General features: G+C 66.8%; 60 protein-coding genes (2 of these 60 cut by a window edge). 28 read left to right on the top strand and 32 right to left on the bottom strand.

Going from position 1 to position 54,718, the window contains the following annotated elements:
* Positions 1-693 carry the 3' portion of a patatin-like phospholipase family protein gene (locus G6N57_RS13230; RefSeq protein WP_077742903.1) on the top strand. The gene continues 297 nt to the left of window position 1, outside the view, so only the last 693 of its 990 coding nucleotides appear in the window; the start codon falls outside the window, past its left edge; its stop codon occupies positions 691-693.
* On the opposite strand, the gene G6N57_RS13225 is transcribed toward G6N57_RS13230, so the two are convergent.
* Complete coding sequence (locus tag G6N57_RS13225; RefSeq protein ID WP_077742902.1) at positions 690-1,547, bottom strand: patatin-like phospholipase family protein; 858 nt, start codon at positions 1,545-1,547, stop codon at positions 690-692. The two genes, G6N57_RS13230 and G6N57_RS13225, sit on opposite strands and share 4 nt — an antisense overlap.
* A 35-nt stretch (positions 1,548-1,582) precedes the next feature.
* Positions 1,583-2,437 carry a class II glutamine amidotransferase gene (locus tag G6N57_RS13220; RefSeq protein WP_077742901.1) on the bottom strand — a complete coding sequence of 285 codons (855 nt, stop codon included), beginning with the start codon at positions 2,435-2,437 and terminating at the stop codon, positions 1,583-1,585.
* A gap of 83 nt (positions 2,438-2,520) precedes the next feature.
* Here G6N57_RS13220 and G6N57_RS13215 point away from each other — a divergent pair, with 83 nt between their 5' ends.
* Complete coding sequence (locus G6N57_RS13215) at positions 2,521-3,564, top strand: zinc-binding dehydrogenase (protein WP_097926493.1); 1,044 nt, start codon at positions 2,521-2,523, stop codon at positions 3,562-3,564.
* A 67-nt stretch (positions 3,565-3,631) separates the two neighbouring features.
* Here the strand turns inward: G6N57_RS13215 and G6N57_RS13210 are convergent, their stop codons facing one another.
* Together G6N57_RS13210 and G6N57_RS13205 are read right to left on the bottom strand one after the other, a co-directional pair.
* Positions 3,632-4,681: an NAD(P)H-dependent amine dehydrogenase family protein gene (locus G6N57_RS13210; protein ID WP_077742899.1), complete on the bottom strand. Its 1,050-nt coding sequence runs from the start codon at positions 4,679-4,681 to the stop codon at positions 3,632-3,634.
* A 31-nt stretch (positions 4,682-4,712) separates the two neighbouring features.
* A complete protein-coding gene (locus G6N57_RS13205; RefSeq protein ID WP_097926492.1) occupies positions 4,713-4,853 on the bottom strand; it encodes a hypothetical protein in 141 nt (46 codons plus the stop codon).
* A 75-nt stretch (positions 4,854-4,928) separates the two neighbouring features.
* Between G6N57_RS13205 and G6N57_RS13200 the strand changes: the two genes are divergently transcribed.
* Together G6N57_RS13200 and G6N57_RS13195 are read left to right on the top strand one after the other, a co-directional pair.
* Complete coding sequence (locus tag G6N57_RS13200) at positions 4,929-5,312, top strand: hypothetical protein (protein ID WP_234815885.1); 384 nt, start codon at positions 4,929-4,931, stop codon at positions 5,310-5,312.
* 15 nt (positions 5,313-5,327) lie between these two features.
* Positions 5,328-6,518, top strand: a complete 1,191-nt coding sequence (locus G6N57_RS13195) for a lipid-transfer protein (protein ID WP_077742897.1) — start codon at positions 5,328-5,330, stop codon at positions 6,516-6,518.
* Positions 6,519-6,591: 73 nt separating this feature from the next.
* Here the strand turns inward: G6N57_RS13195 and G6N57_RS13190 are convergent, their stop codons facing one another.
* Positions 6,592-7,197 (bottom strand): TetR/AcrR family transcriptional regulator, encoded by a 606-nt coding sequence (locus G6N57_RS13190; protein ID WP_077742896.1) that lies wholly within the window; start codon positions 7,195-7,197, stop codon positions 6,592-6,594.
* Positions 7,198-7,259: 62 nt separating this feature from the next.
* On the opposite strand from G6N57_RS13190, the gene G6N57_RS13185 reads away from it, so the two are divergent.
* Complete coding sequence (locus G6N57_RS13185; protein WP_077742895.1) at positions 7,260-8,093, top strand: alpha/beta fold hydrolase; 834 nt, start codon at positions 7,260-7,262, stop codon at positions 8,091-8,093.
* On the opposite strand, the gene G6N57_RS13180 is transcribed toward G6N57_RS13185, so the two are convergent.
* Positions 8,090-9,712 carry a fatty acid--CoA ligase gene (locus G6N57_RS13180; RefSeq protein WP_077742894.1) on the bottom strand — a complete coding sequence of 541 codons (1,623 nt, stop codon included), beginning with the start codon at positions 9,710-9,712 and terminating at the stop codon, positions 8,090-8,092. The two genes, G6N57_RS13185 and G6N57_RS13180, sit on opposite strands and share 4 nt — an antisense overlap.
* 108 nt (positions 9,713-9,820) lie before the next feature.
* Here G6N57_RS13180 and G6N57_RS13175 point away from each other — a divergent pair, with 108 nt between their 5' ends.
* A complete protein-coding gene (locus tag G6N57_RS13175; RefSeq protein ID WP_077742893.1) occupies positions 9,821-10,132 on the top strand; it encodes a hypothetical protein in 312 nt (103 codons plus the stop codon).
* 3 nt (positions 10,133-10,135) lie between these two features.
* Here the strand turns inward: G6N57_RS13175 and G6N57_RS13170 are convergent, their stop codons facing one another.
* The 3 genes from G6N57_RS13170 to G6N57_RS13160 all read right to left on the bottom strand — a co-directional run bounded on the left by G6N57_RS13170 (position 10,136) and on the right by G6N57_RS13160 (position 12,367).
* Positions 10,136-10,453 (bottom strand): hypothetical protein, encoded by a 318-nt coding sequence (locus tag G6N57_RS13170; protein ID WP_077742892.1) that lies wholly within the window; start codon positions 10,451-10,453, stop codon positions 10,136-10,138.
* A gap of 132 nt (positions 10,454-10,585) precedes the next feature.
* Entirely contained in the window at positions 10,586-11,941 is a 1,356-nt protein-coding gene (locus G6N57_RS13165; RefSeq protein ID WP_077742891.1) for a cation:dicarboxylate symporter family transporter, read from the bottom strand.
* Positions 11,942-12,097: 156 nt separating this feature from the next.
* Positions 12,098-12,367 carry a hypothetical protein gene (locus tag G6N57_RS13160; protein WP_077742890.1) on the bottom strand — a complete coding sequence of 90 codons (270 nt, stop codon included), beginning with the start codon at positions 12,365-12,367 and terminating at the stop codon, positions 12,098-12,100.
* A gap of 184 nt (positions 12,368-12,551) precedes the next feature.
* Here G6N57_RS13160 and G6N57_RS13155 point away from each other — a divergent pair, with 184 nt between their 5' ends.
* Both G6N57_RS13155 and G6N57_RS13150 read left to right on the top strand, forming a co-directional pair.
* Complete coding sequence (locus G6N57_RS13155; RefSeq protein ID WP_077742889.1) at positions 12,552-14,108, top strand: sensor histidine kinase; 1,557 nt, start codon at positions 12,552-12,554, stop codon at positions 14,106-14,108.
* A gap of 127 nt (positions 14,109-14,235) precedes the next feature.
* On the top strand, positions 14,236-14,931 hold the full coding sequence (locus tag G6N57_RS13150; RefSeq protein ID WP_077742888.1) for a response regulator: 696 nt from the start codon (positions 14,236-14,238) through the stop codon (positions 14,929-14,931).
* 1 nt (position 14,932) lies between these two features.
* Here G6N57_RS13150 and G6N57_RS13145 read toward each other — a convergent pair whose 3' ends face one another.
* Positions 14,933-16,024, bottom strand: a complete 1,092-nt coding sequence (locus G6N57_RS13145) for an MmpL3/TtfA transport complex stabilizer (RefSeq protein WP_077743249.1) — start codon at positions 16,022-16,024, stop codon at positions 14,933-14,935.
* 463 nt (positions 16,025-16,487) lie between these two features.
* On the bottom strand, positions 16,488-17,327 hold the full coding sequence (locus G6N57_RS13140) for a peptidoglycan recognition protein family protein (RefSeq protein WP_077742887.1): 840 nt from the start codon (positions 17,325-17,327) through the stop codon (positions 16,488-16,490).
* Between the two features lie 242 nt (positions 17,328-17,569).
* Here G6N57_RS13140 and G6N57_RS13135 point away from each other — a divergent pair, with 242 nt between their 5' ends.
* The gene (locus G6N57_RS13135) at positions 17,570-18,271 is read left to right on the top strand and encodes a DUF3060 domain-containing protein (protein WP_077743248.1); all 702 of its coding nucleotides are present in this window, start codon (positions 17,570-17,572) and stop codon (positions 18,269-18,271) included.
* On the opposite strand, the gene G6N57_RS13130 is transcribed toward G6N57_RS13135, so the two are convergent.
* The gene (locus tag G6N57_RS13130) at positions 18,244-19,143 is read right to left on the bottom strand and encodes an alpha/beta fold hydrolase (RefSeq protein ID WP_162564007.1); all 900 of its coding nucleotides are present in this window, start codon (positions 19,141-19,143) and stop codon (positions 18,244-18,246) included. The genes G6N57_RS13135 and G6N57_RS13130 overlap by 28 nt on opposite strands.
* A 105-nt stretch (positions 19,144-19,248) precedes the next feature.
* On the opposite strand from G6N57_RS13130, the gene G6N57_RS13125 reads away from it, so the two are divergent.
* Complete coding sequence (locus tag G6N57_RS13125; RefSeq protein WP_077742885.1) at positions 19,249-19,851, top strand: TetR/AcrR family transcriptional regulator; 603 nt, start codon at positions 19,249-19,251, stop codon at positions 19,849-19,851.
* Position 19,852: 1 nt separating this feature from the next.
* Here G6N57_RS13125 and G6N57_RS13120 read toward each other — a convergent pair whose 3' ends face one another.
* Both G6N57_RS13120 and G6N57_RS13115 read right to left on the bottom strand, forming a co-directional pair.
* On the bottom strand, positions 19,853-20,626 hold the full coding sequence (locus G6N57_RS13120) for an amino acid ABC transporter ATP-binding protein (RefSeq protein ID WP_077742884.1): 774 nt from the start codon (positions 20,624-20,626) through the stop codon (positions 19,853-19,855).
* Positions 20,623-22,038: an amino acid ABC transporter substrate-binding protein/permease gene (locus tag G6N57_RS13115; RefSeq protein WP_077743247.1), complete on the bottom strand. Its 1,416-nt coding sequence runs from the start codon at positions 22,036-22,038 to the stop codon at positions 20,623-20,625. Before G6N57_RS13115 ends, G6N57_RS13120 begins: the two co-directional genes overlap by 4 nt.
* A 175-nt stretch (positions 22,039-22,213) precedes the next feature.
* On the opposite strand from G6N57_RS13115, the gene G6N57_RS13110 reads away from it, so the two are divergent.
* Positions 22,214-23,113: a DUF3616 domain-containing protein gene (locus G6N57_RS13110; protein WP_077742883.1), complete on the top strand. Its 900-nt coding sequence runs from the start codon at positions 22,214-22,216 to the stop codon at positions 23,111-23,113.
* 20 nt (positions 23,114-23,133) lie between these two features.
* Here G6N57_RS13110 and G6N57_RS13105 read toward each other — a convergent pair whose 3' ends face one another.
* A complete protein-coding gene (locus G6N57_RS13105; protein ID WP_077742882.1) occupies positions 23,134-24,798 on the bottom strand; it encodes a CotH kinase family protein in 1,665 nt (554 codons plus the stop codon).
* Between the two features lie 427 nt (positions 24,799-25,225).
* On the opposite strand from G6N57_RS13105, the gene G6N57_RS13100 reads away from it, so the two are divergent.
* Entirely contained in the window at positions 25,226-25,438 is a 213-nt protein-coding gene (locus tag G6N57_RS13100) for a hypothetical protein (RefSeq protein ID WP_077742881.1), read from the top strand.
* Between the two features lie 8 nt (positions 25,439-25,446).
* Here G6N57_RS13100 and G6N57_RS13095 read toward each other — a convergent pair whose 3' ends face one another.
* Positions 25,447-26,403, bottom strand: coding sequence for a TauD/TfdA dioxygenase family protein (locus G6N57_RS13095; RefSeq protein ID WP_077742880.1), 957 nt, complete (start codon positions 26,401-26,403; stop codon positions 25,447-25,449).
* A 36-nt stretch (positions 26,404-26,439) separates the two neighbouring features.
* Positions 26,440-26,754 (bottom strand): hypothetical protein, encoded by a 315-nt coding sequence (locus G6N57_RS13090; protein ID WP_234815836.1) that lies wholly within the window; start codon positions 26,752-26,754, stop codon positions 26,440-26,442.
* Between the two features lie 156 nt (positions 26,755-26,910).
* Between G6N57_RS13090 and G6N57_RS13085 the strand changes: the two genes are divergently transcribed.
* On the top strand, positions 26,911-27,207 hold the full coding sequence (locus tag G6N57_RS13085; RefSeq protein WP_077742879.1) for a DUF4193 domain-containing protein: 297 nt from the start codon (positions 26,911-26,913) through the stop codon (positions 27,205-27,207).
* 35 nt (positions 27,208-27,242) lie between these two features.
* Here the strand turns inward: G6N57_RS13085 and G6N57_RS13080 are convergent, their stop codons facing one another.
* Positions 27,243-27,602: an Rv2640c family ArsR-like transcriptional regulator gene (locus tag G6N57_RS13080; RefSeq protein ID WP_077742878.1), complete on the bottom strand. Its 360-nt coding sequence runs from the start codon at positions 27,600-27,602 to the stop codon at positions 27,243-27,245.
* Between the two features lie 101 nt (positions 27,603-27,703).
* Here G6N57_RS13080 and G6N57_RS13075 point away from each other — a divergent pair, with 101 nt between their 5' ends.
* From G6N57_RS13075 to G6N57_RS13065, 3 genes are read left to right on the top strand one after another with little or no spacing between them, the layout of a single operon-like run.
* Entirely contained in the window at positions 27,704-28,135 is a 432-nt protein-coding gene (locus tag G6N57_RS13075) for an ArsI/CadI family heavy metal resistance metalloenzyme (protein WP_077742877.1), read from the top strand.
* A complete protein-coding gene (arsB, locus tag G6N57_RS13070) occupies positions 28,132-29,205 on the top strand; it encodes an ACR3 family arsenite efflux transporter (protein WP_272936948.1) in 1,074 nt (357 codons plus the stop codon). Before G6N57_RS13075 ends, arsB begins: the two co-directional genes overlap by 4 nt.
* On the top strand, positions 29,205-29,624 hold the full coding sequence (locus G6N57_RS13065; protein ID WP_077742875.1) for an arsenate reductase ArsC: 420 nt from the start codon (positions 29,205-29,207) through the stop codon (positions 29,622-29,624). The genes arsB and G6N57_RS13065 overlap by 1 nt, the downstream gene beginning before the upstream one ends.
* Before the next feature lie 16 nt (positions 29,625-29,640).
* Here the strand turns inward: G6N57_RS13065 and G6N57_RS13060 are convergent, their stop codons facing one another.
* Entirely contained in the window at positions 29,641-30,747 is a 1,107-nt protein-coding gene (locus G6N57_RS13060) for a hypothetical protein (protein ID WP_077742874.1), read from the bottom strand.
* Between the two features lie 138 nt (positions 30,748-30,885).
* On the opposite strand from G6N57_RS13060, the gene G6N57_RS13055 reads away from it, so the two are divergent.
* The 5 genes from G6N57_RS13055 to G6N57_RS13035 all read left to right on the top strand — a co-directional run bounded on the left by G6N57_RS13055 (position 30,886) and on the right by G6N57_RS13035 (position 33,878).
* Positions 30,886-31,308 carry a YybH family protein gene (locus G6N57_RS13055; RefSeq protein WP_077743245.1) on the top strand — a complete coding sequence of 141 codons (423 nt, stop codon included), beginning with the start codon at positions 30,886-30,888 and terminating at the stop codon, positions 31,306-31,308.
* A gap of 78 nt (positions 31,309-31,386) precedes the next feature.
* Positions 31,387-32,748 carry a cytochrome P450 gene (locus tag G6N57_RS13050; RefSeq protein WP_077742873.1) on the top strand — a complete coding sequence of 454 codons (1,362 nt, stop codon included), beginning with the start codon at positions 31,387-31,389 and terminating at the stop codon, positions 32,746-32,748.
* A 12-nt stretch (positions 32,749-32,760) separates the two neighbouring features.
* A complete protein-coding gene (locus tag G6N57_RS13045; protein WP_077742872.1) occupies positions 32,761-33,078 on the top strand; it encodes a hypothetical protein in 318 nt (105 codons plus the stop codon).
* A 27-nt stretch (positions 33,079-33,105) separates the two neighbouring features.
* Complete coding sequence (locus G6N57_RS13040; RefSeq protein ID WP_077742871.1) at positions 33,106-33,591, top strand: LppP/LprE family lipoprotein; 486 nt, start codon at positions 33,106-33,108, stop codon at positions 33,589-33,591.
* Positions 33,588-33,878 carry a cupin domain-containing protein gene (locus G6N57_RS13035; RefSeq protein ID WP_077742870.1) on the top strand — a complete coding sequence of 97 codons (291 nt, stop codon included), beginning with the start codon at positions 33,588-33,590 and terminating at the stop codon, positions 33,876-33,878. Before G6N57_RS13040 ends, G6N57_RS13035 begins: the two co-directional genes overlap by 4 nt.
* Positions 33,879-33,891: 13 nt before the next feature.
* Here the strand turns inward: G6N57_RS13035 and G6N57_RS13030 are convergent, their stop codons facing one another.
* Positions 33,892-34,236, bottom strand: coding sequence for a hypothetical protein (locus G6N57_RS13030; protein ID WP_133118379.1), 345 nt, complete (start codon positions 34,234-34,236; stop codon positions 33,892-33,894).
* Positions 34,237-34,446: 210 nt separating this feature from the next.
* Between G6N57_RS13030 and G6N57_RS13025 the strand changes: the two genes are divergently transcribed.
* Genes G6N57_RS13025 through G6N57_RS13010 form a run of 4 tightly spaced genes read left to right on the top strand, consistent with a single transcriptional unit; the run spans position 34,447 to position 38,190 of the window.
* Positions 34,447-35,010, top strand: coding sequence for a hypothetical protein (locus G6N57_RS13025; protein WP_077742868.1), 564 nt, complete (start codon positions 34,447-34,449; stop codon positions 35,008-35,010).
* The gene (locus tag G6N57_RS13020; protein ID WP_077742867.1) at positions 35,007-36,344 is read left to right on the top strand and encodes a Dyp-type peroxidase; all 1,338 of its coding nucleotides are present in this window, start codon (positions 35,007-35,009) and stop codon (positions 36,342-36,344) included. The genes G6N57_RS13025 and G6N57_RS13020 overlap by 4 nt, the downstream gene beginning before the upstream one ends.
* Positions 36,341-37,348: a hypothetical protein gene (locus tag G6N57_RS13015; RefSeq protein WP_077742866.1), complete on the top strand. Its 1,008-nt coding sequence runs from the start codon at positions 36,341-36,343 to the stop codon at positions 37,346-37,348. Before G6N57_RS13020 ends, G6N57_RS13015 begins: the two co-directional genes overlap by 4 nt.
* 11 nt (positions 37,349-37,359) lie before the next feature.
* On the top strand, positions 37,360-38,190 hold the full coding sequence (locus G6N57_RS13010; protein ID WP_077742865.1) for a bile acid:sodium symporter family protein: 831 nt from the start codon (positions 37,360-37,362) through the stop codon (positions 38,188-38,190).
* Here G6N57_RS13010 and G6N57_RS13005 read toward each other — a convergent pair.
* From G6N57_RS13005 to G6N57_RS12990, 4 genes are all read right to left on the bottom strand, one after another.
* Positions 38,120-40,384, bottom strand: a complete 2,265-nt coding sequence (locus G6N57_RS13005; RefSeq protein WP_077742864.1) for a winged helix-turn-helix domain-containing protein — start codon at positions 40,382-40,384, stop codon at positions 38,120-38,122. The two genes, G6N57_RS13010 and G6N57_RS13005, sit on opposite strands and share 71 nt — an antisense overlap.
* A 39-nt stretch (positions 40,385-40,423) precedes the next feature.
* Positions 40,424-41,101 carry a YczE/YyaS/YitT family protein gene (locus tag G6N57_RS13000; protein WP_234815838.1) on the bottom strand — a complete coding sequence of 226 codons (678 nt, stop codon included), beginning with the start codon at positions 41,099-41,101 and terminating at the stop codon, positions 40,424-40,426.
* 43 nt (positions 41,102-41,144) lie between these two features.
* Complete coding sequence (locus tag G6N57_RS12995; protein ID WP_133118380.1) at positions 41,145-41,555, bottom strand: hypothetical protein; 411 nt, start codon at positions 41,553-41,555, stop codon at positions 41,145-41,147.
* 158 nt (positions 41,556-41,713) lie between these two features.
* Positions 41,714-41,971: a hypothetical protein gene (locus tag G6N57_RS12990; RefSeq protein ID WP_077742862.1), complete on the bottom strand. Its 258-nt coding sequence runs from the start codon at positions 41,969-41,971 to the stop codon at positions 41,714-41,716.
* A gap of 131 nt (positions 41,972-42,102) precedes the next feature.
* On the opposite strand from G6N57_RS12990, the gene G6N57_RS12985 reads away from it, so the two are divergent.
* Positions 42,103-42,942 carry a glycoside hydrolase family 16 protein gene (locus G6N57_RS12985; protein WP_077742861.1) on the top strand — a complete coding sequence of 280 codons (840 nt, stop codon included), beginning with the start codon at positions 42,103-42,105 and terminating at the stop codon, positions 42,940-42,942.
* A gap of 25 nt (positions 42,943-42,967) precedes the next feature.
* On the opposite strand, the gene G6N57_RS12980 is transcribed toward G6N57_RS12985, so the two are convergent.
* From G6N57_RS12980 to G6N57_RS12950, 7 genes are all read right to left on the bottom strand, one after another.
* A complete protein-coding gene (locus tag G6N57_RS12980; RefSeq protein ID WP_077742860.1) occupies positions 42,968-44,893 on the bottom strand; it encodes a potassium transporter Kup in 1,926 nt (641 codons plus the stop codon).
* A gap of 140 nt (positions 44,894-45,033) precedes the next feature.
* The gene (locus G6N57_RS12975) at positions 45,034-45,648 is read right to left on the bottom strand and encodes an LGFP repeat-containing protein (RefSeq protein ID WP_077742859.1); all 615 of its coding nucleotides are present in this window, start codon (positions 45,646-45,648) and stop codon (positions 45,034-45,036) included.
* 282 nt (positions 45,649-45,930) lie between these two features.
* Complete coding sequence (locus G6N57_RS12970; RefSeq protein ID WP_077742858.1) at positions 45,931-47,076, bottom strand: zinc-binding dehydrogenase; 1,146 nt, start codon at positions 47,074-47,076, stop codon at positions 45,931-45,933.
* A gap of 54 nt (positions 47,077-47,130) precedes the next feature.
* The gene (locus G6N57_RS12965) at positions 47,131-48,921 is read right to left on the bottom strand and encodes a hypothetical protein (protein WP_077742857.1); all 1,791 of its coding nucleotides are present in this window, start codon (positions 48,919-48,921) and stop codon (positions 47,131-47,133) included.
* A gap of 78 nt (positions 48,922-48,999) precedes the next feature.
* Positions 49,000-49,443 (bottom strand): DUF6636 domain-containing protein, encoded by a 444-nt coding sequence (locus G6N57_RS12960; protein WP_133118381.1) that lies wholly within the window; start codon positions 49,441-49,443, stop codon positions 49,000-49,002.
* A 35-nt stretch (positions 49,444-49,478) separates the two neighbouring features.
* The gene (locus G6N57_RS12955; RefSeq protein ID WP_077742855.1) at positions 49,479-50,237 is read right to left on the bottom strand and encodes a glutamate racemase; all 759 of its coding nucleotides are present in this window, start codon (positions 50,235-50,237) and stop codon (positions 49,479-49,481) included.
* Entirely contained in the window at positions 50,234-52,162 is a 1,929-nt protein-coding gene (locus G6N57_RS12950; protein ID WP_077742854.1) for a methyltransferase domain-containing protein, read from the bottom strand. The genes G6N57_RS12955 and G6N57_RS12950 overlap by 4 nt, the downstream gene beginning before the upstream one ends.
* Before the next feature lie 138 nt (positions 52,163-52,300).
* On the opposite strand from G6N57_RS12950, the gene G6N57_RS12945 reads away from it, so the two are divergent.
* Together G6N57_RS12945 and G6N57_RS12940 are read left to right on the top strand one after the other, a co-directional pair.
* Complete coding sequence (locus G6N57_RS12945; RefSeq protein ID WP_077742853.1) at positions 52,301-53,434, top strand: AfsR/SARP family transcriptional regulator; 1,134 nt, start codon at positions 52,301-52,303, stop codon at positions 53,432-53,434.
* Positions 53,431-54,288: a serine hydrolase gene (locus tag G6N57_RS12940; protein WP_097926397.1), complete on the top strand. Its 858-nt coding sequence runs from the start codon at positions 53,431-53,433 to the stop codon at positions 54,286-54,288. Before G6N57_RS12945 ends, G6N57_RS12940 begins: the two co-directional genes overlap by 4 nt.
* Here G6N57_RS12940 and G6N57_RS12935 read toward each other — a convergent pair.
* Positions 54,276-54,718 carry the 3' end of a serine/threonine-protein kinase gene (locus G6N57_RS12935; protein ID WP_097926398.1) on the bottom strand. Its footprint extends 991 nt past the window's final position, so 443 of the gene's 1,434 nt are visible here — the last part of the coding sequence; the start codon falls outside the window, past its right edge; the stop codon is at positions 54,276-54,278. The two genes, G6N57_RS12940 and G6N57_RS12935, sit on opposite strands and share 13 nt — an antisense overlap.

Here is a 54,718-nt window from a genome sequence, read left to right as displayed (position 1 = left end):
GAGGGGTTGCCCATCCCCTACACGGCCGTCGCGACCGACCTGATCGCCGGAAAGTCGGTCTGGCTGCAGCGCGGCCCGCTGGACTCGGCGATCCGGGCGTCGATCGCCATCCCCGGCGTGATCGCGCCGCACGTCCTCAACGGCAGGCTGCTCGGCGATGGCGGCATTCTCGACCCGCTGCCGATGGCGCCGATCGCCGCGGTCAACGCGGACCTCACCATCGCGGTCAGCCTGTCCGGCGGGGACCCTGGCACCGCGCCCACCCCCGAGGATCCGGAGCGACGGCCCACCACCGAATGGCTCAACCGCATGATGCGCAGCACGTCGGCGGTGCTGGACACGGCGTCGGTGCGGGCCATGCTGGATCGACCGACGGCCCGCGCGGTGCTGAGCCGGTTCGGGGCGTCGCTCCCGGCCGAGGACACCCTCGATCCCGAGGACGACCCGGCCGACGATCCGGATGCGCCCGAAATACCGGAGCCGGCCGAGGTGCCGAAGCTGGGCAGCTTCGAGGTGATGAACCGCACGATCGATATCGCGCAGGCCGCGCTGGCCCGGCATACGCTCGCCGCCTACCCGCCCGACCTGCTGATCGAGGTGCCGCGCACCGCGTGCCGGAGCCTGGAATTCCATCGCGCCGCCGAGGTGATCGAGGTGGGGCGGGAACTGACCGCCCGCACGCTCGACGGCTAGCGCTTCAGGAACTCGGCGACCTCGGCTGCGACCCGCCGGCCCTGCGCCCGACCGGCCTGCGCCGAGGGCACCCGGCAGTCCGGGTCGAGCGGGTTCGTGCCGAAGGCGGCCAGAGCGTCGTCGTCGGCGAAGATTCCCAGCGACCGTCCGTCGAAGCCGTCGACCTCCTGCGCCGCGCCGGTACCGAACGGCGACGGCGTCGCCCGGCCCTGCGGCACCAAGGCCACCGCGGTGTCGCAGTCGGCGGCCAGCACCATGTTGACCGCACTGCCGATGCCGCCGTCCATGAACCGGCGGCCGCCGATCGTCACGACCGGCCACACCGCGGGCACCGCGCAGCTGGCAGCGACGGCGTCGACCAGCGACACCCCGGAGTTGCGGTCCAGCGTCACCAGCTCGCCGGTGTCGATGTCGACGGCCGAGATCCGCAGGTCCCGGTCGGGCCAGTCGTGCGAGGGCAGGCGCGCCTCGATCACCTTGCGCCGGACCTCCGGGTCGATGGTGGCGGTGTCGAGCGCCACGGCACCGATTCTCTGCAGCTTCTGCGCCTTGGTGGTGTTGGGTGTCAGCACGGCCTTGACGAACAGGTCGGTGACGGTGTCGATACTCGTCCCGGGATCGAGTTCGGCCGATTCGGGGCCCACCTGTCGCTCGAACAGCTCCTCCAGCCGCAGCCCGCTTCCGAGCTGAGCGGACACCGTCGAACCCGCCGACGTACCCACCAGCACGTCGGAGGCGAGCAGTGCGTCGGCGGTTTCGGGAGATTCGTCGGCGATGCCCTGCAGGATGCCGGTCTCCCAGGCAATGCCCGCGATACCGCCACCGGCGAGGACCAGTGCACGTTTGGAAGTCACGAAGGTCGAGTGTGCCAGGGCGCCTGAAGCGGCAGCTAGGCGTGCTGCGATGCGGCGGCCTGAGCGGACAGGTCATCGCGGTGCAGGAGGTGGCGCGGCGGGTCCGGAAACGCGACCCGGGTGCCGATCCGCAGGTCCGCGTCGACGTGCACCAGCTCGCCGGGGGCGAGGGGCCGCCAGTTCTCGCCGTCCATCGGTTCGCTGGCGAACACCACCGACGGCTGCGACGTCAGGTGCTCGGATTCGGCGCGGATCCGGGCGCTGCGCAGGCGCAGGCGCCGCTGATCGGGGTGTCGGCGGTCGAGCACGTAGAGGTCGTGGGTGTCCGGGTAGCGCAGGGCCCACATGTCGGTGGCCGTGCTGAGCAGCAGGTTGACTGCGTAGAGAGGGACATTGTCGGCCAACCACCCAACGGCGTCGACGATGCCCGCGCCCACATCTGCGTCGTGCGCGCGCACGGCCGCGGTGATGAGAGCGAAGACCCGTTCGGAGTCGGTCTGGCCTTTGACGAGATCCGCCACTCCGAGTTCGCGCAGCCGTTCGTCGAGCGCGTCCAGACCTTCGACGACGCCGTTGTGCGCGAAGATCCGGTCACCCTGGAGAAAGGGATGGGTGTTCGCCACATCGAGCGCCCCGGTCGAGGCGTAGCGGACGTGCGCGATGAAGGTCGTCGCGGTGACATCGTGTGCCTCGGTGGCGAATTCGGAGTCCTGCCACGCTGCCACCGGCTCCTTGTACAGTGCTGCGACGCCGTCGGCACCGAATACGCCCAGGCCGGTGCCGTCCGGGTTGCGCCGGCTCTGTTCGGCGAGGTTGTCGGGGGCATCCAGCAGCCAGAAAGTCGCCGGAAGCAGTCGGCGCCCGGCGTGCAGACCGAACAATCGGCACATGACCTCAGCGCACCCGATGAAGTGCCATGATTTCCGATAGTAGCCGGGCAGCCGCAACGAAGGGGGAAGCCATGACATCCGATCTGGGGCCGACCATGCGGGCGGAGCGCTTCTATGCCGACACCAAAAAGGTTGTGGTGGAAGATGTTCCGATTCCCAAACCGGGCCCGGGTGAGGTGCTGGTCAAGGTCGCGTTCTGCGGGATCTGCCATTCCGACCTGAGCCTGATCAACGGCACCTTCCCGGCCCAGGCCCCGGTGGTCACCCAGGGCCATGAGGCGTCGGGCACCATCGCCAAGCTCGGCCCGGGCGTCACGGGTTGGGCCGAGGGCGACCGCGTGATCGTCGCGGCCGGACGCCCCTGCATGGAATGCCCCAACTGCGGCCGCGGCGATATCGCCAACTGCATGCGAATCCGGTTGATGGCGTTCGCCTATGACGGGGCGTGGGCCGAATACACTCTGGCTCAGGCGGTCGGGCTCACCCGGGTGCCGGACAACGTGCCGCTGGAGCAGGCCGCGATCCTCGCCGATGCGGTGTCGACGCCGTACGGCGCGGTGGTGCGCACAGGCAAGGTCGGCATCGGCGAGTCGGTCGGAGTATGGGGTCTGGGTGGCGTCGGCACCCACATCGCGCAACTGGCCAGGCTGGTGGGCGCGGTACCGGTGGTGGCCGTCGACATCAAACCTGAGGTGCTGGAGCGCGCCTTGGAGCTCGGTGCCGACTACGCGTTCGACGCCGGTGACGAGCGGTTGGGCGAGAAGATCGCCGACGTCACCGGCGGCCGCGGGCTGGACGTCGCGTTCGACGCGGTGGGGCTCAAGTCGACGTTCGAGCAGGCGCTGGGCCAGCTGACCGTCGGCGGCCGGCTGGTCGCGGTCGGGATGAGTGCCCAGGAACCGACCATCGGCCCGACGTCGATGTTCGGCCTGACCCAGAAGCAGGTGCTCGGCCATCTCGGGTACCAGAACGTCGACATCTCCACGCTGGCGACGCTGGTGTCACTGGGCCGTTTGGATCTGTCCCGTTCGATCAGTGAGATCGTGTCGCTGGAAGACATCGCCCTCGGCATCGACAAGTTGGAGCGCCAGGAGGGTAATCCGATCCGGATCCTGGTGCGGCCCTGAGGTCGACGGACGCCGAGTGTCGGCTTGTGTTCTAGATTTTCGCAATATCTCGACCACAAGCCAACACTCACCGCAACTTCGGCGCAGCCTTCCCGCTGATCAACGGCAGATCCGGGTAGGTCACCACACCGGGTGCGGCGGCACACACCGCGGGCACCGAGTTGACGCAGTGCGCCGCGGTGGCGACGACGCCGGACTCCGGGCCCTCCTCGCCGGCCTCGGACTGGAACCCCTTGATGATGACGGTGAAGTCCGGGTTGCCCCTGACCTCCATCTCGTAGCGCTGCCCGGCCGGCCCGAAAGTCCATGCGGGGTCCAGGTTTTCCTCGCCCATCAGCCAGTTCACCGTGACCCGCACGACGGGTTCGCCGTCGACGAGGGCCTCCCAGTGGAACTTGCGGCCGGCGACCTGGCCGGGTTCGATCACGCCGATCGGCGAGTCGATGGGCGCGGTGGCCACCGCGATCTCCTGGGTGGCGCGGATCCGCGGATCGATCTTGAACCCGACGTGATCCACGACCATCTTGACGGCCTGGATGAAGCCGCCGTCGAGCATCTTCTGCATGGGGCCGCTCAGCGCGGTATCCGGGGTGCCGCCGAAGCCCATCACGTGGCGCACCACGTCCGGGGCATCGTAGGTGCGCAGGTCGGAAAACTCCTCGGCGCGAACGAAGTTCACCCCGGTGGCCATCGCGGACAACACCAGTGGGAACTTCTCGCTGATCCCGCCCGGGGCGATGCCGGTGCCGTGCAGCGTGGCATTGCCCTCCAGCGCGGCGGCCCGCATCGGTGCGGCCTGCTTCTCGCTGGGGTACAGCCAGCCGACGGGGGTGATCACGTTCTTGCCCGAGCGCAGCAGCGCCGCGACCTCGTCGGGGTTGGGGATGAGCGGCGAGTAGATCACCGCGTCCGCGTCCAGTGCGAGGATCTCCTCGGTGCTGTTGGTGGCCGCGACCCCGAGCGGCTCGGAGCCGATGATCTCGCCGACGTCCTTGCCGTTCTTGGCGTCGGAGTACACCCGGCAGCCGACGAGTTCGAGGTCGGGATGTTCGAGCACGCCCTTGATCGCGGCCACGCCGACCCCACCCGTTGCCCACTGCACGACTTTGAGCGCCACAGACCCCCCTCGAGGAGAATTAGAACACGTTCTACTTCAGGTCTACACCACCGTCGTCGTCAGCGGAAGCACGATCTCGCCGCGCCACGTACGAGATGACGAGCACCACCAGGACCGCGGGCAGAAACGCGGGCACGGTCAGCAGCAGGGAATGGTCGGCGAGGTAGGTCATGCCCTTTGGACGAGGCACGGACCGCGGATGTGACTGTCACATCCGCACCCCCTATCCCGTCTGACGGGTATGCAGATGAAATTCATTCAGTTCACCGTCGTGGTGGCGTCGTTGAGCATGCTGGTCACCGGGGTGTGGATGCGGATCGACCCGGCGTCGTTCGCGCAGTGGGCCAACTGGCCCAATCACGTGCACTTTCTGCACGACGCGGGCGTGTTCCAGATCGGGATCGCCGTGACGCTGCTGTTCGCGCTCTGGTGGCGCGACGTGATCGCCGTGGTGCTGACGGGATTCCTGGTCGCCAACACCCTGCACGCGGTCAACCACTTCCTGGACCGCGACGGCGGCAATCCGTCGGACTGGTGGCAGCTCGGAGTGTTCTCGCTACTGGCCGCGGCAGCGCTGGCGGTGCGGCTGCGCCAACTCCAGTTGAAGATGGTTGCCCGGATTTCGCGATGAAGTATGTTCCGTCGTATGGCTAACAAAGTGTTCGTCGTCGGTGTGGGGATGACGAAATTCGAGAAACCAGGGCGTCGCGAGGGTTGGGACTACCCGGACATGGCGCGCGAATCCGGCACCAAGGCGCTCGAGGACGCGGGCATCTCGTACGACCAGGTTCAGCAGGGCTACGTCGGGTACTGCTCGGGTGATTCCACCTCGGGCCAGCGCGCGCTCTACGAGCTGGGCATGACCGGCATCCCGATCGTCAACGTCAACAACAACTGTTCCACCGGTTCGACCGCGCTTTACCTTGCCGCACAGGCGATTCGCGGTGGCCTGGCCGACTGCACGATCGCGCTGGGCTTCGAGAAGATGCAGCCCGGCTCGCTTCAGGCGGGTGCGCAGGATCGCGAATCTCCGCTGGGCAAGCATGTCAAGGCGCTGGCCGAGATCGATGAGTTTGCCTTCCCCGTCGCACCGTGGATGTTCGGCGCGGCCGGCCGCGAGCACATGAAGAAGTACGGCACCACCGCCGAACACTTCGCGAAGATCGGTTACAAGAACCACAAGCATTCGGTGAACAACCCGTATGCGCAGTTCCAGGACGAGTACACCCTCGACGACATCCTGGCCGCCAAGATGATCTCCGATCCGCTGACCAAGCTGCAGTGCTCCCCCACCTCGGACGGGTCGGGCGCGGCGATCGTGGCCAGCGAGGCATTCGTCGACAAGCACGGGCTGGCCGGCCAGGCCGTCGAGATCGTCGGGCAGGCCATGACCACCGACTTCGCCTCGACATTCGACGGCAGCGCCGCCAACATCATCGGGTACGACATGAATGTCCAAGCCGCACAGCAGGTTTACGCGCAGTCCGGCCTCGGACCCGAAGACTTCCAGGTCATCGAGCTGCATGACTGCTTCTCCGCCAACGAACTGCTGCTGTACGAAGCCCTTGGCCTGTGCGGCGAGGGTGAGGCGCCGCGGCTGATCGACAACAACGACACCACCTACGGCGGTCGCTGGGTGGTCAACCCGTCCGGCGGGCTGATCTCCAAGGGCCACCCGCTGGGTGCGACGGGCCTGGCCCAGTGCTCCGAGCTGACCTGGCAGTTGCGCGGCACCGCCGACAAGCGTCAGGTCGACGGCGTCAACGCAGCGCTGCAGCACAACATCGGCCTGGGCGGCGCGGCCGTCGTGACGGCCTACCAGCGCGCCGAGCGTTAGTCGCCTACCCCGCGAAACGGCATTCCAGCAGGCTTGTTCTCGAACTTTTCCTGCTGGAATGCCATTTCGGCGCTCAGGGAGTCAACATCGCATCGATCAGGCGGCGTAGCACCTGCCTGATCTCGCGGCGGGCCTTCTTCGGGTCCTCGGCGGTGGCGATCGCCATGGCCGCCTCGTCGAGGGCACCGATCAGTACGTGCGCCAACGCCCGCACCGGCTGCTTCGCGAGCTGGCCCGCCTTGATCGCCTCGGCCAGCAGCTGCTCGGTCATGCCGAGGCTATAGCGCTGGGCGACATCGCGGAATCCGGCCCAACCGAGCACGCTCGGGGCATCGAGCAGGATGAGCTGCCGCACCTCGGGATCACCTGACACCTCCAGCCAGGCATCGACCGCGGCCCGGATCGCGTCGGCCGGAGTCGCCGCGCCCGATGACGCCACCTCTGTCGCCAGCCGGGCCATCACGTCCTGTTCGACGACCTCCACCACAGCCAGGAAAAGCGCTGCCTTGTCGGCGAATTGGTGGTACATCGCGCCCCGGGTCACCCCGGCGGCAGTGGCGATCTCGGGGGTGCCCACCTCGGCATAGCCGCGTTCGCCCCACAGCTGCCGGGCAGCCGAGATCAACGCCTCGCGGGTCGCCGCGGAACGCTCTTCCTGAGTACGTCTCTTGTTTTCCATACACCCTGTTGGTAAGTTACCGGCAGACTGTTCGTAAATGTGTATCGAGCCGGGAGTCATCCATGTCGATCATTGAGATTAACGCCGGAACCATCCATTACGAGGAATTCGGGCCAACCGACGGCAGGCCGGTCGTCTTCGTCCACGGCTACCTGATGGGCGGGCAGCTGTGGCGGCAGGTGAGCGCTCGCCTGGCCACCCACGGCCTCCGCTGCATCGTCCCGACCTGGCCGCTGGGCGCGCACCCCGAACCACTGCGGCCCGGCGCCGACCGGAGCATCCGCGGTGTTGCCGGTATCGTCGCCGACACTCTGGCCGCACTGGACCTGCAGGACGTCGTCCTGGTCGGAAATGACACGGGCGGCGTGGTCACACAGCTGGTGGCGGTGCACCACCCGGAGCGGCTCGGCGCTCTGGTACTGACGAGTTGCGATGCGTTCGAACACTTTCCGCCGCCGATCCTGAAGCCGGTGATCCTTGGCGCGCAGTCCAAGGCGCTGTTCCGGGCGGGAGCGCAGGCAATGCGGATACCCCTCGTGCGCCGCCGGGCTTTCGACGGCCTCGCCCACTCCAACATCGACGCACTCACCCGCGAGTGGGTGCGCACCGCGCTGTCGAATCCCGCCATCGCCGAGGATCTCCGGCAGTTCACGTTGTCGTTGCGCACCGAGGTCACCACCGGGGTGGCCGCGCGGCTACCCGAATTCGACAAGCCCACGCTCATCGCGTGGTCGGCCGATGACGTGTTCTTCGAAGTCGGCGACGGCGAACGGCTGGCACGGATCATCCCCCAGGCCCGCCTTGAGGTGATCGACGGCGCCCGCACGTTCTCCATGGTCGACCGGCCGGACCGGCTGGCCGATCTGCTGTCGACGATCGCGGTGCCGGCGAACTAGAGAGTGATGACCTCGTAGGCACCGTCGGCGTGCCGGGCCCGGATGGTCTTCTTGTCGTACTTGCCCACGCTGGTCCGCGGCACCTGTTCGATGAATGTCCAGCGTTCGGGAAGCCACCAACGAACCACCTTGTCCGCCAGGAACTCCCGTAGTTCAGCTGGTTCCGCTGAGGCGCCTTCTTCGAGCACGACGACGGCCAGCGGGCGTTCCTGCCACCGCTCGTCGGGCACCCCGACCACGGCGGCCTCCAGCACCGCCGGGTGGGCGATCAGGTGGTTCTCCAGCTCGACCGACGAGATCCACTCACCGCCGGACTTGATGACGTCCTTGGCCCGGTCGGTCAGCGTCACATAGCCCTGCCGGTCGATCGTGCCGACGTCCCCGGTGCGCAGCCAGCCGGTGTCGAACTTCTCGGCGTCGCGGTCCAGGTAGTAGGACCCGGTGATCCACGGCCCGCGCACCTCCAGTTCGCCCACCGCGTCACCGTCGGCGGGCAGAGGCGCACCTTCGTCGTCGACGACGCGCACTTCCACGCCGCACATGGGCCGGCCCTGGCTGACCCGCATCTGCCAGGCACGGTCCTCGGTCACCCCGGGCAGCGGTTTGGCGACCGTGGCCAGCGGCGAGGTTTCGGTCATCCCCCAGGCCTGCTGGATGTGCACGCCGTACCGCTCCTGGAACGTCTTCATCAGCGACAGCGGCACCGCCGAACCACCGCACGCGACCAGCCGCAGGGACGAAACGTCGTGTCCCGGCTCTTTTTCCAGCCGGTGCATGACGTCGTTCCAGATGGTCGGCACCGCACCGGCAAGCGTGGGACGCTGCGACTCGATCAGGTCGATCAACGAGGCACCGTCCATGAACCGGTCGGGCATCACCAGGTTGGCGCCGGCCATCAGGGCCGCATACGGCAGCCCCCACGCGTTGGCGTGGAACATCGGCACGATGGGCAGCACCGAGTCACCGCAGCTGACGTCGAGCGCGTTGGCCGTGCAGGTGTTCAACGCGTGCAGGTAGCTCGACCGGTGGCTGTACACCACGCCCTTCGGGTTTCCGGTGGTGCCGCTGGTGTAACACATTGCCGCCGCGTCGTTTTCGTCGATCTCGGGCCAGTCGAACTCGGCGGGTTGGGCGGCCAGCAGCTCGTCCCAGCGCAGCACGGTCTTTCCGGTCAGGGCGCTGATATCGCCGTCGCCGACGACGATCACGGTGTGCACGGTGTCCAGCAACGGCAGCACGGGGGCCAACAGGGGCACCAGGGAGGCGTCGGCGATCACCACGCTGTCGGCGGCCTCGTTGGCGATGTAGGCGATCTGCTCCGGGGACAGCCGGATGTTCAGGGTGTGCAGCACCGCGCCCATCGAAGGCACGGCGAGGTAGGCGGCGAGATGCTCGGTGTTGTTCCACATGAACGTGCCGATCCGCTGATCACCGTCGACCCCGAGCCCACGCAGGGCGTGCGCCAGTCGGGCCGCCTGCCCGCCCAGCTCGCGGTAACTGATCGTGCGGTAGCGGCCCTGGCCGCAGGCGGTGGTCACGGTCCGGTCCCCGTTGACCCCGCAGGCATGTCGCAGGATCGCGGTGATCGTCAACGGCCAGTTCTGCATCGTGCTCTTCACGGGCGCGATGGTATGCGCTCGCCGGTCGGTACCGGCGGGAACGATTCGAATTCCCCGGACGATGTATGTAGGGGAAGATGGACCGGTAACGACGGAAGGACGTGTCCGATGCGCGCGAAATGGCCGCTGGCAGCAGTCGGCGTGGCGGTAATGGGCGTGATCGGCGGGTCGACGGCGATCGCCTCGGCTGAGGAATCCGCCCAGGACACGATCAACCGCCTGCAGTCCGAGGGGTACACCGTCACGATCGACAAGATCGGCACCGCGCCGCTGGAGCAGTGCACGGTCACCAGCGTGCGCAACCCGCAGCAGGTCAGCCAGTTGGTGCCGTATGTCGGGCCGGGCCTCGGCGGCGACCGGATCCTGGTTCCGTCGATCACCAGCCGCACCGTGTCGGTGTCCCTCAACTGCCAGCGCTGAGGCTCACTTCGAACAGTCCAGCGACACCGTGATGGTGCGCCGCACCACGACGGGTACGAGGTCGAATTCCTTCGCGCCGTTCTTGCCGAACCGCTCGACCCGGATCAGCCGGGTCTGGGTCTGTGGGTTCCGAATGCTGGTGACGGTGCACTGCTCGAGTGGGGCGCTGCCCACCCGATCGATGTTGACGTAGAAGCCTTCGGCCTCCAGCAGTCCGATGGTCTCGATCGCCGAGTCGGCAGACGCCGATCCGGCGGGCGCCAATATGGTTCCCAATGCCGCCGCCCCCGACGCGGCCACCATGATGATCGATGCGTACATGGCCGTGTCTTCTTTCGTACTCCCGCATACACCTTTTCGGTGATGTCCTGCCCCTTGTTACGGGCCAGGACGGGAAGAAGTTCAACGCACAAGGCCCGGCCGGGTGCACCGGCCGGGCCTTCGCGCCACCCGTCAGGCGTGAGCGGGTTCCGGGGTACGGTCGGCGTGGTCGTCGACCATGGTGAGTTCGTCGAACGGATCGTCACCGCGCAGCACCGCATCGACCTTCGCCTTGTCCACCGTGTGGGTCCACGAGCCGACGAGCAGGGTGGCCACCGCATTGCCGGAGAAGTTGGTCACCGCGCGGGCTTCGGACATGAACCGGTCGATCCCGACGATCAGGCCGACCCCGTCGAGCAGGTCCGGGCGATGCGCCTGCAGGCCGCCGGCCAGCGTGGCCAATCCGGCGCCGGTCACACCCGCGGCTCCCTTCGACGCGACGATCATGAACACCAGCAGGCCGACCTGTTGCCCGACGGACATCGGGGCGTGCAGCGCGTCGGCGATGAACAAGGCCGCCATGGTCAGGTAGATCGCCGTGCCGTCGAGGTTGAACGAATATCCGGTCGGCACAACGACACCCACGGTGCTGCGGTCGACGCCCAGGTGCTCCATCTTCGCGATCAGCCGCGGCAGCGCCGACTCCGACGACGACGTCGAGAAGATCAGCAGGTATTCGCGGGCCAGGTACCGGACCAGCTTGAAGATGGACACTCCTGACACGGCGCGCAGCAATACGCCGAGCACGCCGAACACGAACACCACACAGGTCACATAGAAGCCCAGCATCAGGGTCAGCAGCTGGGTGACGGCCGTCCAGCCGGTCTGCCCGACGACGTTGGCGATCGCGCCGAAGGCACCGATCGGCGCCAGCCACAGGATCATGATCAGCACCTTGAAGACGAGCTTCTGCAGGTGCTCGATGCCACGCAGGATCGGTTCGCCGGAGCTGCCCATCCCCTGCAGCGCGAACCCCACGAGCAGCGCGACGAACAGGGCCTGGAGCACGCTTCCGGCGGTCAGAGCCGAGAACAGCGTGTCCGGGATGATGCCCTGGACGAAGTCCATGAGCCCACCCGCCTCGTGTGCCTTCTCCGCGAGTTCGGCGCCCTTGCCCGCCGAGGTCTCCGACAGGTGCATGCCGCTACCCGGGTGGATCAGGTTGCCGACCACCAGACCGATCGCCAGCGCGATCGTCGACATGGCCAGGAAGTACCCGAAGGCCAGGCCACCGACCTTGCCGACGGTGGCGGCCTTGCGCACCGAGCCGATCCCCAGAACGATCGTGCAGAAGATGATCGGCGAGATCATCATCTTGATCAGGGCGACGAACATGGTGCCTAGCACGCCGACGCTCTTGCCGACCTCGGGTGCCACGAGTCCGACCACCACGCCGACGACGACGGCCGCGATGACCGCGATGTAGAGCCAGTGCGTCCGGTCGCGACGCGGACGCACCTCCGGTTGTGGCTCAGCGGTGACGCTCATCGGTACAACCTCCAGTTCGGTCCGGCTCGGCGGGAATGCGCTCTACAAGCACTGTCGACCATAGGGTGAGCCACGTCACGTTTTAGTTCATTGTGTTCACGCAGCGAGTCGGCCCCGAGGAGAGCAGTGTCGGGGCCGACGCGGGGACCGCTCTGCTCAGATACCGGTGCAGAGCGAGACGAACGGGATCGGCGCGCAGATGCCCACCGAGAAGTAGGGCGTGATGTCGCCGTTCCAGGCCGGCGGCGGGGGCGGCGGAGGCGGCGGCAGCGGGGCCGCCACGCACGAGTTGGTGGGCGGATCGAACACGGTGCCCGGGCCGCATTCGGCAGCGGCACCGCGCGCCGGGGAAATCGCCGTCACGACTGCCAGTGACGCCACCGCGGTGATGAAAATTGTTGTCAGGCGATGAATCGTGCAGCTCATCGCAGGTCTCCCTTGGATCTACCCTCGACCCTGCTTATGGTCAGATTCTACGACTCCGCGCCCTCCGATAGCAGTCCCGAATTGACGGTCGCGAAGGTTGCAGGACCGCCGGCGCGAACCCGCTACCAGCGGATATCCGGGCCACTATGTTGAGAGGTCATTGCCTTCTCAATCGGGAGGTGTTGTGACGCGTTGGTGGCGACGGTTCTCGGGACGGGCCTGGCCTCGCTCGCTCGCCGGGCAGGCCATCGCACTGCAGGTCCTCGTGGTCGCGGTGGTGGTGCTGGCCGGCACCGCACTGGCCCTGCTCGACGCCCGCCGCGACGGCGAGGATGCCGCCCGCCAGCAGGTGATCGGGATCGCGACGGCCCTGGCGGATTCCCCTTCGACCGCACAGGCCATCGAATCGCGCACTGCGACACAGGTTTTGCAGCCGGTGACCGAGGCCGTGCGCACCAGCACCGACATCGCGTTCATCACGATCATGGCGCCGGACGGAATCCGGTTCACCCACACCGATCCCAGCCAGATCGGCGGTCACTACCTCGGCACGGTTGAGCCCGCGTTGCACGGCGAGACGTTCAGCGAGGTCTACACCGGGACGCTGGGTCCGTCGGTGCGCGCGGTCGCACCGGTACGTGGCCGCGACGGAGACGTCGTGGGCCTGGTGTCGGCCGGGATCACCCAGCAGACGCTGGGGCAGCGCTGGCGTGCGCAGATTCCGGAAATCGTCGCGATAACCGCTGCCGCACTCGCAGTTTCACTGGTCGGGGTGTGGGTCATCCGGCGCCGGCTGTTGCGCCAGACCCGGGGTCTGCGCCCCGACGAGCTGCGGGTGATGTACGACCACCACGACGCGATCCTGCATTCGGTGTCCGAGGGGCTGATCGTGCTCGATCGGGACGGGGTGGCGGTGGCCAACGATGAGGCACGCCGGCTGCTGGGCCTGGCGGCCGGGCCGGTGCGGGTGCGGGATCTGCCGGAGTTCCTGCGCAGCGCCGATCCCGGGGTGCGCGACGAACTGCATGTCACCGCGGACCGGCTGCTGGTGGTCAACCGGGCCCGGGTCGCCGGCTCAGGATCAGAGGTCGTCACGATCCGCGACCGCACCGAATTACAGGGCGCCCTGGGCGAACTCAGCTCGCTGCAGGTGCTGGCCGACTCGTTGCGGGCGCAGGCGCACGAGTCGGCGAACAAGTTGCACACCGTGATCACCATGGTCGAGATGGGCCGGCCCGAGGACGCGGTCCGATTCGCCACCAGTGAGTTGGAGCTGTCGCAACGTCTGGTGGACCGGCTTTCGCTGGCCGTCGGCGAACCCGCCCTGGTGGCCCTGCTGCTCGGCAAGACCGCTCAGGCCGACGAACGCGGGATCACCCTCACGGTCACCGAGGACACCGAGTTGTCGGCCGATGCCGCGCTCACCGGGCAGGAGATGGTGACCGTGCTGGGTAATCTGATCGACAATGCGATGGATGCCTGTGACCGCGAGGATCCGTGGGTCGAGGTCACGGTCACTCAGGACGATGACGAGTTGTTGATCCGGGTGGCCGACAGCGGACCCGGAATGGATCCGTCCACGTTCGAAAAGGCCATGCAGCGTGGATATTCGACGAAGTCCGATGCGTCCGGCCACGGCCTGGGTCTGGCCCTGGTCGCGCAGACGGTCAAACGACACGGCGGGACACTGCACACCGATGTCACGTACGGATCGGTCGTCACAGCAACGGTACCGCGATGAGCGCTTGCGCGAAGACCAGAGGACACCGATGAGCGCTTGCGCGAAGAGCAGAGGACACCGATGAGCGCTTGCGCGAAGACCAGAGGACACCGATGAGCGCTTGCGCGAAGACCAGAGGACACAGCCGATGATTCATGTCCTCATCGTCGAAGACGATCCGTTGATCGCCGAGGCCCATCAGGCCTATCTCGGTCGCCTGGAAGGATTTTCGGTGGCAGCGGTGGCACACACCGCGCGCGATGCGATGCGGGCGGCGGCTGCGGCGTCCTCGTCCGGACAGCCCGTCGATCTGGTGCTGCTGGACATCGGGTTGCCCGATGCCAGCGGAATCTCGTTGGCATCGGGTCTTTCCGGGCTGCGGCCGGCACCCGACATCATCGCGATCACGTCCGAGCGCGACCTGGAGATGGTGCGGGCGGCAGTGGCCCACGGCGCCCTGGCCTACCTGCTCAAGCCGTTCACCTTCGCCGCATTTCGTGATCGGCTGGAGCGCTACCGACGCTACCGGTCGGCGCTGCCGTCGGGAACCGATGCGGCCAGCCAGGCCGAGGTCGACCGGGCGTTGGCCGAATTACGGGTCGCCTCAGGAGAAGCCGCCAAGTCTTCGGCGAAAGGTGCCGCGCCGCAGACCACCGAGGAGATCGCTGTCGCGGTGCGCGATGATCCCGACGGGCTGACCGCCGATGAGGCGGCCAAACAAGTCGGGGTGTCCCGGGTGACGGCGTGGCGCTACCTGGAACGTCTGGCCGACGACGGCGTCGTCACCCGCACCACGGAGTACGGCAAGGCCGGGCGGCCGCGCACCCGCTACCGGTGGCGGTGAATCAGAGACCGGCCGGCTCGAGGGCGGGCAGCCGGTGCATCTCGACCTCGTCGACCGAGACCAGCTGCGAGTACAGGGACTCGGCGACGTCGAACACGTTGACCTGGCCGGCGTAGTCGGCGATGTACAGCCTGGTGCCGTTCTCCCCCACGGCGACTGCAGCGGGCTGTGCGTGCACGTCGACGCTGCCCTGGATCTGGCTGGTCAGCGCGCACCACACGATGACCCGGTCGTAGTCGACCAGGTAGGCACGGGTGGCGTCGGAGCTCAGCACCAGCTGGGTGGGCGCTCCGCCGACCTCGACGGCGTCCACCACGGTGCCGGCGGACAGGTCGACGGTGTGCACCACGCCGCGGTGCTCAAGGTCGGAGGTCAGCACGTAGGCGACGCCGTCGCCGACCGCGATGTCGCGGATCGGGGCACCGATCCACACGGTGGCCTGCGCCTGGGCGGTTTCGGTGTTGACGACGACCAGCCGGCTGCCGCGGAAGTCGGAGGTGGCGACGTACAGACGCTTGCCGGTCGAGTCGATCTCAAGGGCGTCCAGGTTGACCCCGGTGCCGGTGGCGATGTCGATGGTGCCGACGCGCTCGGCGGTGGTGTCGATGACGGCGATGTCGATGCGCTCATTACCGGCGCGGCCGGCGAACACGCGCTTGCCGTCCGGGCTGATGGCCAGCGCGGTGACGCTGAAGGCCAGCGGGTATTCGTTGAGCACCGCGCCGGTGATGGTGTCGACCGTCACGATCGCGTCATGCCCGGGGGTGGAAACGCTCACGTAGGCGCGGTCGTCGGCGACGACGACGGCGAACGGGTCTCCTGCAAGGCGGACCGAACCCACCACACCCATGGTGTGGGGGTTGATCACGGTGACGCTCTGCGCTGCGGTGTTGGTGACCACCACGGTGTCGCGGTCGGGGTCGACGGCGATGTCACCGATCGGCCCGCGGCCGATCTCGGCCAGGCCGGCCACGTCGATGTCATCGAGCGCACCGTCGAGTGCGACGCTGCGGGCAGACGTATCGTCGATGGCGCGGTCATCGCGGCCGGGGCGCAGCGCGTCAGTCAGCGCGCGCAGGAAGTTGTTTGCCATCGTCATCGGCACCTCCGCCGGCAAGGCTTACACCGGCTCTAGATTCCAGGTCGATCTGCGCCGGGAGTGGCGCGGTTGCATTGAGTCTAGCGACGAAACCGACAGGTCCTGAACGAGTTCACAGCGAATTGGTGACCGCCGCCAACACTCTCTCAGAATGCGCTTAGGAAATTCTTCGTTATCGACTCGTTACCTTTTGGTCGCATTTGATTAAATGCCTGTTACCAGGGACTTCTCAGCATCTGTTAGACGTGTCGCATTTCACGGTCAGCGTGGCTGCCAATAGCAATTCTTACCATCTCCGGCAAAAGTGAGCGGTAGATCACACTGCGACACGCCAGCAAACTTTCCGGACCGTCAACGCCCGGAGGCCGGCAGAAACCGCGGATATGTGTTACGGCTGTGAAAGATGAGCCGTTTCGGATCGCGAGTTCGCTGCCCGCAGCAACCCACCCGACACCGGTTAGAGCCGAAGCGCGGCTGCGGTGGCCGGGCCGACGATGCCGTCGACCTTGAGCCCACGGGTGCGGCGCTGGAATTCCTTGACGGCCGCCTCGGTCTGCGGACCGAACACGCCGTCGATCTCAAGGTCCCCCGCATACGCCGCGTAGGCGCCCTTGAGCCTGCGCTGCAACCGGGCGACCTCAGGGCCCTCCATGGGCCGGAACAGCAGGGTGTCGGTGTATTGGCCCACCGGCACCGGCGGCCGGGGCGTGGGCGCCGGATTCGCGACATCGCCGATCTGCGCCTGGATGTCGGCGCGCAGGATATCCATGTCGATGGCGCCCGGATCCCACTTTCCTTGTGCGCGGCCCGCGTACTCCTTGTGGCCGATGGTGCGTTCTGAGGTCTGCGCCAGCCGGCGGTTGATCGCAGCGCAACACCGCACCAGCGCGAAATACTGTGCGTCAGGCCAGTTCTTGCGATGCGGCGCAGTCGGACTGGTGCCGCTGTTGGCGCACTCGATGCCGATCATGTGCCAGTTGCCCATGTTCGTCGGTAGCCACGGATACTGGCCGACCCCGGCATGCCACGCCACCCCGACCGCCACCACGGTCACCGTGCCGTCGCGGGCGATGTGGAGCTGCGACAACGGGCCGGGCAGATCCGGGCGGCCGTTGGCGATCGACGCCGCCGTCGCCGCGTCCGAGCCGGTGTGGTGCGCCATCACGCCGCGGATGTCCTTGAAATCCCCATGGCCCCGGGTACGCCAGCCGGGATACTCGACGAGGTCGATACCTTCCGCCCGAAGCACATCGGCGAGCCAGACCGGGTCGCCGGTCCATCTTCCTGTCTGAGGCACTGAGATTCTTCTCCTTGGGCAGCAACCATCTGTGAGTACCAGGCTACGCGCGGCCACCGACATCGCCCCGACTGCCGTTCAACGGTCAGACTGGTTATGTATCAATGATTTTGCTCGTGGATACCTCACCTGCAGGCGGACGGTGCATACCGTTCGCGCTCGCCGCAGTCAGCAAATGGTCTGGCGTGCCGGCACGCACGCATTCCTCCCGCATCTGCGGTCGGATGTGCGAGCATCTGCGCATGGACCCGAAGGACGACCCCGAGGCGCGCATCCGGGAACTCGAGCGCCCACTCGCCGAGGCCGCCCGTACGTCGGAACTCAGCGCCGGGAGCTCCGCCGATCCGCCCCCGACCCAGCCCTGGACCTATCCCACCTCGTTCCCACCGCCGCCCCCTGGACCGCCTGCGCCGTGGCCGGGCTACGAGCCGTATCCGGCACCGCCACCGCCACCGCCACAACGCCGCAGCGGCAGCCCGCACCTGTTCCTGGTGTTCGGCGGATTCGCGCTGGCCCTGGTGGTCGGCGGACTCGTGACGGCCTACCTGACTTTCAGCAAGACCGATACCGGCGACACCGCCACCGGCACGGTCACCGACAGCCAGTCGACGACCATCCGGCAGACCACGATCAACGGCGTGCCGGTCCCGGGATCCGTTGCACCGACCCAGGTTCCGGCGGGCGAAACCGTGATCGTCTCAGGGATCAACGAGCACCGGACCGTCGAGTGCCGGGACAACACCGTGATCGTCAGCGGCATCCAGAACGAGTTGGAGATCACGGGCCACTGCACCGCAGTGACGGTGTCCGGCATCGAGAACGTCATCACCGTCGAATCCTCCGAGACCATCGGGGTATCCGGATTCGACAACCGGGTCACCTACCGTGCCGGGGAGCCCGAGGTGAGCAAGTCGGGTCAGTCCAACGTGGTCGAGCAGGGCTGACCGGAGTCCGCGGCGGGCTGCGCGAACCCGAGGAATTCGCCCAGCAGCGCGACCAGCGGTGCCGGATTGTCTTCGGGCACCCAGGCGTAGGAGTCGTCGACGTACTCGAGTGTGGCCCGTGGCAGCGTCTCGGCCAGCCGTCGCGCGCCCTGGGCGGGAAAGTACCGTTCCTCGCGCGGCCAGACCACCAGCGCGGGCCGGTCGTACTCGGCCAGCCGGGGCGAGTACTCCGCCAGGTACGCCGGTGACAGTTCGCCGAGAAAGCGCCGGAAATCGTTCCGCACCAACGGATCACTGCGTAGCGGCCGGAGATACTCGGCCATGATGTCGGCAGGAATCGGGCGTTTGGTCGCGCCGCCGTAGGTGATCCGGAGCCGTTGCAGCGGTTTCAGCCCGATGATCTTCGACTGCAACAACCCGGCCCCGGGAAGTGAGGTGAGCCGGGCCAGCACCTTGACCGGCCACGGATCGGAGTCGAAGGCGTTGGTGGCGACGAGCACCAGCGACTCGACCCGCTGCGGATGGCACGCGGCGACCACCTGGGCGATGTCGCCGCCGTAGCCGTTGCCGATCAGTACCGCCTGCTCGATACCGAGCGCGTCGAGCAGATCGACCACGGTCCGGGCCAGGCCGGGCAGGGTGAGATCGGCGCCCGGCACCGCCGGGGTGTGCGACCCAAGGGCCAGATCAGGTGCGATACAACGGATCTGGCCACCGAATTGGCCGGCCAGACCGGCGGCCACGTGACGCCACACCAGTCCGTTGGCGACCAGGCCGTGCAGCAGCACGACGGGCCGGCCGCTGCCGAGTTCACGTACGCCGACCTGACCGCAGGGCAGCTGGACCAAGCTCCGGGAGCTGAGCACGTTCATCTTCGGAGTCCTCTCCGCCGCGAGCATCGGGACAATCAATACAGACTGTATGCAAACACATGAAGCGTCGAACATCAATACATACAGCTTGTTAAAATTCTGCGAATGAGCGACGATCCCCGCGACGGCCGAGAACAGCGCAGCGAAGCCACCCGCTCGGCCCTGGTCGCCGCGGCGCGCTCACTGTTCGTCGAACGCGGCTACGCGGCGGTCTCCACGGGTGACATCGCGCGCGTCGCAGCCGTCACGCGCAACGCGCTGTACTACCACTTCCCCACCAAGGAGGCGGTGTTCCGGGCCGTCTACGAAAACGTGGAAGGTGAGCTGGCCGCGCGCGTGCTGCCGGCCGCGCTGGCCCACGACACCGGCAGGACGCAGCTCGAAGCCGGGATCGAAGAGTTTCTGGACGGTTGCCTGGATCCCACCGTGGCCCGGATCAGCGTGCTGCAGGCGCCCGCCGCACTGGGCTTCGCGCAGATGCGCGAGATCGACAACCGCAACTACCTCGGCACCCTGCGTGACGGCATCCGCCGCGCCGTCGAAACCGGCGAGCTGCCCGATCTTCCGGTCGACAGCCTCGCGTCGATGCTCATCGGCGCGCTGGACGAAGCGGCCCTGCTGATCGCGACCGCCGACGATCCGGCAGCGGCCCGCCGCGACGCCGGCGTGGTGGCGCAGGCCCTCGTCGCCGGATTGTTCGCGCGCTGAGTTACAGCACCTTCGACAGAAACTCTTGCAGCCGTGGGTGTTTGGGGCTGTCGAACACCTCGGCCGGAGTGTCGTCCTCGACGATGTTGCCGTCGGCCATGAAGATCACCCGTGAGGCCACCTCCCGGGCGAAACCCATCTCGTGGGTGACCACCACCATCGTCATGCCGCCCTCGGCCAGGTCCCGCAGCACCTGCAGCACGTCGCCGACCATCTCCGGGTCCAGGGCGCTGGTGGCCTCGTCGAACAACATGATCGAGGGATTCATGGCCAGCGCCCGAGCGATCGCGACGCGCTGCTTCTGACCACCGGACAACGTGGCCGGTTTGACGTTGGCCTTCTCCGCCAGACCCACCTGGCCCAGCAGTTCCATGGCCCGCTTCTCGGCGGCGGCCTTGTCCATCTTCTTGGTCAGCAGCGGCGCCAGCGTCACGTTGTCGATCACCGTCATGTGCGGGAACAGGTTGAAGTGCTGGAACACCATGCCGATGTGCTGACGCACCTTGTCCAGGTCCACTTTTCGGTCGGTGAGGTCGAAGCCGTCGACGGTGACCTTGCCCGCGGTGATGTCCTCAAGCTTGTTGAGGCACCGCAGGAAGGTGGACTTGCCGGACCCCGACGGTCCGATGACACAGACCACCTCACCCTTGCTCACCGTGGTGTCGATGCCGTCGAGCACCACCAGATCGCCGAATGACTTCTTCAGGCCCTCGATGCGGATCTTGACGGTGCCCTCGGGTTCGGCGGCCGCGGCTTCCGGTACCAGCTGGGTCATTTCACCATCCTTTTTTCGAGCCGGTCAGAGAGCTTCGTCAGCGCCATGATGACGATGAAGTAGATGATGCCGATGATCAGCCACATCGTGAACGACTGGTAGTTGCGGGCGATGATCAGCCGGCCGGTCTGGGTCAGCTCGGCGATGCCGATCACCGACAGGATCGACGTGTCCTTGAGGGTGATGACGAACTGGTTGACGTACGACGGGATCATGGTGCGAACTGCCTGCGGCAGAATGACTTTGCGCATCGTCGGGAGGTATCCGATACCGAGGCTGCGGGCCGCCTCCATCTGCCCCTTGTCCACGGCTTGGATGCCGCCGCGCACGATCTCTGTCATGTAGGCCCCGGCATTGAGCGACAGCGTGATGATGCCCGCCGTCAGCGCCGTCATCTGGAACCCCAGCGCGGTCGGGATACCGAAGTAGATGAAGAAGGCCTGCACCAGAAGTGGTGTGCCACGGAAAATATCGACGTACGTGGTGCCGATCGCCCTCAGCACGATCGACCGCGACACCCGGAAGAGACCGAAGATGACGCCGAGCACCAGCGCGATGGCGATCGACACCACCGTCAGGATGATCGTCATCTTGAGGCCGGCCAGCAGGAACGGGAAGGTGCTCTTGATCAAGCCGAAGAACGAGTTGTCGGCCTCCGAGGCGCCCTCGCCGAGGTACTTCTCGACGATCTCGTCGTACCGCCCGGAGTCCTTGAGTTCCTTGAGCCCCGCATTGAACTTGCTCAGCAGTTCGGCGTTGCGGCCCTTGTTGACCGCGAAGCCGTAGCTGGAACCCTTCTCCTTCGGCGTCACGGTCTTGAATCCGTTGCCCTGCTGGATGCCGTAGGCGAGGACCGGGTAATCCTCGAAGACGGCCACGGAGTTACCCGTCTTGACTTCCTCGAACATCGAAGCGGAATCGGCGAACGAGACGATCTGGAAGCCGTATTTGTCCTTGATCGACTCGGCGAACTCGGCGCCCTGGGTGCCGTTCTTGACCGCCACCCGCTTGCCCTTGAGGTCGGCGTACGACTTGATGTCCTCGTTGGTGGCCAGCACCGCCATCTGCACGCCGGATTCGAAATACGGGTCGGAGAAGTCGAAGACCTTCTTGCGCTCGTCGGTGATCGACATGCCGGCGATCACCCCGTCGGCCTGATTGGCCTGAACCGCCTGCAGCGCGGCGTCGAAGCCCAGCGGTTTGATCGTGATGTTGAATTTCTGGTTCGCCGCGATCTCGTTGATGAGATCGATGTCGATGCCGACGAATTTTCCGTCCACATCCTGGAATTCGAACGGCGCGAAGGTGATGTCGGTGGCGACGACATAGGTCTCGCCGTCGGCGGCCGCGCGGGCCGGGGCCAGCATCGCAGCCCCGACCAACCCGACCAGCAGCGCCACGACGGCGGCCATCAGCCGTTGCGGGGACCGGATGACTCCGGCGATGCCCTCGCCCGACGTGGATTCGGCTCTCATCGTCCGGTCTCCTATCCAGGTGTGAAACGACGAGTTCTCACGCTATCGCCGCGACACCGATTAGGGCGGGATTTCCGGGGGTCCGGCGGGCGGCAACGCCTAGCATCGACCCATGGGGGAGCTGTTCGAAAGCAAGACTCGGGTCAAGTCCCATTCGTTCGGTGAACGCAACGACGGGGTGGTGTTCAACGCGTCCGGGGTCGTGCAGGTAGCTCCCGACCGCTTTGTATTCATCGACAATCATGACGCCACAGCAGTTTTCGAGCTCACGCTGGATCCGGGCAACGGCAAGCTGCGCGGCATCCAGCGGCGTGACCTGACGGGCGTGACCGAGCACCAGCTCGGTGATCCCGAAGGGTTGACCCGGGTCGAGGCCCACGGCCAGACATACCTCATCGCGGCATCGTCACTGTCGGTATCGGGTTCACAGGTCAACGACGGGCTGGTCCGGATCAGTTACGCCGACGCCGGCAACCTGCGGGCCGAACCGATGACGGGCTTCCGCTCCTGGCTGCTGGCGCACGAACCCGCCTTGGCGGCAGCGGCCGCTGCCGAACCCGATGACGGCGGGCTCAACATCGAAGGGGTCGCCTGGGATCCGGGCGCAGGCGCGCTGCTGTTCGGGGTGCGCGGGCCTGCGACGCCCGGACAGGTGACGATCATCGAGGTGCCTGCGCGCATCGACACCGCCGCCTGGACCACGGCCTGCCTGGGCGAGCCGGTCGCTCGGATCGTGCGGGTTCCTCATTCGGTGGCGCTGCAGGGCATCCGCGACATCTCCTACGACGAGCGCTCCGCGGAGTTCCTGATCCTGCTCGGCAAGTCGCTGAGCCGGAAGGCCGAACCGTTCGCACTGTGCACCTGGACCCGGGGCTCCGACGCGCTGCGGGTCACCGGAGCACGCTTTCGGGAGTCGATGAAGCCGGAGGGCTGCACGGCTTTCTACCCCGATGGCGAGCGGCGGATCCTCGTCGTCGACGACCGTGGCGGGTACGCGGTGATCGAGGGATGAGATCGGGCCCGGGAAATCCGTCAGTACAAGCAGATCCTCGACCCGAGGGGCTCCTGATGGACCCGCGCCCGACCGCCGGGAGTGAGGTCCATGCCGTAGGTGGCCTGCAGGTTCGTCCGCGCACTCACCAGCCGGAAGTAGCCGCTGTAGGCGAAGTCGGCCGGCACTGACGCCGAGGGCACGATCGCGAATTCCTCGGCGTGGTCGGTGTTGGCCGGCGCGCAGGTGTAGAGGTACTTGTGTCCCTGGGCGGTGGTCAGGCTGTCACTGGCGTGCAGCACACGGCCGGAGCCCTGATTGGTCAGCGATTTCCGTCCGCCTCCGGCGTCATTGACCCTCCACAGGTCAGCCGGATCGTCGTCGTCCTTCAGCGGCCAGTGGTAGACCTCGAAGTTCTGCGGCGGCGCCGCTGCGGGCGGGATCGTCTCGCTGTTGCTGGCGTGCAGGGCAGCGCCGGACTCCTCGTTGAGCAGATAGACGCTGGCGTTGTCGGGGATCCCGGTCAGCGCATAGGCCGCCGATTCAGCCAGCCGCAACTGCTGGCGAACCGTGGCGACCTGCGCGGCCGCGTCGGGCACACCGAGGTCCGTCACGAGGGCCTGCAACCGATCGAGCAGTGGCTTGAGCACCGTCTGCTGGGACTTCCGGCTGAAGATCGTCTCGCGGTACATGCGGATCTGGCTGAACACCTGCTCGCGGCGGGCCGGATCCTCACGCACCAGCTGAGCGAGTTTGGCCGTGCCACCCAATTTGAACCGGTGGTCGGTACGCAAGGTCTGGTCGATCCCCCACGGGATCAGCTTGAACTTGATGTTGGCTACGCCGGGCGTCTCGACGGCGGTGACGTCGTTGTAGACGTAGGTGTTGTTGGTGTTGTTGGAGTAGCCGTCCCAGTGTTTGAGGAAGAACTCCATGGCATACAGCCGGATGAACTGCTCGAGGTCGAACACTTCGGCCGCCCCGGCGATCCCGTGGTCGGCGATGTGGTCGATGGCGAGCTTCAGGTCTGCCTTGTTCTCGAACGCCGACAGCTCCTCGGTGGCGATGAAATGGACGCGGCCCGCGACGAAATCGTCCCTGTGCTCGATTTCGTACAGGTTCCCTTTCATGTTGCCGAAGTTGCGCTCGATGTAGCGCTTCATGATCGGTTCGGCGTTGACGTAGACGCCCGGTGCATTCACCCCGGCAAGGCCCTGTCCGATCGGAATGCCGTTGACGAAGACGCGGGCCAGGTTGCACCGCGAGTGCGGCAGCCCGGCCATCGCCAGCAGCTGGTAGCCGAGCGGCTGCCGAACGAACGACGCGTCCTGGATCGAGTTGTTCAGGGTCAGGTAGCGCGATCCGAACAGATCCTCGGCCCGCTCCTCGCTCGTGTCGCTGAACTTGCCGAAATCGAGGTGGATACATGGCTTCTCACTGTTTATCGACCCGCAGAAGGACTTCTTCTTGACGCCGACATCGCTGAACTCCGTCCGTGCGGGAAACGCGGTTCCCGAGATCTCGACCCTGGCCGCCTTGCGCCAGGTGTAGCGCGAACCGCCGTCCCAGTCGAAGTTGCATATCCCGCCCGCGGGCTGCTCGGTACGCACCGCGTCCCAGTCCGCCTGCGCCATAGTGATTCTGATGGTCAGCACGTTGTCGAGCGAGTAGAGCGCGTCGAGCTTCTGTTGTTGTTGCGCACTCATCGGATCCCCCCTGTCGGCGCCTTTCACCGCATCTTTGATGCTCAGTGTGCGCGTCGTCCCGGCCGGAATCCATCCCAAATGTCCTGCGCGGGAACGTGATAGTTGCACAGGGAAGATCTGAGCCGGGCCCGCCATCGGTCAGTGGCAAACTGCGTGTCCGGCTTTACAAATCGATCGGGGTGTCCATGTACCGGCCTCGGGAAGCCGGGCTGTAAAAGAACGTTCGGTCCGATACGTCCCATAAAGAGGTAGTGCACTACGCGTGAGGAATGACCACCGGCGGCCGTACGTTTTTCGTATCGCACCGTGGCGACGACCCAGTGCTCGGTTCAGAGGAAGTTTCGAAATGAGCGTTTTCCATCCGGTTTCCGCCGTCCGACGCGAAACCTCAACAGACATCACGACGCGCCGACACACACACCCGCCGGTGCTCATCACCGAACAGCAGGTGCTGTTCAGTACTGCCGCGGCAGCCGGCACCCACACGCACCACAACGTCATCACGATGATGTCGCATGCGGTGTCATCAGTCGCCGCACACTGGCACGCGGCCACCGAACGGCGGCACTCGCGCTACTACCCCTCGCGGTGCAGCTATCTCGAAAACAGCCTGATGGCTCGGGAGATGGACCGGCTCTGACCAGCCGGTCAACCCGCCAGCGCGATCGGGGTGACCACCTCGGAGTACCGCGACGCGTCCCCGGCGACCGACCGGCTGCGCCGGCCGTGCACGTCGACGGGGATGTCGCCGGCCAGCGTGATCCGGCTCAGCCGGCGGAACTGGTCGTCGTAGTCGGCCACCGCGTAGTGCTGCGTGGCCCGGTTGTCCCAGATCGCCAGGTCACCGGGTTCCCAGCTCCATCGAATCGTGTTCTCCAGCTTGATGACCCGATTCTGGAGCAACTGGAACAGGGTGGCCGACTCCGCGGAGCTGACGCCCACGAACTGTTTGATGAAGTGCCCCAGCAGCAATACCCGCTTTCCGGTCTCGGGATGGACCCGCACCACCGGATGCTCCGTCTCGTAGTACTCGGACTCGAACTCTTCGCGATACTGCCGGTGACCGTCGGCAAGCTCCTCGTGGCGCCCGTCGTAATCGGCCGCATAGTCGTACTGGTTGGTGTGCACTGCCCACAGGTTCTCGACCAGCGCCCGCAGGGGCTCGGGCAGCCCGTCGTAGGCGGCTTCGGTCGACGCCCACGTGGTGGTGCCGCCGTAGTTCGGCAGCGTCACCGCCCTGAGCAGTGAGGCCTTCGGGATGCGGTCGACGAACGTCACATCGGTGTGCCAACTGTTCGCCTTGTCATATCGCGAGTCGATCGGCAGGATCCGGTCGCCCCGTGAGGTGACGGTCGGATGCGCTCCCGTCGGCGTGCCGAGCAACCGGGCGAACGCCAGCTGGCCGTCGTCGTCGAGGTGGTGTTGCCCGCGGAAGAAGATGACCTTGTGCTCGAGCAGGGCATCGTTGATCGCGGACACCGTGGCCGCGTCGAGGTGGCCGTTGACATCGATTCCGTCGATGCGGGCCCCGATGTGGGCACCGAGCTTCACTACACGCAGAGAGGACACCCCGTCACCATCGGCGATAGGGTGTCGCGGCACCATTGTTGCGCTCACGACGAGCGCAAAGTCCTTCGACAGTCAGTCGATACGGATGACGTAGGTACCGTCGTCGTCGCGCTCGATCTGGCCGTCGAGGGCGTTGATCCACACCGGAGTGTCGCGCCGCGATCCGAGGAATGCGCTCTGCACGGAGCCGCCGGGCTGCAGGTCGACATTCCACTCGTCGTCCTGGGCGACGATGGTGAGGAGCTCCTCGCCGTTGGCGCGACGAATCGAGATCAACTGACCGTTGGAGTCCAAGTCCTCCAGATCCGCATCGTCGTCATCGAGGTACTCATCAAGTTCAGCGTCATCGAAGATCTCGGCGTCCGAACCTCTGACATCGTCATGCACGCCGACGACTGTACTCAGCATCACGTCCACCGATGAAGACCCCACGGGATTGAACCGCTAACGTGCATCCGACGTTTACAGGCTGTTCGCCCGGGGAACAAGGAGTCCCGCTGCGGCGTTGGCCAAGCATTGGTCTGATTATTAGGAGGATCATCTATGGCAACCGATTACGACGCACCCCGGGTCAAGGAGACCGACGAGGCCACTGACGAGTCTCTCGAGGAACTGGCTGCCCAGCGGCGCACCGCGGCGAACACCGCGGTCATCGACGAGGACGAGGTGGTCGACTCGTTCGACCTTCCCGACGCCGACATCTCCGGCGAAGAACTGAGCGTGCGTGTCATTCCCAAGCAGGCTGACGAGTTCACCTGCTCGAGCTGTTTCCTGGTGCAGCACCGCAACCGGATGGCCCTGCAAAAGGGCGACCAGCAGCTCTGCGTCGACTGCGTCTGACGCAATCGACGCCAGTCCGGCTTCGCCGCCGCCTTCTAACGGCAGCAGTTGGGGTCGAGCACAGTGCACAACGCGACGAGTGAGTCCCGGCGCGGGCGGTGATAGACGTTCATGCCGCGCCGTTCGGACTCCACCATCCCGGCACGTCGCAACTGGGACAGATGATGGCTGACCGTTGATTCGGCCAGGCCGACCGCGACCGCCAGGTCACACCCACACACTTCTCCCGCCTCGGCGCTGAACAACAGCGACACCAGCTTGACCCGTACCGGGTCTGCCAGCGCCTTGAGCCGTAGCGCGATTTCCAGCGCCGCATCGTCATCAATCGGGCCGGCCGCCACCGGTGAGCAGCAGACCGGTTCAGTGGTGTCGAGCACCGGCAACGCCTTGGGCATGCACCCCAGTCTGCCAGAGAATGTTGACATATGTCGAAGAGGTGGCATCATCAATGCTGCCCGATAGTTCGATATAAGTCACAAAGGCTGGGGAGACTGTCATGTCCCGCGCACAACTCGCCTTGAACGTCGATGATCTCGACGAGGCCATCGCGTTCTACTCGAAGCTCTTCAACACGGCACCGGCGAAGGTCAAGCCCGGCTACGCCAACTTCGCCATTGCCGCTCCCCCGCTGAAGTTGGTGCTGATCGAAAACCCCGGGCACGGCGGGACACTCAATCACCTCGGGGTCGAAGTCGAGTCCAGTGAACAGGTGCATGCGGAGATCGCCCGCCTGACGGACGCGGGCATGTTCACCGAGGAGGAGATCGGCACCACCTGTTGTTTCGCCACCCAGGACAAGGTGTGGGTGACGGGTCCCGCGGGCGAAAAGTGGGAGGTCTACACGGTTCTCGCGGACTCTGAGTCCTTCGGTACCAACTCGTCCGCACTCGATGGCGCCGACACCGGCGGCGCCTGCTGCGCCTCGTGAACCCGCCTGCCATCACCAGACTTTCCACACTGGATCGGCTGCTGCCCGTCTGGATCGCGGTGGCGATGGGCGGCGGTCTGCTGCTCGGACGGCTGGTCCCCGGCGTCAACAGCGCACTGAATCACATTCAGGTCGATGGCATTTCGCTTCCGATCGCGTTGGGCCTGCTGATCATGATGTACCCGGTCCTGGCCAAGGTCCGCTACGACCGACTCGATCGCGTGACCGGTGATCGCAGGCTGCTGGTCAGCTCGCTGATCCTCAACTGGGTGCTGGGCCCCGCGCTGATGTTCGCGCTGGCCTGGCTGTTCCTGCCCGATCTGCCCGAGTACCGAACGGGTCTCATCATCGTCGGGCTGGCCCGATGCATCGCCATGGTCATCATCTGGAACGACTTGGCCTGCGGAGACCGCGAAGCCGCCGCGGTACTCGTCGCCCTCAATTCGATTTTTCAAGTGCTCATGTTCGCCGTGCTCGGCTGGTTCTATCTGTCGGTACTCCCCGGCTGGCTCGGCCTGGAGCAGACCACCATCGACACGTCGCCATGGCAGATCGCCAAATCGGTGCTGATCTTCCTTGGCATCCCACTGTTGGCCGGCTATTTGTCGCGCCGGATCGGCGAATCCACGAAGGGCAGAGACTGGTACGAATCGACCTTCCTGCCGCGGATCGGTCCGTGGGCGCTGTACGGCCTGCTGTTCACGATCGTGGTGCTGTTCGCCCTTCAGGGCGAACAAATCACCGATCGCCCATGGGACGTCGCTCGTATCGCGCTGCCGCTGCTGGCGTACTTCGCCATCATGTGGGGTGGCGGATACGCACTGGGAGCCGTCCTGGGCCTGGGGTATGAGCGCACCACCACACTTGCGTTCACGGCCGCGGGCAACAACTTCGAACTGGCCATCGCAGTGGCGATCGCGACGTACGGCGCAGCCTCCGGCCAAGCCCTCGCGGGGGTGGTCGGCCCGCTCATCGAAGTGCCCGTCCTGGTGGCCCTGGTCTACGTCTCACTGGCCTTTCGGAAGCGGTTCCGCACACCACGAGACGATCAAGCCGTGAGGATCAGCTGATGGCCGACCGCGACCACCCCAGTGTGTTGTTCTTGTGCACGCACAACGCCGGCCGCTCACAGATGGCGATGGGCTTCTTCGCCCACCTCGCCGGAGACCGGGCAGCGGTGTTCTCGGGAGGCTCGGAGCCGGCCGACACGGTGAATCCCGCCGCGATCGCCGCCATGGCCGAGGTCGGTATCGACATCGGCCGCGCGCAGCCACGGCGATGGACCGACGAGATCGTCCAGGCGGCCGACGTCGTCGTCACGATGGGATGCGGGGACACCTGTCCCTACTTCCCCGGCAAGCGCTACGAGAACTGGGAGTTGGCAGACCCGGCCGGCCTCGGTGTCGAAGCGGTCCGGCCGATTCGCGACGACATCGAACGGCGGGTTCGCGTCCTCCTCGTCGGCCTGGGACTTGGTCCGGCCGACTGATTTTCGGCGTCCTGACTCAGCCTTCGCCGTGCTCCGACTGCCCGCCGGCAGGCTTTGCGTCGGCAGCGGAGCCCGTCGCGTCCTTGGTCTTGGCGCCGCCCTTCACGCCGACGCGCTTCTTGCCGTCGGCGTGCTGGTTCAGATCGGCGGCCACCCGGTCGCTGAGGCTCTTGATATCGGCCCCCGCCTGTTTGAGCGCGTCCTTGACCGCGGCGCGGGGACTGATCTTCTTCTTCGAGACCGGCGAATCCTGCGGTTCGGCAACCAGTTCGGCCCCCGCTTCCGGCCCGGCCACGGTCTTCACGACGGCGCCGGGCACATCGACCGTGACGGCCTTCAACGGCGCGTCGAGACCGATCGGCGCGGTGACCGACGGGGTGCGCAGCTGCGAGGCGCCGAAGGTGGGCGGCGGTGGCGGCGCGGTCGCGAGCGCGGTGGCGATCCCCAGCTGAGCGGCCTCGATGCCGTCGACGATTGACCTCGCCCCGTCGCCGAGGGAGATCAGGAAGTTCCTTGTGCCCTCGACCGTGGCGTCGACGATGTTGCTCAGGTCGAAGGTGAGCACGGCGGCGACCAGATTCTGCGTGCCGACGATGAATGACGTCGCGACACCGTTCCCCGCCTCGAGCAGCCCGTTGGCCACATCGATGACCGCCTGGGGCCACGCGGCCTCCATCGCGGCCTGCACCACCAGGTACTTCTGATTGCGCCAGATCGCCGAATCCAGCAGTGGCTGCCCGACGGCCACCACCGAATCGCGCAGCGCCTGGGTAAAGGTGTCGAAGGCACCGACGAAGTCGAGGTCGAGGATCTGCTGGATGATCTCCACCGTGACGCCGGGGATCGCCAGCACCGACTGGCCGAGACCGATGCCGGCCTTGCCCAGCCCAGCCAGGTAGACCGCCCAGTTCTCGGCCCAGTTACGGATCGACTGCCGCACGATCGGCAAGGTCAGGATGTAGGGCAGCTCGAAATCGGTGAGGTGGAACTCCGAGGCGATAGCGGGTGCCGCCGCCTGCACGTCCGGCGCCTGCCACGAGGGCGTGACCGGCGACATCGCCACCGCTGTCGCGCCGACCATCGCCACCCCGGTGGCCAGCCACGGGCGAACCGCAACGTCCATTCACTGACCTCGATCCTGAGAATTACATGAGTATTGACGGAACTGTAACCGGTCGCACGCGCCGCCGCGCATCAACCACCGAACGAAGTCGCGGCGAACCGCGGCGCTACGCCGGCGGCCTGACCTACCGTGACATTCGTGACTGAAGCCGCCATTCGACAGCGCATCGCCGACGGTGTGGATGCGATCCGTGCGCGCGACCTCGACACGCTCACTGGGCTCTATGCGCCCGACGTGGTGTCGTTCGACCTCGGGGCACCGCTGCGGTACGCCGGTGACGACAACAAGCGAAGGGCCTGGCAGGAGGTCTTCACGGCCTACACCGGCCCGATCGGTTACGACGTACACGAGCTGACCATCACCACCGAGGGTGACATCGCGTTCGTGCACAGCCTCAACCACGTCAGCGGCACCCTGGGCAGTGGCCGCGACATCGACATGTGGCTGCGGTGGACGGCCTGCCTGCGCTGCGTCGACGGCGTCTGGCTGGTGTTCCACGACCATGTCTCGGTGCCGGCCGACCTTGAGTACGGCAAGGCAGTCCTCAATCTCACGCCCTGATCTACCCGAACCGCCCACGGTAGGGCGCATAGTTCATATCCTCAGACCTGCAGACCCACAACCACGTTGGGAGCGCAGATGACCGAGGGTGCGACGGCCGAAGCTCGACATACCGAGCGCAGCTACCACTTCGATCGGCACACTCCGCAGTATCGCGACCAGTTCGAGCCGATCACCTCGGAGATGCTGGATTCCTGCCCACTGGCCTGGACCGACACCTATGGCGGGCACTGGGTGGCGGCAGGCAGCAGCGAGGTCTTCGAACTGGCCCGCTGCCCACACATCTCGAATGACAACGACATCGTCGGGGAGCGAAAAGGCTACCGGGGCATCAACATTCCCCGCGGCGAGGTCAGCACGCAGTTCCGCGGCGGCATGCTGGAGATGGATGATCCCGAGCACCGCGCCTACCGGACACCACTCAACGGATACCTCTCACCGGCCGCGGTCGCGCGGTGGAAGCCGGTGGTCGACGAGCTCGTCAGAGCGTGTCTGGACGAGAAGATCGAAGACGGCAGTATCGATTTCGTCGACGATCTGGCGAACATCGTCCCGGCGGTGCTGACGCTGGGCCTGCTGGGTGTCCCGCTCGCCGAATGGGAGATCTACTGCGAACCCGCGCACGCATCGGTGTACACCAGGGCCGACTCCCCCGACGCCAAACGCGTCTTCGACCTTTCCGTGGCATCCGCGGTGCACATGATGGGCCATGTCGCCGTGATCCGCGACAATCCGCGACCAGGGTTGATCGACGCGATGGTGCAGATGCGCATCGATGGCGAGCCGGCCCCCGATTCGGAGATCCTGGGCATGCTCATGCTCCTGATCGGCGGAGGCTTCGACACCACGACGGCACTGACCGCGCATTCGCTGGAGTGGCTCTCGCAGCACCCCAATCAGCGGGAACGCTTGAGCCGCGACCGCGCGGCCCTGCTCGACTCGGCGACCGAGGATTTCCTGCGGTACTTCACCCCGGCACCCGGGGACGGCCGCACCGTCGCCGAGGACATCGAGGTGGACGGCGTACCGCTCAAGGAAGGTGAGCGGCTGTGGTTGTCCTGGGCGATGGCCAACCGCGATCCACGAGTGTTCGAGAGTCCGAACGAGCTCCTGATGGACCGAACGGGCAACCGGCACTTCAGTTTCGGGCTCGGGGTGCATCGCTGTATCGGTTCGAATGTCGCACGCATGGTGTTCAAGTCGATGCTCACCGGGGTGCTCGACCGGATGCCGGACTACCGTTGCGACCCGGCCGGTGCCGTGCACTACGAGACCATCGGCGTCATCCAGGGCATGCAGCACCTGCCCGCGACATTCGCCCCGGATCGCCGAACCGGCCCGGGTCTGGCCGCAACACTTGAGAAACTGCAACGGATCTGCGACGAGCAGCAGCTGGCCGCGCCGATCACCGTGCACAAGGCGACCGCGGTCATCGACTGAAAGCGAAACGACATGAGACCTGAACATCATTGGGTTCGACAACTGCTGCTCGCCGCCGGGCTCGCCGTGGCGATCGCGGCACCGATCGCCGCCTTACCCGCGCCCTCGACCGCCCTGGCGGCCTGCCCGAACGGCGAGGACAACGACACCTACACCGGCAATTGCGTGCCCTACCTGGTGCCGAACTCACCGAGCAGCAACGGTCTGTGCCCGCCCGGGGTCAGCGGCACCGAGTGCGGTTCGGCCGAAGTCCAGGCGACCCCTACCGCGCCGGTCGCGCCCACCGGCCCCGAGCAGGAACTCGAAGACGTCAGCACGCCTGACTTCTGACTAACTCACGGAGGGGAGGCATCCGATATGAGATTGTCTGCGGTGTGGACAGGTTCGGTTGTGTGCGCGGGTTTGACGCTGGCGCCGCCGGCTTCCGCCGTGCCTCCAGGTGAATGCGGAGTCAACCTTGCCGCGCCCCAGATCGCGGCGGCGGCACAACATCTGGCGCCCTACCCGGGAACGGACTGGCGATGGTCGGCCGACCCCCGCATGGTCGAGGGCAATTTCAATCCGTGCGCCACCCTGTCGACCGCATTGGTGACCGTCGAGGGAGCCACCGGCAGCTCTCCTGTCACCGCCCTGATGTTCCACCACGGCGACTATCTCGGCACGGCGACGTCCAAGGCCTACGGGTTCACGTCGTTGAACACCGCGCGGACCACCGACGACACCGTCGTACTCGACTACAAGACCCCCGGCGCGTGCAACGCCTGCCCACCCGCCGCCGTCACCAGCGTGCGCTACCAATGGCAAGGCGATCACGTCGCGATGCTCGATCCGGAGCCGGCATGACAACCGGATCGCACGGCGAGATCCAGCTCGAAAACGACTGGTTCCGGGTCACCAAGTGGACGATCGAACCGGGTGGCGCTATCCCGATGCACCGGCACGATCACGAGTACGTGGTTGTCCCGCTGGTCACCGACACGATGCACGTCGTCACCGCCGACGGAATCGAGATCGTCGCGGAACTCGTAGCCGGCCAGAGCTATTCGCGCCCCGCCGGCTCTGAGCACACCGTCGAGAACCGAGGCGACGTCGATGCGATCGTCTTCGTCGAAGTGGAGCGGCTCGCCTGAGGCCGAGCTCCGGTCATATGCACCACGGCAGACACGGGAAGCTGATCCCCGGCGGCGGTGGCGGTGGCGGCGGCGGGATCTCGCCGTCCCAGATGTTCTGCGCGACATTGCCCTGGCCGGGCGTGACGTACCAGTAGGTGTGGCAGATGTTCGCATCCCAGATCACGGGGTTCACCCGGAGATTTCCGGTCTGCACGGGAGGATCCCCGGGACACCATCGGCACGGGCCTGACGGGTTGTCCGGTGGACATCCGGGCCAGGAGCCCTGGGCCGAGCCCACACCGGCCAACCCGACGCTGCCCGCCACCAACATCGTCGTCGCCAGCCCCACTGAGAATCGCTGCGAAACCCTGACCATCGTTCATTCCTTTCGCGGGGCAGCGCCGCCGGCGCCGCCGATCCTCACTGCATCGTCTTGCCGCGGGCCCGGAATGTATCGAGTAGCGGGCTACCCCATTTGCGGGGCGGGCTCTTGTGATGCACATATCAGTGCCCCAGCCCTCTGACAGGCGGTTTTCCCCCGAATTGGGGGACGACGCGGGGCCCGCGCGTTCATAATCTCGTTGCCATGGCGCACAACGGAAACAACGATTGGTCCCAGCCCGCAGCTCTTGCCATCCCCAAGGAGGGCTACTTCGAACTGACCCGGGGGCGGTACGGGCCGGTCTTCCCCCGCACCCCCGCGTGCTACGGCTTCAACATCATCGCCAAGGTGAAGGAGGGCCGGGAGGAGGCGATCCGGGCCTACGGCAAGCAGCTCGAGGCGGCGGTCGCCGCGCAGCCCGACGTGCTGGCCCCGCTGAAGTTGCACTACCTGCGGTGGAATCTGTTCGACGTCGGCTCCGGTCTGCATTTCCAGTACCAGGGCATCTTCGACACCGACTTCGACAAGTACACCGAGGACGCCGTCAAGCTGTTCAGCTCGACGGGGATCACCACCGCGTTCGTCAACCTGGAGGACTTCCCGGAGGACTGGAAGACCAACCCCGAAGCGTTCATCATGTTCGTCCGCGACCACCAGGTGCCCAGCTTCCTGGAGTACGGCGAATACCCGTACGTGACGTCCGAGGAGGTCAAGAAGGCGCTGCGGCTCAAGGCCGCATTCTCCGACATGCTGGACCAAATGCAATGAGCGAGCTCGAATTCGACGATATCCAGCACATCATGCTGACCGGGACGCCCCACTTGACCGGTCGGTACGAGTTCCTGTCCTTCGACACCCCCGAAGCGGGGCGAGCCTGGCTGTCCGAGATGGTGCCGCTGGTCCAGTCGGCCACCGACGTCCGTGAGACGGTCAACGTGTTCAAGCGGTGGGTCAACCTGGCATTCACCTGGAATGGGTTGCGGGCACTAGGAGTTGACGAGAAGTCACTGGCGTCGTTCCCCGACGAGTTCCGCGAGGGCATGGCGTCACGGGCCGACATCCTCGGGGACACCGGCGCGGCGGCTCCCGAGCACTGGGTGGGCGGGCTTGCGGGCGACGATCTGCACGCGATCGTCATCCTGTTCGCCAGGGACGAGCAGGAACGAGTGCGGTGCGTCGGCGAACACGATGCGCTGCTGGCCCGCTGCCCCGGGGTACGGTCCCTGTCGCATCTGGATCTGGCCGCGACCGCACCCTTCGAGTACGACCACGACCATTTCGGGTACCGCGATCCGGTGTCCCAGCCGCAGATCGAGGGTTCGGGTGAGGCGTTGATACCCGGCGCCGGCGGGTACCTGGCCCCGGGCGAGTTCATCCTCGGCTATCCGGATGAGGAGGGGCTGGTGTCGAACCAGCCCACCCCCGAGGTGCTTTCACGCAACGGCAGTTACCTGGCCTACCGCCGGTTGGAGGAACACGTCGGGGTCTTCCGCGACTACCTGAGGCAGAACGCCGAGGGCGCCGAGGGCGAGGAGCTGCTCGCCGCAAAGTTCATGGGCCGCTGGCGCAGCGGCGCACCGTTGGTGCTGGCACCCGACCACGACGATCCGGAATTGGGTGCGGATCCGATGCGTAACAACGATTTCGACTACGGAAAGATGGATCCGTTCGGCTATGCCTGCCCGCTCGGTTCCCATGCTCGCCGGCTGAATCCGCGCGACACGGAGCCGAATCCGAATCGGCGCAGGCTGATCCGGCGTAGCGGTACCTACGGGCCCGCGCTGCCCGAAGGCGTCGCCGACGACGGCGTCGAACGCGGGGTCGGGATGTTCCTGATCTGCGCCAGTCTGGTCCGTCAGTTCGAGTTCGCCCAGAACGTCTGGATCAACGACGCGGCGTTCCAGGAACTCGGAAACGAACACGATCCCATCTGCGGCACCCAGGACGGCACGCTGGACTTCACCATCCCGAAACGGCCGATCCGCAAAGTACACAAGGGATTGCCCGCGTTCACCACGCTGCGCGGCGGGGCGTACTTCTTCCTGCCCGGCCTGAACGCGCTGCGTCATCTCAAGACCCTCGGAACAAAGGAGGCAGCATGAGCTCATACGCTCGCACCTACAACCAGGCACACATCGCCCGCCCGCGCAACGGCAAACGCCGCGTCAGCATCTACTGGTCGTGGAGCTACCCGTGGGAGGTCCAGCGCGACCCCGCGGAACTGTACAACCGGTTCTCGACCATGACGGAAGTTCGTCTGGCGACGTGGCCCGCGTATGCGGGACCTGAGTATGACCCGCGCGACTTCCTGCAAGGCATCGACGGAACGCTGGAACTGTTCCACCGGTCGTCCCTGAACTTCCAGGACGTGGCCGGCGAAGCGACCGGGCATCCGGTGGCGGTGTTCCAGCGGGTCGATCAGGCCGGGTACCGGCTGCCGATCGACGAGCGCATCCTGAACGACACCGACACCCTGATGATCTTCGGCCTGGACCACCTGCTCGGCGACGAGGCCGCGACCGAAGAGGAGATCGCCGCGATCCAGCAGTGGCTGAAGCGCGAGGGCACCTGCCTGATGCTGGCACCGCATCACGACGTCGGGTTCATCGACGACAAAGAGCAGCAGCAGATGGAGTACCTGCACCACGGTGATCCGCTGACACCTCGGATCCAGCGCTTCAGCGGCTATGCCCGGTCGTTGTTGTCCGGACTGAACATCCCGGTGCACAACACCTGGGGTCTGCGGCCCGCCACGGTCGAGGGGACCAGACAGATTGTGCCGCTGACCGCTTTCCGCGATCTGGATTCCGCGGGGCTGCTGCGCGATGTCAGCACGCTGGCCCTGCATCCGCATCTGCCGCACTACGAGCTGACCGCGCCCGAGGGGCCGGACCTGCGGGTGCTGGCCCGGCAACCGATCGACATGACCCGGCCGCACCCGTTCACCCTTGCGGGCAACACCGAGTTCAACGCGATGATCCACATGCCACCGTCCGGTGACCGTGCCGGCGACATCGTGCTGGTCGACTCGACCCATTTCACGACGCTGTTCGGCGCCAGTGACAGCCTGAAGTCCTTCTGGCGCAACCTCGTCACGATGGCTTGATAGGAGCCGACATGAACGATCTCCTCCTGCGGGGCTCGAACATCGCCGTCGTCTTCTTCGTGGTGTCCAGCACTCTGGCCGTCGGTCTGGGATTGACCGTCGGCCAGATTCTGGCCCCGCTCAAGAACGTTCGCCTGGTTGCACTGTCGCTCGCGGCCAACTTCGTGCTGGCGCCGTTGGCTGCGTTCGGGCTGTGGAAGGTGTTCGATCTGGATGAGCCGCTCGGGATCGGGCTGCTGCTGTGCGGGCTGGCGGCCGGCGCACCGTTCCTGATCAAGCTCGCCGAGTTCGCGAAGGCCGACATGGCCTTCGCGGTGGGCCTGATGGTGTTGTTGATGGTGGTCACGGTCGGCTATGTGCCGCTGGTGCTGCCCATCTTCGTGGCGGGCACCGCGGTCAACCCCGCCCAGATCGCGGTGTCTCTGGTGGTGCTGATGCTCATCCCGCTGGCCGCGGGCCTGCTGCTGCGGGCTCGCGGTCCCGGTGTGGCCGACCGCATCCGCCCGGTGATCGGCAAGGTGTCCACCGTGAGCATGATCCTGGTGATCGTGTTCACGATCGCTGCCCATTTCAACAGCGTGCTATCGGTTTTCGGCACGTTCGGCATTCTGGCGGCCATCGTGTACACGGTGATCTGCGCCGGGATCGGTTGGCTCATGGGCGGTTCCGGGACGCGACAGGTGCTGGCGCTGGGGACCGCTCAGCGCAATGCCGCAGCGGCATTCGTAGTGGCCGGGCAGAACTTCGATGACGCGAAAGTGATCGTGATGATCACCGTGGTGTTGATCGTCGAGTTTCTGATGCTGTTGCCGTTCTCGCGGCGGCTCGCGCGCTCTCGCTGAGCAACCCGAGCTGGTCGGCCTCGGCCACCGCGGCGGCTCGGGAGGAGACTCCGAGCTTGCGGTAGATCGACTTCGCTTGGCTCTTCACGGTTTCCCGGCCGATGACGAGCTCATCGGCGATGCGCTGCAGTGACAGATGCGTGGCCAGATGAGGTAGCAGCCGGAGCTCGGCCGTCGTCAGCGACGGCCGAGCACCCCGAGCGGCGCGCGCGGTAGACAAGTCCCGGATCCGGTCCAGCCACCGACCGATCCCGACGGCCTCGGGCTCACGCCGATGAGCGCGTTGCGCCTCGCCCAGGTGACGGTCGCACAGTTCGGTGTCGTCGATTTCGACGGCGGCGCCCGCGACCAGCACATGGGCAGTCAGGGCGGTCCGGGCGGACAGATCGCCCAGCCGCTCGAGGAGACGCTCCGTCGCGCGGGCCGCCGAACGCGCCCCGGCCACGTTCCCGCGCCGGGCCCGGACCAACGCGTCGACCGCGTAGACCACCACCATCGGGACCATGTCGGACAAGTCGCGGGAGTCGACGATCGAGCGCGCGGCGTTGGTGTGGGCGACGGCGGCCGACAGGTCACCCTCGCCGAGGTCGAGTGCGGCGAGGTGCGCCAGCGCGGCGGCCTGGAATCCGGGGAGGTCGTCGAGCACCGGTAGCGCCGATTCCAGTGTGGCTCGCGCCTGTTCGGGCTCGCCGAGCATGGACAGCGCCGTCCCCTTCATCGTGGTCGCGGCACCCCACCATGGGTTGACCAGGTGATCGCCTGCACCACAGACAGTTTCGGCATGGCGGATCACCTCACCCACTCCCCCGACACCGATCAGCGACCCGATCAGAGCCGCGGCCACCTCGACCGACGGTGTGCCGTCGGCCAGCGGTTGGCCGCAGTCGGCTGCGCTCGCGGTCAGCAGTGACCGCTGGATCAACTCGGCGTCGCCGGTCATCACGCCCAGCCAGGCGCGCGCGATCGCGGCGTCGGGGTAGTCGGTGAAGGTCTGCTCATCGATCAAGCTGAGCCGCCGGGCCAGGACCCCGGCCCGGCCGTCGAAACCCAACCGCACCGCGTCGATGCCCACCAGCGCGGCGGCCTGGGCCCGGTCTTCTGCGGCCAGCGCCTGGGCCAGGGCACCGTCGATGTCACCGGCGTTCGCCAGCCGATCGGCGGCTCGCCCCGCCAGCTCCCGGAATCGCTCGGGATCCCGATCACGGAGCCGTGCGCGCAACAGGTCACCGAACAGCTGGTGGTACCGGAACCAGATGCCTTGGTCATCAAGGGAAACCAGAAACATGTTGCCCGAGTGGGTGATGGCGTCGAGCATCGCGGCCGAATCGCTCCGCCCCAGCAGCGCGTCGAGCTCGTCGGCGCAAAAGCGGTCCAGGATGGCTGATTCCATCATGAACGTGGCAGTCTCGGGTTCGAGCTGACTGAGCACTTCCTCCACCAGATAGTCGGCCACCAGCCGGTGCCGGCCGGTCACCGCCTCGGCGGGTGCGCCGTCGCGCAGCACCAACGCCGCCATCACCACACCGGCCGCCCAGCCTTCGCATTTGTCGAGAACCCGGGCGATCGTGGCCTTGTCCATCCCGGCGCCGAGCGCCGCGAAGGCGGCCGTTCCCTCTGGCCCGGACAGTTTCAGTTCCGGAATTCCGATCTCGACGACATAGCCCTGCAGTCGGCGCCGGGCCAGATCCAGTGCCGGGATCTGCCGGCCGACCAGCGCCAGTGTCGTCGAATTCGGGGCCAGGTCCACCACCGCGCGCAGAGTGTCGACGGCTGCGTCCGCTGACAGCGCATGAACGTCGTCGAGCACCAGCACCACGGGCCCACAGCTTTCGAGCGCCTGGACGAACGCCGACACCAGTTGGCTTTCGGCGCGACCCGCGCCCTGCAGGTACTGCAGCACCGCCGGGTCAATGGGCCGCGACTGATTCAGCGCCGTGGCCAGATGCAACAGCAAATGGGCGGGGTCGTTGTCGAGGTTGTCGAGCCGGGCCCAGGCAAACGGACGCTCGTCGACGTCGTCCCACTGCGCCACGGCGGTGGTCTTGCCGTATCCCGCGGGCGCGGCCACGATCACCAGACCACTGCGATCCTGCAGTACACGGGTGATTCCCGGGCGGGGCACACCCGCCCGTGCGGTTGCCGGCCGCCCGACGGTCGCCACCGGAATGTGCGCCGGCCAGGATCCTGCTCCCACCTGGGCATCGTAGGCCAGCGCGGGAAGCGCCTCAGGCGGTCAGAAATGCCAGCGGGTGGTCTTGACGCGCTGCTGGAAGGCCTCGAGGGCCGCCAGGTCTTTCTTCATCAGCGGCTTGTTGACCTTCTCGGTGAAGAAGTCGATCAGCGGCCCCGCGAAGAACGCGGTCATCACGGTCCCGATGCCGACCTGTCCGTGGAATGCCAACGCCAGCGCGACGAACGAGAGGTCCTGGGCCACGCGCACCACCCGATACGGGAGCCGGGTGTGGTCGACGATGATGGGCGCGATCGCGTCGTAGGGGGCATTGCCCAGCGCCGCGGTCATGTACATCGAGGCACCGGCGGCGAACAACGTGATCCCGATGAGGAACAGCACGGTCTGCACCAGCCGGGTCGGCTCGCTCGGCAGCAGTGGGCTCAGCAGCGCCGAGAACCATTGGACGAAGTACCCGGTCATGACCATGTTGATGATCGAGCCGATCCCGATGTACATACGGCCCAGGAAGAAGACCGGGATCAGCAGCACCGCGTTGCTGATCAGCTGGTAGGTGCCGAGGTCGAGACCGATCGTGTTGCTGATGCCGATGTTGGCCGCGGTGTAGGGATCCACACCGACCTGCGCGACGCGCAGTACGGCCGAGCCGAAACCCAGGACCGCGACACCCACCAGGGCCCAGAACGACCGTCGCACGTAGTGCATGTTCTGACTGCCCACGATCCATGACTATGGCAGAGCTGGACGCAGGCCGAGCCCGGTTCTAGGACAGCTTGGTCAACGTGAACGAGAACCGCTCGCTGCGCTCAGCCGGGCCACAGTCGCTGGCCTCCCAGGTCGCGTAGCCCGTGCCTTTCAGCGTCGCGTCGTCCCAGGACAGGGTGCGCGAGGCGGTCAGCGGGGTGCCCTCACAGGTTCCCGCGTCCGGCCAGGGGCTCACCATCGTCCACCGCCCTCTGTCCAGATGGGCCTGACCGCCGTACGGCGCCCACGTCGCACCGCCGGTGGCCGCCACGTCGGCGCATCCCGCGCCGCAGGAGGTGACGGTCCAGGTGCTCCACGTCGACGGACCGTCGTGGTCGTAGCGGTAGGTGCCGTTCAGTTCTTCGGCGAGAGCCGGGCTCGCGAAACCGACGGCCGTTCCGGCCAGAACCATCGCCGGAACAATGCTCATGACACGTTTCACGATCGCACTCCCTGAAGTCGCCCCGGCCCGGTGCCGATAAATTGACGCGCAGAGCATTTCACACGAAGGCGCCTCGGGCACAGCAGGATTGGCCGGGACGTTCGCCGCGGAGGGCGCCCGGTTCAGCTGGCAGATCCAGCCGGAAGTCAGCGGGATTCGACCTCGGACTCGACCAGCCCGGCGCTGCGGGCGCTGACGACGACGCGCTCCCAGCTGATCACCACGGCCGCGATCATCGTGATGGCGGTGGCGAAGCCGGCGAGTGAGGCCAGCACGGTCGCCCACTCCCCGCCGACGCCTACGCCGAGCAGGATGGTGATGAACGCCCCGACGGCCACCAGCGCAGCAGTCAGCGCACCGGGCCGCCGGATGCCTCGGCGCAAATATTCGATCGGCGTGGTCATACAACCCACTGTCCCCGCGCTGGCTGAGCAGGCATGAAGCGTTTCCTATGGAATTGATCTGAACCGAACGGCCCGCTGGCAAAACCGTTCGATCCCTACCTGCGCACGCCGCACCGCTAAGGTGGTCCAACATGGCCAACTTGGATCGCCGAAAAATGATGATGCTGTCAGGTCTGGGCGTGATGGCGGCGGCACTTCCCGCTCCACAAGCTCAGGCCCTCCCGACCAAGCCCCAGGCACCGCGCCTTCCGGCGCCCGCAGCGCCGCAAGCTGCGGCGAGCTACGTGTTCGCGGATGAATTCGACGGCCCTGCCGGCTCGTCGCCGAATACGTCGAAGTGGACCATCGCCAAGGCCCGCGAGACCATCAAGGACCCCACCTACTGGGAGGTGCCCGGCCGCATCGGCCAGTACCGGGACGACCGCAAGAACGCCTTCCTCGACGGCAAGGGAAACCTCGTCATCCGGGCCACGAAGGAAGGCGACACCTACTACGGCGCCAAACTGGCGAGCGTGTGGGAAGGCGGCGCCGGACACACCTGGGAAGCCCGGATCAAGTTCAACTGCCTGACGCCGGGCGCCTGGCCGGCCTTCTGGCTCGGCACCCTGGGCGAAGGTGAACTCGACATCGTCGAGTGGTACGGCAACGGCAAATGGCCGTCTGCGACCACGGTGCACGCCAAGTCGAACGGCGGCGAGTGGGAGACCCACAACATCGCCGTGGACACCGCCTGGCACACCTGGCGCACCCAGTGGGACGCCAACGGCGCCCGGTTCTGGCAGGACTACACCGAAGGCGCGAAGCCGTACTTCGAGGTTTCGGCGAGCCAGCTGCCCGACTGGCCGTTCAACCAGCCGGGCTACACGATGTTCGTCGTGTTGAACCTCGCGGTCGCCGGATCCGGCGGAGAAGACCCCAGCGGGGGTACCTACCCGGCCGACATGCTCGTGGACTACGTGCGCGTCTGGTAAGCGCCGGTAGCGCTCGAGCGCCCGGCTAGACCTCCATCCGTGACCCGACGATCACGGTGCGGTCCGCAGGCAGGTTGAAATAGCCTGCCGCGTCAGCCGTCACGAGCGAGGTGGCGATGAAAAGGCGCTTGCGCCAAGGAACCATGTTGCGTTCAGGGCCTGGAACCAGGTCGAGATGCGACAGGAAGTACGACGCACCGTCGAGGTCGATGCCGCCTTCGGTTTCCTCGGCGGGCACCAGCGTGAGCGCTGCCGGCACATCCGGCCGTTCCATGTAGCCCGCGCGGATCGTGACATGCAGGATGCCGTCGTCGCGGTAACCGAGGTCGTCCACCGATATGCGGTTCACATCGGACACGCGCGGAACGGGTTCCGTCTCCACCGAAGCGATCAGCACATGTTCGTGCACGACGCGATTGTGTTCGACGTTGGCGCGCATGGCCAGCGGCACCGTGTCGTCGCCGCGATTGAGAAACACCGCCGTTCCCGGTATCCGGGCCAAAGTCGGCCGCTGTCGGGCGATTTCGCTGACGAACGGCCGCAGCGGACCTTCGATCTCACGACGTGACGCGGTCACCAACGTCCGGCCCCGCTGCCACGTGGTCATCACGATGAAGGCGGCGACGGCGATGACCAGCGGCAGCCAAGCGCCGTGCACGAGTTTGGTGAGGTTGGCGGCGAAGAACAGCAGGTCGACCGTCAGCAACGCCCCGCCGCCGAGCACCAACACCCACAGCGGCCAATGCCACTGCTGCCGGGCCAGATACAGGAACAGCACCGTGGTGATGGTGATGGTGCCGACGACCGCCATGCCGAATGCGTAGGCGAGCGCTGCGGACGATTCGAAGGCGAACACCAGCGTCAGCACCGACAACATCAACATCCAGTTGATCCACGGCACATAGATCTGGCCGATGGTCGACGCCGAGGTGTGGGTGATGCGCAGGCGCGGCAGGTATCCGAGCTGCACGGCCTGCGAGACCACCGAGAACGCGCCCGTGATCACCGCCTGCGACGCGATGACGGTCGCCGCCGTCGCCAGCACCACCATCGGGATCTGCGCCCAGCCCGGGGTGAGGAGGAAGAACGGTGCGCTCGACTTCGTCTCGTCGGCCAGAATCAGGGCGCCCTGCCCGAAATAGTTCAGCGTGCACGCCGGCAGCACCAGTCCCAACCACCCGACGGTGATGGCGCGGCGCCCGAAATGACCCATGTCGGCATAGAGCGCCTCGGCACCGGTCACCGAGAGCACGATCGCGGCGAGCGCGAAGAACGCGATGTGAAAGTGCCCGGCCAAGAACGCAATTGCGTATGACGGGGAGAGTGCGGCCAGAATTCCGGGGTTGGCGACGATACCGGCGACCCCGCACGCGCCGATGGCGGTGAACCACGCGATCATCACCGGCCCGAAGAACCGGCCGACCACGGCGGTGCCTTGGCGTTGGACGAGAAACAGCCCGACGATGATCACCGCGGTGATCGGTACCACCCACGCTTCGAGCCCGGGTTCGACGACCTTGAGCCCCTCGACGGCCGACAGCACCGAGATGGCCGGGGTGATCATCGAGTCACCGAAGAACAGTGCCGCCCCGAACAATCCGAGGGCGGCCAGGAGCATCGTGGTGCGTCGGCCACGGGTTCCGCTGCCACGGCGCAGCAGCGTGATCAGTGCCATGATGCCGCCCTCGCCATGATTGTCGGCGCGCATCACGAGAGTGACGTAGGTCAGGGTGACGATCAGCATCACCGACCAGAAGATCAACGACACCACCCCGTAGACGTTGGCATCGTTGAGCGGCACTGGGTGCGGATCGGCCGGGTTGAACACCGTCTGCACGGTGTAGATGGGGCTGGTGCCGATGTCACCGAACACGACGCCCAGCGCACCGATGACGATCGCTGGGCGCAGGGCGTGAGCGGTGCCATGTGAACTTTCGGCGGCCGCGGACATGGTGGGCACGAAGGTCGACCGTCCTGTCAGAGGTGGATGCGTTCTCGCTGATTGTGCATCCACACCCTGGCAAGTGCGCAGCAAACGACGGGCCCACCTGGCGCACCCAATCTGCTGAGTGCGCCGGTGGGGCGGCCGACCTACTTGGGCGTCACGGTTTCGGCGAAGGTGCCGTCACCGTTGTTCAGCCACGTGATGGTGCCGTGCTGGAATTCGCTGATCCACCCACCCTTGGCGACGTCGGGACCTCCGGCCGTCTCGGCCTCGTCGGCGGTGGGGAAACCCAGCTGACCAGCTGGGCCGCCGTTGGCGGTGTAGACCCGCAAGATCTCACCCTGCACCACATGCGCACCGGTCGAGGGTGACGAATAGATGGTGCCGTTGGCGAATGCCTGCACCGTGCCGTCGCCGACCTTCTCCGGTTGCGCCGTCGGAAGACCCAACTTCGCCTCCCCGCCGGCCTTGGTGAATGCCTCCGCAGTCGGACCGTCCAGCGTCACCTCCCCGATACCGGGCGCGTTGATGGTGCTCGGGGCGCCGGCCATGGCGGACGACACCGCGCTCGAGGCAGAGCTCGCTCCGGTCTTGGCCGCACTCGTTCCGGCATCGACCGCGGAGGAGGCGGCGCTGGTCGCGCTCGACAGTGCGTCCTTGGCCCCTTCTTTCTGGGAATCCGAACATGCGACGGCAGCGGCCCCGGCAATGGCGAAAGCTGCAGCCAGCGCACCTGTGCGTTTCATCAGCTTTGGGTTCATTTGCCGAACGTAACACCGATACAACGCCCCGTCAGCAAATGTTGAGATCCTGGGACGGAATGCCCAGGTCCGGGACGCCGGTCCCACATTCCGGCACCGTCGCAGCCCGAAGCGATTTGCTGCGATGATCAAAACCATTGTTTACCAGTGGTTTTTGACTCAATCGCGGCGCCGAATCGTTGCGGGCCGAAACTGCGCTGACGAATGTCGCGGCCGACCGTGCGAGCAGGCATCGGATCGACAGCTACGGAGCCCCCCTGGGCTCGACCAACAGGTCGGCGCTCAGGTCGCCTGAGGGGTCACCAGGTATTTCTCGCCGGTCGCCTTCTTGAGGTAGCTGTTGAACGCCTCGGGTTTGAGCAGCCCGGGCAGCGACACCTCTTGGGTGTAATTACTCGCGAATGTCGTGGTGAGCTCGGCGGCGACGCGGGCGCGCAGCCGGGCGATGGTCTCTGGAGCGGCCCCGGCGAGAAACGGGGTGAGCAGCCAACCGCCCACGCCCCAGGCCATTCCGAAGTTTCTGGTCAGCACCGTGGGGCTGGTGTCGAGGCTGCCGTAGATGTACACCTGCTTGTGCACGGCAGACCCGTAGCGGGAGTACTGGGTCGCGGTCGCGTTGGCCGCCTGTTCCATGGCGTTGAGGATCTGGCTGGCCAGGGTGCCGCCGCCGGTGGCGTCGAAGGCCAACGTGGCCGATGTCGCCTTGAGCGCCTCGACCAGGTCCGCCTCGAAGGTCGGGGATGCCGAGTTGCAGACGTGCGTCGCACCGAGGCCGCGCAGGATCTCCTCCTGTTCGGCCTTGCGGACGATGTTGACCAGTGGCACTCCGTCGGCAAGGCACGCCTTGACGAGCATCTGGCCGAGATTCGACGCTGCGGCGGTGTGCACCAGGGCCGAATGTCCTTCGGCGCGCATGGTTTCCAGCATGCCCAGCGAGGTGAGCGGGTTGACGAACGACGAGGCGCCGTCCTTGGCCGTGGCCCCCTCGGGCAGGACCAGGCAAGCCGCGGCATTGACCACCCGGTACTGCGCGTACATCGCACCGCCGGCGATCCCCACCGTTTTGCCCAGCAGGGCCTGCGCGGCCGGTGAGGTTCCCGCGGCCACCACCGTGCCCGCACCTTCGTTGCCCACCGGAAGCGAGTCGCCGACGCGGGCGGCCATACCGGCCAGGGCGCCTTCCCGCAGCGGTGCGGTGACGACGGGACGCTCCGGCGTGCCCGCGACGGTCGCGGCCGCCATGTCAGCGGCGGCAGGAATCAGCAGGCCCAGGTCCGATGGATTGACCGGCGACGCCTCGACCCGGACCACGACTTCGTCGGCACCCGGCGCGGGTATCTCGACGTCGTGCAACGACAGTTCAAGCGTGCCGTCGGGTGTCACCAACGAGCGCAATTCCAAACCAGTCTTGGGCAGTGCCTCGGTCATGGTTGAACACTACGTCCGTTGCCTGGCACTACACCCGTCCTTACGGAAGGTCAGCTACACCGAGCATCTGTCCCCGGTGAACAGATCACAGGTGGTCTGTAGCCCGTTGAGTACCCCGGACGGGATCGCGGAGATGAAGTCCGTGACGCTGATGGCGTGCAATGACGTGAGATCAGTGGACTTTTGCGTGCCGATCAACACCGCCACGGCGTCGCCCTTGTCGGTGGGGATGGTGAACGAGTCGTCGCCGTCGCCGTACTGCCCGGCGCAATCGGTGTGGCATGTCCCGGTGGTGGGATCGATCTTCTCGTCGAACATGTCGTTGATCCACCCGGCCGACAGCTCACGGACAGCCAGCGGGTTCTGCGGCTGCGGGAACCCGGCAATGAGATACGCGGCGGCCTGGATCAACGGATTGCCGCCCTGCATCGGGTCCATGTGCACGCCGTCCTCGAGGATGACGCCGGTGAACTGTCCGGGCCGGGCATCGGTGAGCTGGTCGTTGACGTCGCTGAAGACGTTGAGGAAGTTCAGCGGCGCACCGATCTCGTAGATCGGGATGTAGTCATTGGGGTCGTCGTCGCTCGGGTCGGCCGTCCCGTTCGTCTCGAGCTCGTCGAGCCGTTCCATGGCGTCGGGAATGATCGAGCCCATCGGCACCGCGTCGTAGATCACCACGCCGGCAAGGTCGTTGGGCGCATCCAGACCCTGATCGCGCCGGCGGGTCAAACCCTCGGCGTAGTACCCGGCGACCCCTGGCGCGAATCCGCCGCCCAGCGAGTGCCCGACGAGTACGAACTGCATGGGCACATCGAGGTTCTCGGTACGGCCGGCCTTCAGCTCCGCAGTGTCCATGCTGGCGTTGAGGGCCGTACGGTCGGGATCGAGGAACAACTGGGCGACCGCCTCGTGCAGGTTGTCACCGCCGAGCCACATGCCGTCGGCCTCGAACGGGTTCGACGTGAACGTGGTGGTGACGACGATGCTGTTGGTCGTCTGAGCCAGATAGGACGCGGTGTAGCTGTAGAGCGGCCCATTGGCCAGGAAGCCGTGCTGCAGGTAGATCAATCGGGTCGGTGGCTCGCCATTGGCGGATGTGGGGAAATACCAATTGGATTCGACTTCATGGCCTTCGGAGATGACCAGGGTGGAGGTGCTGACCTCGACGCTGTCCCGCAGACCCGGTGGGACCACCGGGTCGCCGCCTACGGCACGTTCCAAGGCGGCGACGGTGTCGAACACGGCGCCGGTGATCACCGACAGCGGCTTGGGATAGTTCTGCGGCTCGGGATTGAGCGTCAGTGCGCCCAGGCTGCGGATCACGTCGTGGATCGCCTCGACCGGGTCGTTCGGCTGCGCCGCGGTCGGCGAGGACGGGGCCGGTTCGGGGGTGAGTTCCACGGAAGTGGTCGGCTTTGACGCCGTCAACGCCGACCGGATCTTGATCGGGGGCCGGACCCGGATTTCGGCGGCTGGTGGGGCCTTCTCGGTGAAGCGCGGGACGGAGTCCTCGACCACGTCTTTGGCGGTATCGCCGACTTCGCGCACCGTGGCACGAACGTCGCGGACAGACTCACGAATGGCACTGCGCGCCTTGGTCCGAACTGAATCGGCGAGCTGCCGCACGGGGCGATCGGATACCTCGGGCTTGGGCCGGGGTTTCACCGCCCGGGCTTTCCGGGGCTGAGGCTTCTGGGCGGTGTCGTTCTGCGTGGCCGACGGCTTCGTGTCCGGCTTCGACGCGCCACCCTCATCGGCGGTCGCCGTTCCCGCCCCGGCGAGGACGGCCGCCGAAAGCCCGGCAGCGAAAACCCCAGCACCAACCCACGCCGCAGCACGCGTCATTGTTCCCCCGTTACATCGGACCCGGTCTGTGTCACGCTAGCGGGGAGCGGTGGTCCTTCGGAAGGGATTCGGCAAGCTCTAGCCGAGTTCGAGGGATTCGCGCGATATCCGGAAGAAATGCCCGCTGGGGGTGTCGGTGCAGGTGACGCCTGAGGGTTGCGCCTCGCACTTGATCGGTCCGGCCCAACGCGTCTGACCGTAGGACAGCGTGGGCATTCCGGCGTCGAAAATGGTGTCGCCGTGGCAATGCACCACGGGCGCGCTTCCCGGCTTCAGGCTGACGCGGTCGCCCCAGTCCAGATGGCAGTCCTCCGGCTTGGGCGGGGCGGTGTAGGTGTGGTCGCGGATCTCGCAGACCACGCCGTTGGCACTGTCCGAACCCCTCGACGTCAGGCACCAGATGTTGCCTGACGGGGTGACGAACTTGGTCGACGACGGGCAGGCGTGTGCGGTTGCCGGGAGGGCGATGAGGGCCGCCGCGGCGGTGACGAACGGGAGGAGGTGACGCCGGTGTGTTCTCATGGCGTCGAGCATGCGTAGCGGCCCTTGCGGAATTCTCAATGGATTCTCGTGGCGTGGAGTTCCACGCCCCAGGCCACCGCCGCACCGCGCCGCATACTCTCGGCATCACCGCTGGTCAGATAGGCGCGCTCGGCGGCCGGCCCGGTCCGGGACGCGGGATGGCGTTCGGCGATCGCGGCGGCCATCCGCTGCGCCGGGTCGATCAGGACGGCGCCGGGCAGCGCGGCGTTGAACCACTCACTGACGGCGGGATAGTGGGTGCACGCCAGCACCAGGGCCTGTGCCCGCTGCAACGGGCCGACGATGCGGTACAGGTCTGCGACGAACCCGGGTGAGCCGACGCTGCCGGCCTCGATATGCGCCGACAACGGTTGGGCCACCCGCGACAGCACCTGCCGGCCGGGCCGGGACAGCCCGCGTCGGTAGCAGCCGCTGGCGATGGTGCGGCGGCCGCCGATGACGCCGACCGGGCCACGGATGCCGTCGGGAACGGACGCCAAGCCGTGTCCGATGATGCCTTCCACCGGCACCGGGGCTTGCGACAGGGTCGAGACGACGGTGCTCGCCGCGTTACAGGCCAACACCACCTCGGTGGCGCCTCTCTCGGCGAGCTCCGCGATCACCGCCGCGAGCCGGGCCCTGAGGTCTGCGGTGCGCATCCGGCCGTAGGGCATCGCCCCGGCGTCCGACCAGTACAGCACCGGCAGTCCGGGCGCGCATCGGTCCAGTTCCCGCACCAGCCCGATGCCGCCGATGCCCCAGTCGACGATGCCCAGGCACGGCTGCGGCGTCATGGGTAGGTGAGCGGGGCCGTGTGCCCCTTGGCCAGCGGTCCGGAGTCGAAAGCCAGCACCCGCTGCGACAGCGTCGCGGTGAGCAGCTTCAGCCGGGCGCCGGGGAACCGGCTGGCGAAGTACCAACGGTACTCGTGCTCGGCCCGGATCGGGTTGTGCCGCAGCATCTCCCGCCAGACAGGGTCGCTGGTCAGCGCCGCCAGGTCGGCGGCGAACCGTGGCCGGGTCCGACGGGTCCACAGATGCGCCACGGCCGATCGGGTGAGCACCGCGAGCTCACGGAGCCGGATCGGATGCTCGACCATGTCGACCACCCACAACCGGCCACCGGGGGCCAGCACCCGGCGGATCTCGGCCATCACCGGATCCCAGTCCAGGTACCGGAAAGACAGGAAGCAGATCACCACATCGACACTGGCGTCGGGGAGATCCAGGTTGGGGCCGTCGACGCGGGAGAACCGTAGCCGCGGCCGGTGCCGGGCACCACTGCGCGCCCGGGCCAGCATGCCCGAGGAGCAATCCACGCCGACGCCGGAGTCGAGGACCCCGTCGTCGTCCAGGCCGCGTAACAAGGCGCCCGTCCCACAACCGATTTCGAGTACCCGCAACCCGCGCCCGAGGTCGGCTCGAAGGTGCGCTGCACGTTCGGCGACCCACCGCCACTCCGCGCCCCGCACCCTGATGTCGGCATAGGCGCGGTCGTACAGGTCGGCCACCGGGTCGTAGGAGCCCTCGGGTCCGTCAGGGTCGGGCACGCTGCGCACCGGTGGCTGCGCCGCGGCACCCAGGTACTTGCGGACGCTGCCCAACGGCCCGTGCGACTTTCGGCCCGGCGCGTCGATCAGGTACAGATCGGTGCGGGTCGCCGGCCGGTGACCCGCCCAGGAGAACCGGTCCTTGCGCGCCGACACCGTGGTGTAGTCGCGGTTGCCGAAGGTGGGTACGCCGAACACGTTGGCGAAGAACGGGGCGAACCAGCGCGCGGTCCGGCAGGCGTGGAAGTAGGCCTGCCCGGTGGCGGTGAAAGGGATTGTCAGCGAGCGCCATTCGTGCGGCGAGAGTTGCTCGGGCCAGGCCGTCGACCCGAACATCGGTCCGTACATGCCGGAATGGCTGATGAGGTGCAGTTGGGCGAGCTCGCGGCCGGCTTCCGTCATCCGGGTGAGTTCCGCGACGAAGTCCGCCTTGTGGTGCAGGCCCGACACCTTGATCTCGGCATCGGGATGGGCGGCCGCCAGCTCGCGTGCCATCGTCGCGGCCGCCACCGCGAACTCGGCCGATCCACCCCGGTAATGCGTGGTGTGGGCCACCCAGATAACCGGCGCCGCATGCTTTTCGGGTGCTATCCGGGCGAACGGGATGCGCGGGTGTTCCCCGGCCGGGATCCAGGCGCCGTAGTTGCCGACCAGCTCCAGCATCTCGGAGGTATCGAGGTCGAACACCCTCATGCTGGTGGCCGGCGGACTGTAGAGGTGCAGCGTCAGTCCCCCGTCGTGGCCGGCCATGTCGTGGATCACGTCGCTGGTGATGCGGGTGACGGTACCGGCAGGGTGTTCGGCGGCGCTGGTGACGAGCAACCGGGGCCCGTGCCAACCGAACCGGCGCTCCTCGAATCGGCCCTGGAGCACGATGACGAAACCGCCGGCGCCGCCGTGGTCGTGCGGTGCGCAGCGCTCGCCGGGTCGCCATCGGGCCAGCATGATCTCGACCTCGTCGTCGACGCGCAAGATCGTCCGGGAGTACGGCTCGCCGGCATTCGGCTCGGTCGCCATCGCCGCCAGTGCCGGTTTGGCGCGGGCCACCCGCGCCAGCAGTTCGGGTCCGGGGACCTCTCCCCTGACGGCGACCCCCGCCAACGTGTCGAGCAGCGAATCCAGTCCGGCGGGGTCGTCGTGCCGGGCGGGCAGGTGCGAAATGGTGGTCATGTCGGATCCTTCGGGCGTGTTCCGGGTGCACCACCACCGTGAGGCCGACACCTTGCGGGATTCTCAACAGATCCTTGCGGTGCCGCCGCTCGGCGTCACAATGGGATGCGGACCGCGCCGAACACCGGAAGGCTTGTGATGAGTGGTACTCGTCTCGGGTTCGGTCTGTTGGGGCCGCTGCAGGTGACGGTGGACGGCACGCCCGTGGGGCTGGGCACGCCGAAACAACGCGCGGTGCTGGCGTTCCTACTCATCAACCGCAACCGGGCGGTCAGCACCGAATCGCTCATCGACGCCGTCTGGGACCGCGAACCCGTGCCCGCCGCCCGCGCCACCATCCACACCCACGTGTCCAACCTGCGGCGGCTGCTCGGCGCTTCCGAACGAGACTCACAACCGGTGCTGGTCAACGCCGCTCCCGGCTACCGGCTGAACGTGACCGAGGGAAGTTGTGATCTGGACCGGTTCGCCACGGAGAAGGCCGCCGGCATCAACGCCGCCGCGGCCGGACGTTTCGAGGCGGCCGGCACGCATCTTTCGGCTGCGCTCACCCACTGGCGCGGCGACGTCCTCGAGGATCTGCGCGGGTTCACGTTCGCCGACGCCTTCGCCGCGGCCCTGACCGAGGACTACGTGCTGGTGCACACCAGCCGTGCCGAGGCTGAGATCGCCTGCGGGCGCGCCGCGACCGTCATCGCCGGCCTCGAAGAACTCGCCGCCCGGCATCCGTACCGGGAACCGCTGTGGGCCCAGCTGATCACCGCTTACTACGTCGCTGAGCGGCAGTCCGATGCGCTGGCTGCGTACCGGCGCGTCAAAACCGTTCTGGCCGAGGAGCTCGGCATCGACCCCGGCCCCACCCTCAGTGCGCTGTATCAGCGCATCCTGCGGCAGGAGCGGCTGGACACCAAGCAGGCGGCCATGGCCACCGCGGCGCGCACCGTGAGTGCCGGAGGCACCGTCGTGGGCAGGGCGACGACGGCTGCCGCGTTGCGCGACACCGCGGGACGACGATATGCGTTGCGACCCAACGTCACCCGGATCGGCCGGCTTCCGGACAACGACATCGTGCTCGACGATGCCGACGTCAGCCGGCACCACGCGGTGATCATCGACACCGGAAGCAGTTTCGTGATCACCGATCTGCAGTCGGCCAACGGTGTGCAGGTGCGGCAGGAACGCATCCACCCGAGCGCCACCGTCGGCGACGGTGACGACATCCGCATCTGCGGCCGCCAATTCACCTTCGAACTTCTCCGCGGCGCACCGTGAGTTCCGGTCGCAATCCACGGCTGTGGGCCGCGATCGCGGTGCTGGCCGCGATCGCGCTCGCCGCGGGAGTCTTCATCGGAACTCACCTCGGTCCTCGCGGGACCGCGCCGGAGCGCTCGTCGGCTGCCACGTCGCTGGCCGCAGACTTCGCCCGGCTGGAACCCGAGCTGCATGCCGTGGTGGGCATCGCGCTCAGCCGGGTCGGACCCGGCCAGGAGCCGATGACGTTGGGCGAGTGGCAAAGCGGCCCCGCCTGGTCGACGATCAAGGTGCCGTTGATCATCGCCGCGCTGCGCGAGGAGCAGCCCCGGCGCGTCACCGAGGCCATGACCAAGGCCATCACCGAATCCGACAATGCCGCAGCGGAATCGATCTGGGACAGCCTGGGCTCACCGGCCGATGCCGCAGGCAAGGTCGAGGCGGTGCTGCGGCAGACCGGTGATCCGACGATCGTCCAATCCCAACGGGTGCGCCCCGAGTTCAGTGCATCGGGGCAGACCGATTGGCCGCTGACGGATCAGGTGAAGTTCACCTCGGTGGCCGTGTGCGACGCGGAGAACGACCCGGTGTTCGACCTCATGGGCCACGTCGAATCCGACCAGCGCTGGGGCATCGGCACGCTTGCGGACAGTCGGCTCAAAGGCGGCTGGGGACCGTCACCGACCGGTGGTTATCTGGTTCGCCAGATCGGGGTGCTGACCACCCCGGCGGGAATGGTGTCCGTGGCGTTGGCGGCGCTGCCGGACTCGGGGAAGTTCGAGGACGGCACCGCGGCGCTCACTGCGATGGCCACCTGGCTGGGCGAACGTCTGGGCGCCCTACCGGCGGGACACTGCCCGGCTCACCAGAGGTAGACGCGGGCATTCTTGCCGCCGGTGCAGGTGATCCAGCTGTCGCCCGGGGACTGCTGGCAGTGCATCAGGAAGTTGGAGCCGTCACACAGCGCACCGGGCACCGTTCCGCAATTCACGGCACCCGGCGCCGACACCGCGCGCGGCAACGGGCTCGCGTTGCCGTACTCGGCCCAGTACGACGTCAGCACGCTGTTGGTGAAAAGGCATGAGGTTTCCGGGGTTCCGCGTCCGGCGCGGCTGCCGAACCCGGTGGCGGTGGTCACCGCGAAACCGTCGTCGCACGACTGGTGCAGGCTGCTCTGATCCGGTCCGGTGACCAGGGGCGGCAGCGGTCCGCCACCGTGCGCGGGATCGCCCGGCGACGCGGTGGCCGGGGTATCCGGGGGCTGGTCGGCGTTCCTGGCGAGCATGCCGATGACCACGCCGATGC

This window comes from Mycolicibacterium boenickei (assembly GCF_010731295.1).
GTDB lineage: Bacteria > Actinomycetota > Actinomycetes > Mycobacteriales > Mycobacteriaceae > Mycobacterium > Mycobacterium boenickei.
Note: the sequence above shows the minus strand (reverse complement) of the source record. Positions and strands in the feature narration are given on the sequence as shown.

What these genes read in the sequence shown, in the direction of transcription:
- G6N57_RS13220 (WP_077742901.1), bottom strand. Translation starts at nt 2,437, where the DNA reads ATGTGCCGATTGTTCGGTCTGCACGCCGGGCGCCGACTGCTTCCGGCG.
- G6N57_RS13205 (WP_097926492.1), bottom strand. Translation starts at nt 4,853, where the DNA reads ATGACCTACCTCGCCGACCATTCCCTGCTGCTGACCGTGCCCGCGTTT.
- G6N57_RS13200 (WP_234815885.1), top strand. Translation starts at nt 4,929, where the DNA reads ATGAAATTCATTCAGTTCACCGTCGTGGTGGCGTCGTTGAGCATGCTG.
- G6N57_RS13195 (WP_077742897.1), top strand. Translation starts at nt 5,328, where the DNA reads ATGGCTAACAAAGTGTTCGTCGTCGGTGTGGGGATGACGAAATTCGAG.
- G6N57_RS13190 (WP_077742896.1), bottom strand. Translation starts at nt 7,197, where the DNA reads ATGGAAAACAAGAGACGTACTCAGGAAGAGCGTTCCGCGGCGACCCGC.
- G6N57_RS13185 (WP_077742895.1), top strand. Translation starts at nt 7,260, where the DNA reads ATGTCGATCATTGAGATTAACGCCGGAACCATCCATTACGAGGAATTC.
- G6N57_RS13175 (WP_077742893.1), top strand. Translation starts at nt 9,821, where the DNA reads ATGCGCGCGAAATGGCCGCTGGCAGCAGTCGGCGTGGCGGTAATGGGC.
- G6N57_RS13170 (WP_077742892.1), bottom strand. Translation starts at nt 10,453, where the DNA reads ATGTACGCATCGATCATCATGGTGGCCGCGTCGGGGGCGGCGGCATTG.
- G6N57_RS13165 (WP_077742891.1), bottom strand. Translation starts at nt 11,941, where the DNA reads ATGAGCGTCACCGCTGAGCCACAACCGGAGGTGCGTCCGCGTCGCGAC.
- G6N57_RS13160 (WP_077742890.1), bottom strand. Translation starts at nt 12,367, where the DNA reads ATGAGCTGCACGATTCATCGCCTGACAACAATTTTCATCACCGCGGTG.
- G6N57_RS13150 (WP_077742888.1), top strand. Translation starts at nt 14,236, where the DNA reads ATGATTCATGTCCTCATCGTCGAAGACGATCCGTTGATCGCCGAGGCC.
- G6N57_RS13145 (WP_077743249.1), bottom strand. Translation starts at nt 16,024, where the DNA reads ATGGCAAACAACTTCCTGCGCGCGCTGACTGACGCGCTGCGCCCCGGC.
- G6N57_RS13135 (WP_077743248.1), top strand. Translation starts at nt 17,570, where the DNA reads ATGGACCCGAAGGACGACCCCGAGGCGCGCATCCGGGAACTCGAGCGC.
- G6N57_RS13130 (WP_162564007.1), bottom strand. Translation starts at nt 19,143, where the DNA reads ATGAACGTGCTCAGCTCCCGGAGCTTGGTCCAGCTGCCCTGCGGTCAG.
- G6N57_RS13125 (WP_077742885.1), top strand. Translation starts at nt 19,249, where the DNA reads ATGAGCGACGATCCCCGCGACGGCCGAGAACAGCGCAGCGAAGCCACC.
- G6N57_RS13120 (WP_077742884.1), bottom strand. Translation starts at nt 20,626, where the DNA reads ATGACCCAGCTGGTACCGGAAGCCGCGGCCGCCGAACCCGAGGGCACC.
- G6N57_RS13115 (WP_077743247.1), bottom strand. Translation starts at nt 22,038, where the DNA reads ATGGCCGCCGTCGTGGCGCTGCTGGTCGGGTTGGTCGGGGCTGCGATG.
- G6N57_RS13110 (WP_077742883.1), top strand. Translation starts at nt 22,214, where the DNA reads ATGGGGGAGCTGTTCGAAAGCAAGACTCGGGTCAAGTCCCATTCGTTC.
- G6N57_RS13105 (WP_077742882.1), bottom strand. Translation starts at nt 24,798, where the DNA reads ATGAGTGCGCAACAACAACAGAAGCTCGACGCGCTCTACTCGCTCGAC.
- G6N57_RS13095 (WP_077742880.1), bottom strand. Translation starts at nt 26,403, where the DNA reads ATGGTGCCGCGACACCCTATCGCCGATGGTGACGGGGTGTCCTCTCTG.
- G6N57_RS13085 (WP_077742879.1), top strand. Translation starts at nt 26,911, where the DNA reads ATGGCAACCGATTACGACGCACCCCGGGTCAAGGAGACCGACGAGGCC.
- G6N57_RS13080 (WP_077742878.1), bottom strand. Translation starts at nt 27,602, where the DNA reads ATGCCCAAGGCGTTGCCGGTGCTCGACACCACTGAACCGGTCTGCTGC.
- G6N57_RS13075 (WP_077742877.1), top strand. Translation starts at nt 27,704, where the DNA reads ATGTCCCGCGCACAACTCGCCTTGAACGTCGATGATCTCGACGAGGCC.
- G6N57_RS13065 (WP_077742875.1), top strand. Translation starts at nt 29,205, where the DNA reads ATGGCCGACCGCGACCACCCCAGTGTGTTGTTCTTGTGCACGCACAAC.
- G6N57_RS13060 (WP_077742874.1), bottom strand. Translation starts at nt 30,747, where the DNA reads ATGGACGTTGCGGTTCGCCCGTGGCTGGCCACCGGGGTGGCGATGGTC.
- G6N57_RS13050 (WP_077742873.1), top strand. Translation starts at nt 31,387, where the DNA reads ATGACCGAGGGTGCGACGGCCGAAGCTCGACATACCGAGCGCAGCTAC.
- G6N57_RS13045 (WP_077742872.1), top strand. Translation starts at nt 32,761, where the DNA reads ATGAGACCTGAACATCATTGGGTTCGACAACTGCTGCTCGCCGCCGGG.
- G6N57_RS13040 (WP_077742871.1), top strand. Translation starts at nt 33,106, where the DNA reads ATGAGATTGTCTGCGGTGTGGACAGGTTCGGTTGTGTGCGCGGGTTTG.
- G6N57_RS13035 (WP_077742870.1), top strand. Translation starts at nt 33,588, where the DNA reads ATGACAACCGGATCGCACGGCGAGATCCAGCTCGAAAACGACTGGTTC.
- G6N57_RS13030 (WP_133118379.1), bottom strand. Translation starts at nt 34,236, where the DNA reads ATGGTCAGGGTTTCGCAGCGATTCTCAGTGGGGCTGGCGACGACGATG.
- G6N57_RS13025 (WP_077742868.1), top strand. Translation starts at nt 34,447, where the DNA reads ATGGCGCACAACGGAAACAACGATTGGTCCCAGCCCGCAGCTCTTGCC.
- G6N57_RS13020 (WP_077742867.1), top strand. Translation starts at nt 35,007, where the DNA reads ATGAGCGAGCTCGAATTCGACGATATCCAGCACATCATGCTGACCGGG.
- G6N57_RS13015 (WP_077742866.1), top strand. Translation starts at nt 36,341, where the DNA reads ATGAGCTCATACGCTCGCACCTACAACCAGGCACACATCGCCCGCCCG.
- G6N57_RS13010 (WP_077742865.1), top strand. Translation starts at nt 37,360, where the DNA reads ATGAACGATCTCCTCCTGCGGGGCTCGAACATCGCCGTCGTCTTCTTC.
- G6N57_RS12995 (WP_133118380.1), bottom strand. Translation starts at nt 41,555, where the DNA reads ATGAGCATTGTTCCGGCGATGGTTCTGGCCGGAACGGCCGTCGGTTTC.
- G6N57_RS12990 (WP_077742862.1), bottom strand. Translation starts at nt 41,971, where the DNA reads ATGACCACGCCGATCGAATATTTGCGCCGAGGCATCCGGCGGCCCGGT.
- G6N57_RS12985 (WP_077742861.1), top strand. Translation starts at nt 42,103, where the DNA reads ATGGCCAACTTGGATCGCCGAAAAATGATGATGCTGTCAGGTCTGGGC.
- G6N57_RS12980 (WP_077742860.1), bottom strand. Translation starts at nt 44,893, where the DNA reads ATGTCCGCGGCCGCCGAAAGTTCACATGGCACCGCTCACGCCCTGCGC.
- G6N57_RS12975 (WP_077742859.1), bottom strand. Translation starts at nt 45,648, where the DNA reads ATGAACCCAAAGCTGATGAAACGCACAGGTGCGCTGGCTGCAGCTTTC.
- G6N57_RS12970 (WP_077742858.1), bottom strand. Translation starts at nt 47,076, where the DNA reads ATGACCGAGGCACTGCCCAAGACTGGTTTGGAATTGCGCTCGTTGGTG.
- G6N57_RS12965 (WP_077742857.1), bottom strand. Translation starts at nt 48,921, where the DNA reads ATGACGCGTGCTGCGGCGTGGGTTGGTGCTGGGGTTTTCGCTGCCGGG.
- G6N57_RS12960 (WP_133118381.1), bottom strand. Translation starts at nt 49,443, where the DNA reads ATGAGAACACACCGGCGTCACCTCCTCCCGTTCGTCACCGCCGCGGCG.
- G6N57_RS12955 (WP_077742855.1), bottom strand. Translation starts at nt 50,237, where the DNA reads ATGACGCCGCAGCCGTGCCTGGGCATCGTCGACTGGGGCATCGGCGGC.
- G6N57_RS12950 (WP_077742854.1), bottom strand. Translation starts at nt 52,162, where the DNA reads ATGACCACCATTTCGCACCTGCCCGCCCGGCACGACGACCCCGCCGGA.
- G6N57_RS12945 (WP_077742853.1), top strand. Translation starts at nt 52,301, where the DNA reads ATGAGTGGTACTCGTCTCGGGTTCGGTCTGTTGGGGCCGCTGCAGGTG.